68 protein-coding genes are annotated in these 42,919 nt (G+C 36.2%); 64 read left to right on the top strand and 4 right to left on the bottom strand.

Annotated elements, in window-relative coordinates; genetic code table 11:
- Positions 1-77 precede the first annotated feature (77 nt).
- The 4 genes from AC6UDG_RS07185 to AC6UDG_RS07170 form a co-directional block, all read right to left on the bottom strand.
- Positions 78-1,196 carry a tyrosine-type recombinase/integrase gene (locus AC6UDG_RS07185; RefSeq protein WP_500706924.1) on the bottom strand — a complete coding sequence of 373 codons (1,119 nt, stop codon included), beginning with the start codon at positions 1,194-1,196 and terminating at the stop codon, positions 78-80.
- A gap of 143 nt (positions 1,197-1,339) precedes the next feature.
- Positions 1,340-2,278 (bottom strand): SHOCT domain-containing protein, encoded by a 939-nt coding sequence (locus AC6UDG_RS07180; protein WP_500706923.1) that lies wholly within the window; start codon positions 2,276-2,278, stop codon positions 1,340-1,342.
- 51 nt (positions 2,279-2,329) lie between these two features.
- Positions 2,330-2,794, bottom strand: coding sequence for a hypothetical protein (locus tag AC6UDG_RS07175; RefSeq protein ID WP_500706922.1), 465 nt, complete (start codon positions 2,792-2,794; stop codon positions 2,330-2,332).
- Between the two features lie 32 nt (positions 2,795-2,826).
- A complete protein-coding gene (locus AC6UDG_RS07170; protein WP_500706921.1) occupies positions 2,827-3,471 on the bottom strand; it encodes a LexA family protein in 645 nt (214 codons plus the stop codon).
- A gap of 135 nt (positions 3,472-3,606) precedes the next feature.
- Here AC6UDG_RS07170 and AC6UDG_RS07165 point away from each other — a divergent pair, with 135 nt between their 5' ends.
- The 64 genes from AC6UDG_RS07165 to AC6UDG_RS06850 all read left to right on the top strand — a co-directional run bounded on the left by AC6UDG_RS07165 (position 3,607) and on the right by AC6UDG_RS06850 (position 42,697).
- Positions 3,607-3,861, top strand: a complete 255-nt coding sequence (locus AC6UDG_RS07165) for a helix-turn-helix transcriptional regulator (protein ID WP_500694507.1) — start codon at positions 3,607-3,609, stop codon at positions 3,859-3,861.
- Positions 3,854-4,114 carry a helix-turn-helix domain-containing protein gene (locus AC6UDG_RS07160; protein ID WP_500706920.1) on the top strand — a complete coding sequence of 87 codons (261 nt, stop codon included), beginning with the start codon at positions 3,854-3,856 and terminating at the stop codon, positions 4,112-4,114. Before AC6UDG_RS07165 ends, AC6UDG_RS07160 begins: the two co-directional genes overlap by 8 nt.
- On the top strand, positions 4,111-4,425 hold the full coding sequence (locus AC6UDG_RS07155; protein ID WP_500706919.1) for a hypothetical protein: 315 nt from the start codon (positions 4,111-4,113) through the stop codon (positions 4,423-4,425). The genes AC6UDG_RS07160 and AC6UDG_RS07155 overlap by 4 nt, the downstream gene beginning before the upstream one ends.
- Before the next feature lie 13 nt (positions 4,426-4,438).
- Entirely contained in the window at positions 4,439-4,666 is a 228-nt protein-coding gene (locus tag AC6UDG_RS07150) for a hypothetical protein (RefSeq protein WP_500706918.1), read from the top strand.
- A gap of 266 nt (positions 4,667-4,932) precedes the next feature.
- Positions 4,933-5,154 carry a hypothetical protein gene (locus AC6UDG_RS07145; protein WP_500706917.1) on the top strand — a complete coding sequence of 74 codons (222 nt, stop codon included), beginning with the start codon at positions 4,933-4,935 and terminating at the stop codon, positions 5,152-5,154.
- A 3-nt stretch (positions 5,155-5,157) separates the two neighbouring features.
- Complete coding sequence (gene bet, locus AC6UDG_RS07140; protein ID WP_500706916.1) at positions 5,158-6,039, top strand: phage recombination protein Bet; 882 nt, start codon at positions 5,158-5,160, stop codon at positions 6,037-6,039.
- Entirely contained in the window at positions 5,954-6,823 is an 870-nt protein-coding gene (locus AC6UDG_RS07135) for a PD-(D/E)XK nuclease-like domain-containing protein (RefSeq protein ID WP_500706915.1), read from the top strand. Before bet ends, AC6UDG_RS07135 begins: the two co-directional genes overlap by 86 nt.
- Positions 6,824-6,834: 11 nt before the next feature.
- On the top strand, positions 6,835-7,209 hold the full coding sequence (locus AC6UDG_RS07130) for a hypothetical protein (RefSeq protein ID WP_500694517.1): 375 nt from the start codon (positions 6,835-6,837) through the stop codon (positions 7,207-7,209).
- Between the two features lie 14 nt (positions 7,210-7,223).
- Positions 7,224-7,970: a DnaD domain protein gene (locus AC6UDG_RS07125; RefSeq protein WP_500706914.1), complete on the top strand. Its 747-nt coding sequence runs from the start codon at positions 7,224-7,226 to the stop codon at positions 7,968-7,970.
- Positions 7,960-8,751 (top strand): ATP-binding protein, encoded by a 792-nt coding sequence (locus AC6UDG_RS07120; RefSeq protein WP_500706913.1) that lies wholly within the window; start codon positions 7,960-7,962, stop codon positions 8,749-8,751. Before AC6UDG_RS07125 ends, AC6UDG_RS07120 begins: the two co-directional genes overlap by 11 nt.
- Positions 8,748-8,936 (top strand): hypothetical protein, encoded by a 189-nt coding sequence (locus AC6UDG_RS07115; RefSeq protein WP_500706912.1) that lies wholly within the window; start codon positions 8,748-8,750, stop codon positions 8,934-8,936. Before AC6UDG_RS07120 ends, AC6UDG_RS07115 begins: the two co-directional genes overlap by 4 nt.
- Positions 8,937-8,941: 5 nt before the next feature.
- Positions 8,942-9,664, top strand: a complete 723-nt coding sequence (locus AC6UDG_RS07110; protein WP_500706911.1) for a phage antirepressor KilAC domain-containing protein — start codon at positions 8,942-8,944, stop codon at positions 9,662-9,664.
- Positions 9,645-10,019 (top strand): DUF1064 domain-containing protein, encoded by a 375-nt coding sequence (locus tag AC6UDG_RS07105; RefSeq protein ID WP_500706910.1) that lies wholly within the window; start codon positions 9,645-9,647, stop codon positions 10,017-10,019. Before AC6UDG_RS07110 ends, AC6UDG_RS07105 begins: the two co-directional genes overlap by 20 nt.
- Before the next feature lie 14 nt (positions 10,020-10,033).
- Positions 10,034-10,225: a hypothetical protein gene (locus tag AC6UDG_RS07100; protein ID WP_500706909.1), complete on the top strand. Its 192-nt coding sequence runs from the start codon at positions 10,034-10,036 to the stop codon at positions 10,223-10,225.
- Between the two features lies 1 nt (position 10,226).
- A complete protein-coding gene (locus tag AC6UDG_RS07095) occupies positions 10,227-10,922 on the top strand; it encodes a putative HNHc nuclease (RefSeq protein WP_500706908.1) in 696 nt (231 codons plus the stop codon).
- Positions 10,909-11,121 carry a DUF3310 domain-containing protein gene (locus AC6UDG_RS07090; protein ID WP_500694525.1) on the top strand — a complete coding sequence of 71 codons (213 nt, stop codon included), beginning with the start codon at positions 10,909-10,911 and terminating at the stop codon, positions 11,119-11,121. Before AC6UDG_RS07095 ends, AC6UDG_RS07090 begins: the two co-directional genes overlap by 14 nt.
- Positions 11,108-11,641, top strand: coding sequence for a hypothetical protein (locus AC6UDG_RS07085; protein WP_500706907.1), 534 nt, complete (start codon positions 11,108-11,110; stop codon positions 11,639-11,641). Before AC6UDG_RS07090 ends, AC6UDG_RS07085 begins: the two co-directional genes overlap by 14 nt.
- On the top strand, positions 11,634-11,840 hold the full coding sequence (locus tag AC6UDG_RS07080) for an HPP family protein (RefSeq protein WP_500706906.1): 207 nt from the start codon (positions 11,634-11,636) through the stop codon (positions 11,838-11,840). The genes AC6UDG_RS07085 and AC6UDG_RS07080 overlap by 8 nt, the downstream gene beginning before the upstream one ends.
- A gap of 17 nt (positions 11,841-11,857) precedes the next feature.
- On the top strand, positions 11,858-12,157 hold the full coding sequence (locus AC6UDG_RS07075; RefSeq protein ID WP_500706905.1) for a hypothetical protein: 300 nt from the start codon (positions 11,858-11,860) through the stop codon (positions 12,155-12,157).
- Positions 12,158-12,163: 6 nt separating this feature from the next.
- Positions 12,164-12,343 carry a hypothetical protein gene (locus AC6UDG_RS07070; RefSeq protein ID WP_500706904.1) on the top strand — a complete coding sequence of 60 codons (180 nt, stop codon included), beginning with the start codon at positions 12,164-12,166 and terminating at the stop codon, positions 12,341-12,343.
- Positions 12,336-12,626 (top strand): hypothetical protein, encoded by a 291-nt coding sequence (locus tag AC6UDG_RS07065; protein WP_500706903.1) that lies wholly within the window; start codon positions 12,336-12,338, stop codon positions 12,624-12,626. The genes AC6UDG_RS07070 and AC6UDG_RS07065 overlap by 8 nt, the downstream gene beginning before the upstream one ends.
- Positions 12,627-12,851 (top strand): hypothetical protein, encoded by a 225-nt coding sequence (locus AC6UDG_RS07060; protein ID WP_500706902.1) that lies wholly within the window; start codon positions 12,627-12,629, stop codon positions 12,849-12,851. It begins immediately after the preceding gene.
- Entirely contained in the window at positions 12,848-13,045 is a 198-nt protein-coding gene (locus AC6UDG_RS07055) for a hypothetical protein (protein WP_500706901.1), read from the top strand. The genes AC6UDG_RS07060 and AC6UDG_RS07055 overlap by 4 nt, the downstream gene beginning before the upstream one ends.
- Entirely contained in the window at positions 13,042-13,269 is a 228-nt protein-coding gene (locus tag AC6UDG_RS07050) for a hypothetical protein (RefSeq protein ID WP_500706900.1), read from the top strand. The genes AC6UDG_RS07055 and AC6UDG_RS07050 overlap by 4 nt, the downstream gene beginning before the upstream one ends.
- Complete coding sequence (locus AC6UDG_RS07045; RefSeq protein WP_500706899.1) at positions 13,270-13,767, top strand: MazG-like family protein; 498 nt, start codon at positions 13,270-13,272, stop codon at positions 13,765-13,767.
- Between the two features lie 62 nt (positions 13,768-13,829).
- Positions 13,830-14,255 carry a DUF1642 domain-containing protein gene (locus AC6UDG_RS07040; protein ID WP_500706898.1) on the top strand — a complete coding sequence of 142 codons (426 nt, stop codon included), beginning with the start codon at positions 13,830-13,832 and terminating at the stop codon, positions 14,253-14,255.
- Positions 14,245-14,436, top strand: coding sequence for a hypothetical protein (locus AC6UDG_RS07035; protein WP_500706897.1), 192 nt, complete (start codon positions 14,245-14,247; stop codon positions 14,434-14,436). The genes AC6UDG_RS07040 and AC6UDG_RS07035 overlap by 11 nt, the downstream gene beginning before the upstream one ends.
- Positions 14,436-14,885, top strand: coding sequence for a hypothetical protein (locus AC6UDG_RS07030; protein WP_500706896.1), 450 nt, complete (start codon positions 14,436-14,438; stop codon positions 14,883-14,885). Before AC6UDG_RS07035 ends, AC6UDG_RS07030 begins: the two co-directional genes overlap by 1 nt.
- Before the next feature lie 114 nt (positions 14,886-14,999).
- Complete coding sequence (locus AC6UDG_RS07025; RefSeq protein ID WP_500694538.1) at positions 15,000-15,443, top strand: ArpU family phage packaging/lysis transcriptional regulator; 444 nt, start codon at positions 15,000-15,002, stop codon at positions 15,441-15,443.
- Positions 15,444-15,971: 528 nt separating this feature from the next.
- Entirely contained in the window at positions 15,972-16,778 is an 807-nt protein-coding gene (locus tag AC6UDG_RS07020) for a terminase small subunit (protein WP_500706895.1), read from the top strand.
- On the top strand, positions 16,756-18,108 hold the full coding sequence (locus tag AC6UDG_RS07015; RefSeq protein WP_500706894.1) for a PBSX family phage terminase large subunit: 1,353 nt from the start codon (positions 16,756-16,758) through the stop codon (positions 18,106-18,108). Before AC6UDG_RS07020 ends, AC6UDG_RS07015 begins: the two co-directional genes overlap by 23 nt.
- Before the next feature lie 3 nt (positions 18,109-18,111).
- Positions 18,112-19,854 carry a phage portal protein gene (locus tag AC6UDG_RS07010; protein ID WP_500706893.1) on the top strand — a complete coding sequence of 581 codons (1,743 nt, stop codon included), beginning with the start codon at positions 18,112-18,114 and terminating at the stop codon, positions 19,852-19,854.
- A gap of 13 nt (positions 19,855-19,867) precedes the next feature.
- Positions 19,868-20,788: a structural protein gene (locus tag AC6UDG_RS07005; RefSeq protein WP_500706892.1), complete on the top strand. Its 921-nt coding sequence runs from the start codon at positions 19,868-19,870 to the stop codon at positions 20,786-20,788.
- Positions 20,789-20,801: 13 nt separating this feature from the next.
- On the top strand, positions 20,802-21,017 hold the full coding sequence (locus AC6UDG_RS07000) for a hypothetical protein (protein WP_500694543.1): 216 nt from the start codon (positions 20,802-20,804) through the stop codon (positions 21,015-21,017).
- Positions 21,018-21,167: 150 nt separating this feature from the next.
- Positions 21,168-21,758, top strand: a complete 591-nt coding sequence (locus AC6UDG_RS06995) for a capsid assembly scaffolding protein Gp46 family protein (RefSeq protein WP_500706891.1) — start codon at positions 21,168-21,170, stop codon at positions 21,756-21,758.
- A gap of 3 nt (positions 21,759-21,761) precedes the next feature.
- Positions 21,762-22,835 carry a phage major capsid protein gene (locus tag AC6UDG_RS06990; protein WP_500706890.1) on the top strand — a complete coding sequence of 358 codons (1,074 nt, stop codon included), beginning with the start codon at positions 21,762-21,764 and terminating at the stop codon, positions 22,833-22,835.
- 13 nt (positions 22,836-22,848) lie between these two features.
- Positions 22,849-23,190 (top strand): hypothetical protein, encoded by a 342-nt coding sequence (locus tag AC6UDG_RS06985; RefSeq protein ID WP_500706889.1) that lies wholly within the window; start codon positions 22,849-22,851, stop codon positions 23,188-23,190.
- A gap of 4 nt (positions 23,191-23,194) precedes the next feature.
- Complete coding sequence (locus AC6UDG_RS06980) at positions 23,195-23,818, top strand: hypothetical protein (protein WP_500706888.1); 624 nt, start codon at positions 23,195-23,197, stop codon at positions 23,816-23,818.
- Positions 23,819-24,163 carry a hypothetical protein gene (locus tag AC6UDG_RS06975; RefSeq protein ID WP_500694549.1) on the top strand — a complete coding sequence of 115 codons (345 nt, stop codon included), beginning with the start codon at positions 23,819-23,821 and terminating at the stop codon, positions 24,161-24,163.
- A complete protein-coding gene (locus tag AC6UDG_RS06970) occupies positions 24,147-24,590 on the top strand; it encodes a phage neck terminator protein (protein ID WP_500706887.1) in 444 nt (147 codons plus the stop codon). Before AC6UDG_RS06975 ends, AC6UDG_RS06970 begins: the two co-directional genes overlap by 17 nt.
- A gap of 21 nt (positions 24,591-24,611) precedes the next feature.
- The gene (locus AC6UDG_RS06965) at positions 24,612-25,730 is read left to right on the top strand and encodes a hypothetical protein (protein ID WP_500706886.1); all 1,119 of its coding nucleotides are present in this window, start codon (positions 24,612-24,614) and stop codon (positions 25,728-25,730) included.
- A gap of 19 nt (positions 25,731-25,749) precedes the next feature.
- Positions 25,750-26,235 (top strand): hypothetical protein, encoded by a 486-nt coding sequence (locus AC6UDG_RS06960; protein ID WP_500694552.1) that lies wholly within the window; start codon positions 25,750-25,752, stop codon positions 26,233-26,235.
- A gap of 76 nt (positions 26,236-26,311) precedes the next feature.
- Positions 26,312-26,950, top strand: a complete 639-nt coding sequence (locus AC6UDG_RS06955) for a hypothetical protein (protein ID WP_500706885.1) — start codon at positions 26,312-26,314, stop codon at positions 26,948-26,950.
- A gap of 46 nt (positions 26,951-26,996) precedes the next feature.
- Complete coding sequence (locus AC6UDG_RS06950) at positions 26,997-27,212, top strand: hypothetical protein (RefSeq protein ID WP_500706884.1); 216 nt, start codon at positions 26,997-26,999, stop codon at positions 27,210-27,212.
- Between the two features lie 17 nt (positions 27,213-27,229).
- Positions 27,230-31,537 (top strand): tape measure protein, encoded by a 4,308-nt coding sequence (locus AC6UDG_RS06945; protein ID WP_500706883.1) that lies wholly within the window; start codon positions 27,230-27,232, stop codon positions 31,535-31,537.
- Entirely contained in the window at positions 31,537-32,490 is a 954-nt protein-coding gene (locus AC6UDG_RS06940; RefSeq protein ID WP_500706882.1) for a hypothetical protein, read from the top strand. The genes AC6UDG_RS06945 and AC6UDG_RS06940 overlap by 1 nt, the downstream gene beginning before the upstream one ends.
- On the top strand, positions 32,490-32,825 hold the full coding sequence (locus tag AC6UDG_RS06935) for a phage baseplate plug family protein (RefSeq protein ID WP_500694557.1): 336 nt from the start codon (positions 32,490-32,492) through the stop codon (positions 32,823-32,825). The genes AC6UDG_RS06940 and AC6UDG_RS06935 overlap by 1 nt, the downstream gene beginning before the upstream one ends.
- Positions 32,822-33,736, top strand: coding sequence for a hypothetical protein (locus tag AC6UDG_RS06930; protein ID WP_500706881.1), 915 nt, complete (start codon positions 32,822-32,824; stop codon positions 33,734-33,736). The genes AC6UDG_RS06935 and AC6UDG_RS06930 overlap by 4 nt, the downstream gene beginning before the upstream one ends.
- A complete protein-coding gene (locus AC6UDG_RS06925; protein WP_500706880.1) occupies positions 33,729-34,124 on the top strand; it encodes a hypothetical protein in 396 nt (131 codons plus the stop codon). The genes AC6UDG_RS06930 and AC6UDG_RS06925 overlap by 8 nt, the downstream gene beginning before the upstream one ends.
- Positions 34,121-34,495: a contractile injection system sheath initiator gene (locus AC6UDG_RS06920; protein WP_500706879.1), complete on the top strand. Its 375-nt coding sequence runs from the start codon at positions 34,121-34,123 to the stop codon at positions 34,493-34,495. Before AC6UDG_RS06925 ends, AC6UDG_RS06920 begins: the two co-directional genes overlap by 4 nt.
- Entirely contained in the window at positions 34,495-35,730 is a 1,236-nt protein-coding gene (locus AC6UDG_RS06915) for a baseplate J/gp47 family protein (protein ID WP_500706878.1), read from the top strand. Before AC6UDG_RS06920 ends, AC6UDG_RS06915 begins: the two co-directional genes overlap by 1 nt.
- Positions 35,731-35,733: 3 nt before the next feature.
- Positions 35,734-36,408, top strand: coding sequence for a hypothetical protein (locus AC6UDG_RS06910; protein WP_500706877.1), 675 nt, complete (start codon positions 35,734-35,736; stop codon positions 36,406-36,408).
- A 3-nt stretch (positions 36,409-36,411) separates the two neighbouring features.
- Entirely contained in the window at positions 36,412-37,245 is an 834-nt protein-coding gene (locus AC6UDG_RS06905; RefSeq protein ID WP_500706876.1) for a hypothetical protein, read from the top strand.
- A gap of 62 nt (positions 37,246-37,307) precedes the next feature.
- Positions 37,308-37,607, top strand: coding sequence for a hypothetical protein (locus AC6UDG_RS06900; RefSeq protein WP_500706875.1), 300 nt, complete (start codon positions 37,308-37,310; stop codon positions 37,605-37,607).
- Positions 37,608-37,618: 11 nt separating this feature from the next.
- The gene (locus AC6UDG_RS06895; protein ID WP_500706874.1) at positions 37,619-37,963 is read left to right on the top strand and encodes a hypothetical protein; all 345 of its coding nucleotides are present in this window, start codon (positions 37,619-37,621) and stop codon (positions 37,961-37,963) included.
- Positions 37,960-38,118, top strand: a complete 159-nt coding sequence (locus AC6UDG_RS06890) for an XkdX family protein (protein ID WP_500706873.1) — start codon at positions 37,960-37,962, stop codon at positions 38,116-38,118. The genes AC6UDG_RS06895 and AC6UDG_RS06890 overlap by 4 nt, the downstream gene beginning before the upstream one ends.
- Before the next feature lie 37 nt (positions 38,119-38,155).
- Entirely contained in the window at positions 38,156-38,545 is a 390-nt protein-coding gene (locus tag AC6UDG_RS06885) for a hypothetical protein (RefSeq protein WP_500706872.1), read from the top strand.
- On the top strand, positions 38,545-38,886 hold the full coding sequence (locus tag AC6UDG_RS06880) for a hypothetical protein (RefSeq protein ID WP_500706871.1): 342 nt from the start codon (positions 38,545-38,547) through the stop codon (positions 38,884-38,886). The genes AC6UDG_RS06885 and AC6UDG_RS06880 overlap by 1 nt, the downstream gene beginning before the upstream one ends.
- A 106-nt stretch (positions 38,887-38,992) precedes the next feature.
- Positions 38,993-39,295, top strand: a complete 303-nt coding sequence (locus AC6UDG_RS06875; protein WP_500706870.1) for a phage holin — start codon at positions 38,993-38,995, stop codon at positions 39,293-39,295.
- A complete protein-coding gene (locus AC6UDG_RS06870; protein ID WP_500706869.1) occupies positions 39,282-40,223 on the top strand; it encodes an N-acetylmuramoyl-L-alanine amidase in 942 nt (313 codons plus the stop codon). Before AC6UDG_RS06875 ends, AC6UDG_RS06870 begins: the two co-directional genes overlap by 14 nt.
- A gap of 113 nt (positions 40,224-40,336) precedes the next feature.
- Positions 40,337-40,954: a RelA/SpoT-related domain-containing protein gene (locus tag AC6UDG_RS06865; RefSeq protein WP_500706868.1), complete on the top strand. Its 618-nt coding sequence runs from the start codon at positions 40,337-40,339 to the stop codon at positions 40,952-40,954.
- 60 nt (positions 40,955-41,014) lie between these two features.
- Complete coding sequence (locus AC6UDG_RS06860; protein ID WP_500706867.1) at positions 41,015-41,722, top strand: Panacea domain-containing protein; 708 nt, start codon at positions 41,015-41,017, stop codon at positions 41,720-41,722.
- A 623-nt stretch (positions 41,723-42,345) separates the two neighbouring features.
- The gene (locus tag AC6UDG_RS06855) at positions 42,346-42,537 is read left to right on the top strand and encodes a hypothetical protein (protein ID WP_500706866.1); all 192 of its coding nucleotides are present in this window, start codon (positions 42,346-42,348) and stop codon (positions 42,535-42,537) included.
- Entirely contained in the window at positions 42,518-42,697 is a 180-nt protein-coding gene (locus AC6UDG_RS06850) for a hypothetical protein (RefSeq protein ID WP_500706865.1), read from the top strand. Before AC6UDG_RS06855 ends, AC6UDG_RS06850 begins: the two co-directional genes overlap by 20 nt.
- Positions 42,698-42,919: the final 222 nt, after the last annotated feature.

The following is a 42,919-nucleotide window of genomic DNA, read 5'->3' as shown; positions in this document are numbered from 1 at the left end:
CATACGGGTAATTGATATAAGCTTCTAAACATTGGTTTAGAGGCTTTTTATTTTGTATTGGTCTCCATTTGGTCTCTTTAGTTGATTTTATCGAGTAATTTCTGCGTTTTCTCTGCTTCATCGTTCTCCTTAGTTTTGAGGAGATGTGCGTAAACATCTTGGGTAATTCCAATGTTTTTATGGCCAAGTCGTTTGGATACATATTGGATTGAAACATTTTGACTTAAAAGATAACTTGCATGGGTATGTCTCAGTCCGTGAAAAGATACTCGTTTAATGCCTAATTTTTTTGCATAGTATTTCATAGATTTATTAATACTCGAATTAGAAATAAAATTATTCATGCGTCCAAGGAAAACAAAATTGTTTTTATTTTTCAAATGATTTCTCAACAAGAATTCATTTTGGACTTTTTTATCTTTTTTAAATAAGTCAATCAATGAGTTGTTAATTTTGATAGTACGCATTGAACTAGCGTTTTTGGTTTTTTGAAATTCCTTATCAACTTGACTGTATGATTTATTAACCGTTAGTGTCTGATCATTCCAATTGATATTGTCCCATGTTAAGCCAATTATTTCTTCATACCTTAATCCTGTTAATAGGGCAGTTGCTACCATAGCCTTTGAAACATCTTCAATATTTCTAAAATTCAAGCAATAATCTAGTAGCTTTTCCATGTCTTCCGCTTCAAGATATTTCATTGAACTATCTTTTTCCGGACGACCACTTAATTCGATTCCATCTGTAAAATTCTCATTGATTAAATGAATTTGCACAGCACGTGTAATTGCTGTTCTAGTTTGTCGATGGATTTTCCGGACAGAGTTAATGCTTTGATTTTTACCCATTTCATTGATGAATTTTTGGTACGAGAAATAACTTATTTTTTGCAGTGGGGTATCTTTCCAGTATCGTTGCAAATATCTCTCAGTGGCCAAATAACGTCTTTTGGTTGCTTTTGATGAAGACGGCTCTTTAAAAGTTTTGTACCAATCATCAAAATACTCAACTAAAGTTTGATTGCTTTTCTCAATGAATTGGTCGTTATTCAAATTACTTTCTTGATCAGTTGCCCATTTCTGAGCCTCACGTTTAGTTTTAAACGTCTTACTTGCCGCATGTCTTTTATGCATTTGGTCTTGATAGTAGACTCTTGCACGCCATTTTTCTCCACGTTTTTGAAAAGTTGCCATTATTATTTACCTCTGAACATATGTTCGATATAATGGTTAAAAATAAGCTCCACAAATTGTAGAGTTTACTTTTACCAATTTTCTTATATTCAAATCCTCTGGTTAAGCATCTCTACCACGCACGGTAGGGATGCTTTTTGTTTTTATAATCCTAAAAGCTGCTTTTTCTTTGCTTCAAATTCCTCGCTAGTGATAGTTCCTTCATCAGCCAATTGTTTGTATTTCTTTATTTCATCAGCAGAGTCAATATCTGAAGTAGTATTTGAGTTGTCGTTATCTTTTAAAATTTCATCTAAAATGGCACAGAGCTTATTACATTGCTTAATTGAATTGGAATAAGTCAAAGAATTAGCTTTTGTTTTAGTGGTTATAAATTTAATTTCCCATGTTTGATCGTTTTTAAAATTAATATTCACTGACAAATAATTTACGACTTCATAAGTCTTTCCACCGGTCATAGCTCCAACAATTGCACCAACTCCACCCATTAGAGTTCCACCAACAATTGCTCGTGTTATTCCATGATGCTTTGTTTCGTTGTTTCCACGTTGATTTATTTTATAACTGACGATGTCCTTAAATTTATAAGACTCACTAGGTGAAAGCATCGTAGCTTTTTTTGTAATTTCTTCATCGTCTCTGTTAATAGACAGATTAAGTATTTTTATCTCGTTTCCTGTCGATGATGGACCGTGTGTCTTATTACTAGGATTTTTTTCAATTTCTTTTAGTTTATCGGAAATTATTTTATAAACATTTTCACTATCTGTTATTGTTTTCTTTTTGAATGCTCTAAGAACAATTGAATTTGGATCTTTAAGAGCTTGCGAATTAGTAAATCCTATTTTAGAAGTTGTTTGATTGTGAGCCATTTTAGGATCCAATATTATTTGAAGATACCCGTTTCGATATAGAGTAGGCTTTTGGTAGTTTATTGATTGAATATCATCTAAATAGATAGTTCTATCTTTTTGAGTTCCTTGAGCGCTGATTGCAGATATACCATTGCGACTTATGATTAGATAATCATCATATACTGTCAATTGCCCGTTAGTTCCTTTTAAACTCGCTAGTTCTTCCATTGCTTGTTTCTCCTTATGTATCAGTTTTTATGGCCATTAATGTTGGACTATCTATCCATTTGGATGAGAATTGGCCCAATCAATTTGACCTTGTACCCAAGAATCTGGGCTTCCATCTGGATTATTTCCTGGTGCTTGGTCTTGGTCCTGATCAACGTTAGAATTATCTGACTGGCTGGTAACAGATTGTTGGTTAGGGTTATTCGTTTGGTTAGACACAGCAGGTTGAGATGTACTTGATTGGTTAGGGGATGTAGTTTGCTGAGAGTTAGTTGTCTGTTGCGTATTTGTATATGAAGAACTGTTAGAACTAACACTTGTGTGGCTCTCTTGACTAGTCTTTTTGCTACTATTATTTTCTTTGTTATTTTTATTGTTTGCTTGTTTATTCTTTTTAACTTTTTTCTCAGTTTTGGGCTTACTACTTTTATGTTCGTTTTTGTTTGTTTTAGATGAACAAGACGATAAAGATAATGCTACTAGTATGGCTGCTGATAAAAAAATACTTTTTTTCATAAAATCTCCCTTTATTTTTATATTAAAAAAGTTTATAAATCTATCGTTATTTGAATTGCTTTTCCAATTATTTTACCAGGATTGCTTTTGTTAATGACGATAGGGGTATATTTTTGATTAATTGGCATTAAGATCGTTTCATGTTCTTGGTTAACAATTTTTTTAAGTGTAGCGTTAGTCTCATCATCAACAAGAACAGCTGCAATATCGCCAGTTTCAACTGTAGATTGAACATGTATAAGTACATATGCACCATCTGGAATTTTAGGTTCCATTGAGTCTCCCCTACATTTTAGCCAAAAATTGTCACCATAAGGTAATGAGTTTATTGATGTCGCTCTATAACCCTCTATATTTTCCTGAGCTAAAATAGGATCACCACAAGCTATCTCTCCTAATACTGGTACGTCTACCATATTATTTTCGAATTTTATTGCATTAGCAGGCAGCAATTCTTTTAGTCCTGCTAACTGAAAAATTTGTTCATCTGAAATACGTAAACCTTTAGCTAGCTTTTTTAAAGTTGATGGTTTAGGGATATTTCTTTTTCCATGTTCGACCTGTGAAATGTATGGATGGGACATTCCCGCTTGTAAAGCTACTTGTCTAATTGAATATCCTTTTTCTTTTCTGATTTTGGCTAGTTCTTTTCCAAAATCTACACTATTAGTATTCATGAGTAACCTTCCTTTAACTGTATTTTATCAATAAAGTTGAAAAAAGATACCAAAAAATATCAAAAAGATACCAAAAATGGTTGCATTTGTATACCAAATGTTTTATAGTTATAGATGTTGAAGGGAGGTTAAGAAATGTTATTAAAATTAAAAGATCCAGAAAAGATAAAAGAAGCAATTGCAATGAATGGTTATTCAATTAATGGATTTGCAAAAAAGAATAAAATTAGTGATGCAAATTTAAAAAGCATCCTATCTGGAAAACATAATCCATATCCACCGACAGCTAAAAAAATTGCTGATGGTTTAGGCTTGAAAATTAGTGATATTTTTTTTGCTCTTAATGGTAACAAAAGTGTACCAACAAAGGAGATGGGCAAGAATGATTGAAGAAACAATTAAAAGTGTTCTCTTCAAAATTGCTGATTCAATCATTAAAAATCAGCAAATCAAGCAGGGAATGTTTAACCAAAAAGAATTAGCAAAATATCTGTGTTGTGACGTTAATACACTCAAAAAATACTACATTTACCAACCGGATTTTCCAGTAATTCCACGAGGAAACAAATATGTATATCCGCGTAAGGGTGTTGATGAGTGGATTACAAATCACACAGTGACTTATAAGGAGGCGATCAATTGAGAGTATGCGAACTGCAAAACATTAAAAGTGAAGATTTACGAAACCAACTTACCGAAACCGTTGATTGGACTCTTTGGTCGAATGGTAGTTATCCAAGTAATACTGAATCAGACGAGATAAAGGTACTGATTAGTGATGTAAGTAAGCCTATTGTTAAGCTTTCAAGCAAAACTAAGGTATTAGCGTCTGGGACAGCCAGATATTCATACAAGAATTATCAATTTGAAGTTGTCCCAAGCGATGCTGAAGAATATCTAGAAATTGAAAGCAACATGATTGAGGCCGAAAGAAACCAAGGATTTGAAATTTAATGAGGTAAATGAAATGGAAGAAGAAAATAAAAAAACAATTTTGAAGCTTATTGTTGGAGATCAAAAAACTTCATTTCAAGCAAATATTGTTGGAATGGATGAAGTTGCTAAATCAGCAAATGGATTAATGCATGCATTATTTGAAGTAGTCAAACCAGTTGCTGGAGCAAACACCACCGAACTTATCAAAAGTTGTATGGATGAATATATAGCTAGCGAGGAGATGAAATCAGATGACTAATAAAGACACAAAAAAAGACCAATCGAGTAACAGCTCGACAGGTCTTAACAAATTGGTTCTATTAAACATCCAACGGTTTAATTCTACCAGTGATGGCCAGTTAATTCAACGGACTATGAAATAGGAGGAATTAGACATGATTAGTTTTACAGAAACACAAGGATTATTTTTACTTCTCACATTAATTATTGGAATGGTTATTGGATATTGTGCAAAAGAACTCCATGACCACAAAGACAAGTATTTTGAATAGAGAGGTAAAAATAATGAGAAGAATAAATCAATTATTAAAACAAAGAAAACAATTAATCAGTTCAAATCAACGTTTATTCGATAGTTTTAGTCAACTTAGCGATATTCAAGCAAATATTTCTAGTAGGACTGTCGATGATCAAAAAGTACTACAACAATTATTTACTGATGAGGATAAACGCAAACAAAGCATTATCAATGCAATTCATCCAGCACTAACAACTTGGGAGGACTAGAAAATGGCAAACGAAAACACAGCAATGACAAAACCAATTGAATATGAAGCAAACGGCAAAAACGTTAAATTATCAGGGAATATGGTTAAAGAATATCTAGTATCAGGTAATGCTGAAGTAACTAATCAAGAAGTTGTTAATTTCTTACAGCTATGTAAATTTCAAGGATTAAACCCATTCTTGAATGAGGCTTATTTGGTTAAGTTCAGAGGTCGACCAGCACAGATTATTACTTCAAAGGAAGCATTTATGAAAAGAGCTAATGCTGATCCTCATTTCCAAGGATTTGAAGCTGGAATCATCGTTCAACGCGGCGATGAAATTGTTAAATTAAATGGTGCTATCAAACTTCCAAAGGATACATTAATTGGTGGTTGGGCAAAGGTTTATAGAGATGATCGTAAGGTTCCAATTAGCGTTGAAATTTCACTTGATGAGTTCTCAAAGGGTCAGGCTACTTGGAAACAAATGCCACTGAATATGATTAGGAAGACTGCAATTGTTAATGCTTTGCGTGAAGCGTTCCCAGAAAATCTTGGATCACTTTATACAGAGGAAGAACAAGGCGATCCAGAAGCTAATTTGAAACCTAGAACTGTAAATGCTGAAGAAGAAACTGCTACTAGTGTGGATGATTTAATTTCTGATAATTCTAAAAAACAAGAACCACAAGATGTTACAAACAACAAAAACTCTGATGAATTCCCAGAAACTCCATTTGATGAAGATAACAGAGATGTTGACGAATCAAAAGCACAATCAGAAAAACCTAAGAAACCAGAAAGGGATGTGACAAGTGATGACGGAAGCAGTAAAGAACTCAATGAACAGCAACAAGAGCAACTCTTTGGACAACTCGACGACCTTCGACCTGACAAAAAGTAATTACTATAGTTCTGAAGCTAACTGGCATTACTTGTCAAAATCGGTTTACTGGAATTTCTTACAATGTGAATCTTCTGCTTTAGCACAACTTAAAGGATTGTATGCACCCAAAAGGGATGAAACACCCTTATTGGTTGGCAATTATCTCCATTCTTATTTTGAAAGTAAAGAATCACATCAGGCGTTTTTAGATGAGCATAAAAAGCAATTGTATAAGTATGGCAACCCTGAAAAGGGAATTAAAAAAGATTACAAAGACGCCAATAAGATGATTGAAGCACTTGAAAATGACCCTAAGTTTCCATTGATTTATCAAGGAAAAAAAGAAGTTATTGTAACCGGAAAAATTGACGGCATTCAATGGATGGGGAAACTTGATTGCTTGTCTCCTGATAAAAACATGTTCTTTGATTTGAAAACTGTTGATGATTTCCACAAAAAACACTGGAATGCTGAACGACATATTCCTGAGAATTTTGCAGAAAGTCGTGGATATATTTTGCAAATGGCAATTTACCAAGAGTTGATTAAACAAACATTTGGTATTGAGTCCACTCCTTATATCATTGCTGTTTCTAAACAACAAGAACCAGACAAAGCCATCTTTTCAATTCCACAATTCATGATGGATACAGAAATGGACGAATTAAAAGAGAAACAGCAGCATATTGCAAATGTGATCAATGGTACTGAAAAACCAATTGCATGTGAACATTGCGATTACTGTCGAATGAATAAGAAGCTAAGTACTGTGACACCAATTGACTCAATTGAATTGTATTAGGAGGTAATAATATGTATTTCCCAAAATTTCCATTGATTAATGAAACACCCATTTTAATTCCTAAAAAATTAGCTACTGAAATTGGATTAAAAGAAACGATTATTCTCCAAAAATTATATGAACGAATGAATTTAGTTGGAGAACCAGATGAAGAATGGGTAGAAGCAGAAAAAGAAGGACGTATTGCTGGTAGAAATGAACTTCATCTAGCAGAAAATTATGAGCATCTTCAACTATTGCTTCCGTTTTTAACTTTAGATGAAATAAAAGAAACTATGGATAGCTTAGTAGATAAAAATTTAATTTCAATTAAAAATTATAAAGATTTCAAAATTGGGGCAATTGAACACTTAACAATTAATGATGGTAAATTGTGGCGTCTATAAAGAGGTGATTAAACATGGTAAAAGTTGTTAGACATCATAAAGAGCATTTTACTATTGCAGATAATCAAATAATTCAAGATGAACGCTTAAGTTGGAAAGCACGTGGAATATTTATGTACGTGTGGGCACAAAAAGATACTTGGAAGTTTTATGAAACCGAAGTGATGAACCATTCCATTGATGGAAGAGCTTCATTAAGGAAAGGACTAGAAGAACTTGAAAAGTATGGATATTTAAGACGGTCACAATTGAGAAATAAACAAGGTAATTTTGGTGATCCATTTTGGGAATTATCTGATACACCGATGTTCGATTATCGGACATCGGGTAATCCGACATCGGAAAACCCGACATCGGAAAATCGCACACTAACAAGTACTAATAAAACAAGTACTAATAAAACAAAAACTAAAGAAGAAGTAGAGCGAGAAGAACTGAAGCCAATTAATTCGTTTCAAAACTATTTTGGAGTTCCACGAAATGCAGTTATTGAGAATTTAAGTGAATGGTCTAAAGAATTTGGCAATGACTTAGTCAACTATGTCATTAAGATAACTGCTCAGAGAAACGTCAGTAATAACGCTGCATGTTCTTATATGGATAGCATTTTTAGAAGTTATCGCAAAAACAACATTAATACTGTTCAACAGGCTAAGACGGCTGAGGATAATTTCAAACATCGACATTTCCAAAATAGTAATAAAAAGCAACACAAGACAATAACACAAGAAGAATTGGAGGAAAGGAACCTTGACTTCTGACCTTAGATTTTTAAGTAAAGACTTAAAAACGTTGGAAGAAACTTGCTCAATTCATCCGGACGTTCAACTTAAAGAATTTAAGGGTCATAAAAGTTGTTGGAAGTGCACCAAAGAACGTGAGCATAAGCATATGGAAGAACTTCGAAAAACAGTAAAGCGTCGAAGCACTTATAACATGCTTAAACGTTCTTCAATTATGGACGATCCGGACTTAAAAAGGGTAAGTTTCAACGACTATCAAGAACGTAATTCAGAAACGAAGAATAATAAGCAGCTAGCAGAAAAGTTAGCAACTTATTATACCGATAAAAATAATAAAGGTAATGCAATCATTTCTGGCAAAGCTGGAGTTGGGAAATCTCATTTAGCTTATTCAATTCTAAAGTATGTAAATAATCATGCTGAGCCAATGCAGAGTTGTTTGTTTGTGGATTTTAACGAATTGCTTAGACGTATCAAAGGTAGCTTTCACGATAAAACAAGTCCTTATCAAGAAGCGTCAATGGTTTCACTACTAAGTGGAGTGGATCTCTTAGTTTTAGATGATTTAGGTAGTGAAGCAACTTTTCAAACGAGGGACAGCGAAGCATCTAATTGGGCTCAAAATGTTTTATACGCAATTTTGAATCATCGCAATCGAACTATTATCACAACTAATTTGTCCGGAGAGCAAATGCTACACATCTATAACGACAAAGTAGTTTCGAGAGTGATGAAAGGCAGTCAAGATAAAATAATTAAATTCAAGGACACAAAAGATTATAGAGCGAGGTTATTTTGAAAAACGAATCAGTAATACTTGTTAAACCGTTAAAAAACGGCGGTGTTTTCTACGAAAATCTACAAGAACATCAACAAAACGAAGAAGCGTTGCGAGTTATGAGAAGACGAGCGAAAAACAATTGGGTAGCACATTATCAACGTTATGTTGAAAATCAAGAAACTAAAACAAGCAAAGGAGCGTAACAAAAATGAATGATTTAGTAATCATGAAAGATAAACACGCAGTAACAACTAGTTTAAAAGTAGCTGAAGTATTTGGCAAACGTCACGATAATGTGCTTAGAGATGTTCAAAATCTCGAAAAAGATGTCCTCACTTTTGAGGAGATGTTTACTAGGTCCACAGTTAAAGATAATTATGGCAGAGATAGACCAATTTATTTTATGAATCGCGATGGATTTACAATGCTTGCCTTTGGTTTTAATGGCAAAAAGGCTCTGAAATTCAAAGCAGAATATATTAAGGCATTCAACCAGATGGAAGACAGAATTAAAAAGTACGGTGGTTTCGATATTCCTCAAAATATGGGAGACGCACTTCAATTAGCAGCTAATCAAGCTAAACAAATTGAAACCATGCAGCCAAAAGCGTTATTTGCTGATGCTGTCACCGCTAGCAAGACTAGCATTTTGGTTGGAGAACTTGCTAAATTGCTTCGTCAAAATGGCGTTCAAATGGGGCAAAACCGTTTATTCCAATATCTAAGAAATAATGGATACTTAATCAAACGTAAAGGAACCGACTACAACATGCCAACTCAAAAATCAGTGGATAAAGGATTGTTCCAAGTTAAGGAAACGTTAGTTATGCATGCAAATAATACTGTTGTTTCCAAAACAACCAAAGTCACTGGTAAAGGACAACAATATTTTATTAATAAGTTCTTAAAGGATGATTTGGTCGTTGAATAAATATCATGCGAAAAAAGTCATAGCGGACGGTATCAAGTTTGATAGTAAAGCTGAGTATCAATACTACCGGCAAGAATTGAAGAACAAACAATGCCCGATTAGCTTTCATGAAAGATTTGAGATTGTGCCAAAATTCAAGCTAAACAATAAGCGGCATTCAAGACGTTATTACACACCAGATTTTTGTATTTACGACAATACAAAACGATTAGTCAAGGTAGTAGACGTTAAAGGTAGCAAAATCACGGCAGACGCTAGCTTAAGAATGGCAATGTTTGAATATCTGTACAAGATACCAGTCACAATTGCCAGATATGACTATAAGAGACACGCATTTACAGAAAAGGAAATGTAGGGAGGTTGGCCAACATGTGGCTAGTTACAATTTTGATTTTATTATTAATTTTAGGTTGCTGGTTTTTGGATTCTGACTGCTGCAGTTGGTTGTTCTTTCTGATAATTTTCTGGTTTGTTATTCTGTTTGCTCTGAAACTATGGTGGGTAATTCTGATCTTAGTTGCAATATTTGGCATTGTTGGTTGGATTGGAGCTGGCAAATAGTATGTATGCAAAATTAGAGCATATTAAAGGCTCACATCTCGTTTTAAATGTTGACGAACAATTAGACATGGAAAAGATAAAACGTTTCTCAGATGGACGCCAGCCAATTGTGGAGATTGATATTGCTGATGGACGCCATATAACTCCAGACCAGCGAAAAAAGATATTTGGATTGATTGGCGACTTTTCTGAGTACACAGGATTCTTAAAACCAGAGTCTGAAGCTTTTCTAAAGTATGAGTTCATTGAGACCATGAAAGAACCGCAATACTTTTCAATGGCTGACTGTTCTGTGACACTAGCAAAGAAGTTTATCGACTTCATTATTGGTTACTTTATTGATGAAGATGTGCCGTTTAAAACGAAGTGTTTTGATGAAATCCAAGGTAATTATGGTCTCGTCCGAAAGTGTGTTTTACATCGTGATTGCATTATCTGTGGAAAGCCGGGAGCTGACATTGACCACTTTAAGGCAGTTGGAATGGGCCGAAACAGATACAAGATTGATCAACGAGGGATGTATGTGTGGTCACTTTGTAGAAAGCATCACAATTTACGGCATTCAATGGGAATTGCTGACTTTGCCAGACAGTTCCAAATCAAGCCGATTAAATTGGATGATGAGTTAATCAGACAGCTTAAATTGACGAGTAACAAACGATTAGACGAACAGGAGAGAAATGATGAACCGTTATAAGCATGGGAAATATGATCTAATCACTCATATGTCAGATATCTTGCCAAAAGATAAGTTCATTGGATTCATGGTTGGAAATATCATGAAGTATATTGTTCGATTCGAGGATAAAGGAACACCGATTCAAGATTTGAAAAAAGCGCGTGATTATTTGAATCGATTAATTGATTATATGGAGGCAAAAGATGAAAAAGTCTAAAGAGAAAATATCACAGGAAGAATCAATGAAAAAATTAGACAAATCAATGGATGAAAATTTTCAACTACTACATGAGACACACGAGGAGTACCTAAAGATTTTAGAGAGGGGCAGGCACCAGAGGGAACAATCAGAAAATATGAAAAATAAGAAAACAGATGAGCGTTTAGAAAGAATTGAAAGCAAATTAAAACTAAATAATTGTTTATTAGATAGATTGATTTTAATTAAGTCAAGATCGGAATGTAAGAAAAATGGGAAGCAAAGAAGATACATTATTCCAATCCCAGATACTGAAGATGGTGAATACCAGTACTATTTAGTGAAAACAACTAGCCCTTACTGGGGGAAAACGTGGATAGGTGTTGCAATGAGCAACAAAGAATCAATACTTCATCCACAAGAACTAGGTATTTTGTCCCCTAGCAGGTATAAAGAACAATTTATTTTCACTGAATCAGAAGTTGAACAATTTTCACCGTATAATCAGCTTTTAGCTCAGGAGGTTTACATTGACTAATTTAATTCCAATTTGTATCAGCTGGTTTTGTGCCGGTATTAGCGTTGGTTGTGCAATTGCATCAATGATGTTGTTGTATAGCAGTATTAAAAAAACAAAACAACGTGATATGCACCAAGAAATAGATATGTCTGATTTATTTGACGAACATGGATTTAAAGGGCGTTTATATTCAGGCCATCCAAAGAAAACGAGATGATTGAAATGTGCTTTTACATGAATAGAAATTTAGGCAAAGAACAGGAAATCATGCAAAATTCTGATAAGTATGACAAAGCTATCGATAAAGCTATCCATGAAGAGGTTAAACAAGAGTATGAAGACAATAAGGAAATGATAAAAGATGTTTTAGAATCTTTAGACTCATTTTTCCAAACTGATTTTTCTAAACAAGTTAATTTAGATGATTATAAACAAGTTGATTACCAGAAAAAGAAGGATAGCGATTTTAAAATTGAAGATTTAGGCGACTTAGCATTTTTAATTAGTGAGGATGTATCTAGTCATGGGTGGTGAGAATGAATGAACGATAAAACAGTAAGTTATGAGGAATTTGTTAAACGAATTCATAAAAAGATTCCAGGTGTGTTTATGCACTTTAACGAAAAAGGATTTCCAATCACTGAAAAAGAAGCTAACGAAATGGAAGACGAGTTAGTTGGTTATGTAAAAGAAATGAGAGCAAAACATAAGAATGACTAAACAAAAGAAGTATGCAATTCCTTTACTTGATACTACTTATGTAACAAGTAGAAATATGGATAGTTATATCCCCATTTATATGAATTCATTTTTAACTAAAGTTCCAGAAGGAAGTTATTACTTAAATGGTCCATATGCGGTTGAACAATATGAGGCTCAACAATATGGAGAACGACTTTATGATCTTAGTGAAGTAGAAAATCATGATGAGGCAATTTTTAGCGAGGAAGAATTAAAAGATTTACCAAAACCATATCAAGAAATGGCAGTTGAGGTTAATTAAATGAAAAAGTATGTAGTTCCACTACCAGATGTTAATTTATATCAATTACCAGTTGCTTACGTCACAGTATTTCGATCAGATAGACATAGTGGATGTTATGCTTTTTGCTATTTTATTAGCGATTCAGAGGCTAGCAAACATGATTATGCAATCTTTTCATTAGATGAAATTCAAGAAATGCCAAAAGATTATCAAAAGTATGCGAAAGAGGTTGACGCGCAATGACTGAACAACAAAAAGAGTGCCCTTATTGTACAGGTATTGGGAAATTTATGTATCACGATAAGCAAAATAGAGCATTAGGTTTAAATTATGATTCAGACCATAAATGGAAACTGTTTTATTGGAAATATGGAGACAAAGCTATTATGACTGAAGCTTATTATTGCCCTAAATGTGGAAGGAATTTATACAAATGACTAAAGAACAAAAGAATTGCCACTACTGTCAGCATGAACAAAAGAGCTTAATTGAAATTGATGAAGATAACGATCCATCTGACATTTCAACGATTTTATATATTGGCAGTAACAAAAACTATAAAAAATACTATTTGTGTATAGATGTTTCAGCAGGTTCGTATTTAGAGAACCATCCATTTGCTGATATAAATTACTGTCCGATGTGTGGAAGGAAACTATAAATGATTAGTTTTGATGAAATAGAGAGTGTCAAATCACAATGTTTAAATTCGTTGGTTGAGGGGAAACATATGAAAATAAATAAAAAACGACTTAGAAAACAGATGAAAGATAGCAACCAGATTCATTATGAAAAAGAAGAAAGTATACGTCATAGAGAAAAAGAGTTGTATTGGAGAGAGCAAGAATTGAAAAAACAGCAAAATGCAACAGAAAAAATCAGAGAATGGGCGGTCCAACATGGTTTAGATAAAAAGACCGATAAGCAAGTTATCAAGCTCATGGAAGAATCTGGCGAGTTAGCTGAAGCTCACAACAAGAAACACACAGATGACTTAAAAGACGCTTTGGGCGATATCTATATAGTAATTACAATCATTGCTCAACAGAATGGTTGGAATATTGAGGATTTAATTTCAGCTTCTTACAACGTGATTAAGGATCGTACAGGCAAGACTGACCACGGTACTTTCATTAAAAAAGAAGATATCGAAAAATAAAAAACAAATAATCTAAAACTTGCGTAATTAGTTCCGAACACAAACAAAGGAGATTTTAGATTATGGAAAAAGAAAAGGTAAAGATACCACAATTTGTCGCAGGTTGGATTGAAAGAAATAAAAATTATCATTGTGCGGCGCTTGGTGAACTGTTATTTGCTGATAAGTCTGAATTAGATAAATCAGACAAACAAGTGTTTGAATGGTTATTTTTAGATTTATGTGAGCATGTTCGATTAATTTTAGGAGCGGTAAAGGATGGCTATACATTTGATAATCAAGAATATGTAATTCCTATGCCAAATATTATTGACCATGGAAGCCAAATGTATTTGTCAGCATATGATTCATATAAATTAGATAAGTTTCAAGCAAGGCCAAGTTTTACTGACACCAAAATTACGTTTACTGATGATGAATTAGATAAAGTGCCAGAAATGTATCGTAAGTTTAAAATTCCAAAAGAGTTGGTGATTGATGATGGGTAAATTCGAGCCGATTGAAAAAGCCGTCCAAGAAATGAACGGCGAAGCAAAAAAGTTTTATGGAAATATTGATAAAGAATCATTGAAAGTAGTTGGAAACATTGATGTTGAATTGGTTGATGGTCAATTTATGGCCACTAATCATCAAATCATTTCAAAATTCAAAAATAAGGAGTGCTGGTAATGACTAACATTTTATTTAGCAAAGTTCCAGATAACAAGGAAGAAAATGTACCAGAGCTAACTGCTGGTCAAGCAACTTGGTTAAATGAGGAAGTTAGAAAGACAGTTGAGGAAACCGGATCAGACGATAAATTAGATGTCGCTGTAACAATGAAACGAGATATCACTCGCATGTCGTTAGACAATCCTATGTTTAAGGATTTAAACAAATATCAATCAAAATTGTTAATCGCTTTAGTCAATGGATTCAAGATTAAGCCAACAAAATATGTAGTTAAACTTCCAGTTATTTCCAATTCGAAAGGACACAGTCTTTATTTAAGAAAGGGAGATAAACAGAAGTGGGAATGCGTAGAAAACACTTGGGCTGATGAATTTACAAAAAAGCAGATTGATACAGAGGTCCCAGAAGTTTACCGGCCATACGCACAAGAAATAAAAGAATTTTAGACCAAACAAAAAAAGCAGACCATATCCCTAAAGCCCACTTTCTCTATTCATCGAAAAACGTACGTTCGTATTACAGAACTTCTATAGTATATCACACGAAAAGGAGTTCTGCTTATGTCTCACTTCACATTTCTAAATAAAGAACAGACGATCGCAAATGCAAAAATGGCTTTAGAGAAATACACGTATTGGCACAACAGAGAATTAAGTCAAAAGGTCGCATCCCTTGGCTCACCAATCATTTCAGACATGCCAAAAGCACAATCAACTACTAATTCGCAAGAAAATCGCATATTAGAACATATCGACGCTAGTTTGTATTGTGAGTATTGCCGGAAAGCAATTGAATTTCTAACAGATGAACGATACCGAGATATTCTAAACAACTCTTACATAACAAGACAGTATCCAGATGAATTTTTAATGTCACAGTTATGTTTGAGTAAGACAAGATTTTACCAGGTTAAAAATGAAGCGTTACTAGCGTTTGCTCAAGTCTGTCCGCCATTACCATTTAGAAATGATGATGAAGTTTATTCTCTGATTTCCTACAAATAAATTTCAGAGTGAACTATTTGTGAACTAAAAGCGGAGGAAATGTGAACTAAATGTGTACAAAGAGGGGACAAAAAGTGAACCATAAGCGGAGCTAAACGTTATATATTGGTATTGTCCAGAAATTGGATATGGCTTTCAAATTGTTTTTTACCTCGGGCAAGTATGGGCGACATGGAAAACCTCAAAGAATAGTCTGGTTCGAATCCGGACACTTGCCTTTGCAGAGAAATCTGCATCTACTGCGTTACTGCTAATTCTCCTTTCGAATAATTAATTTGTTTATTTACTTACGTACTTGTTGATCCAAGAGCTTATTTCATAATTAGCAGTAGCGAAATCGCAAAGAGTTGGAACATGGAGTTTCCAACTCTTTTTTTATGGAGTGAATTATTTGTATACACATAAGGGAATTACATATTCGTGCAAGACTGAGTTTGAGTTAATTCAACGTCTGGACCGCGAAGCTAAAGGGAAACAAAGAAAACAAAAGCAACATAAATCCAACGATAGGAGGGACGGTTGATGTAAGTGTCTAAGAGAGACGATGCCAAAGCTGATTACTTAGCTGGTATTTCATTAAAGAAAATTGCAACCAAATATGGGGTTGCATATGGGACTGTAAAGTCGTGGAAGTCACGTGAACACTGGGACGAGGACAAACGGCTAACGCAACCGTTGCAAAATAAACGCAACGCAACCAAAAAAGGTGCAACCAGAACAGAAAAGGTTGCAACTCGTGAACCTGTGAAATCTGATGGACTGAATGACAAGCAAGAATTATTTTGCATGTACTATCTTCAAAGATTTAACGCAACGTGGGCGTACATGAAAGCATATAACACTAATCGTGATACTGCTGTTGTAAATGGTTCGAGACTGCTTACGAATGCTAACGTTAAGGCTTATATCACAAGATTAAAGAAGCAAACATCAAATGAATTGCAACTCGAAATCACTGACTTGATCAAAGCCGACGCTAAACAAGCATTTGGAAACCTTGATGACTACATTAATTGGAAGACAACCAAGATGTTGGCAACTGATGCAGCAGATTCACCTGTATTAGATGCTGACGATAATCCTATCTACTATCACACTACAGACTTCTATTTAACTGATAAAGATAAGGTCGACATGTCCTTGGTTAAATCAATTACTAAGGGTCGTGACGGACTCAAGGTTGAACTCAAAGACCCAGAGAAAGCACGAGAACGTTTGTACAAGTTCTTTGCTAACAGCAATGACGGTAAAGATAATGAGACAAGTGTACTAGACAAACTGCTTAACACAATAGCTAAAGGAGCTGAAGAAGATGACAAAGGTAAATCTGAATAATCTATTCACTCCAAAGCAGCAGGAAGTTATTGATCAGGAAATCAACAATCCTTATTGGACGTTGATGATTAATTACGGTGCGGTTCGTGCTGGTAAAACGTTTGTTGACAACTTTGTGTTTTTATTTGAGTTGCGACATGCAGCCGAGGTTGCACAATCCAAAGGGGTTGCGCATCCTCAATACATACTAGCTGGTGTGGACGCCAAGTCGATTAATTCCAATATCATTATGGAAATGTTTAACACATTTGGCTTGGTGTTTAAGTTCAATCGGTTTAACGGATTTGATGTTAAGTTTCCTGGATTACCACCAGTTCAAGTACGACAAGCATACACAGGAAGTATTCGTGGTCTTGGAAGTATTAGAGGTATGACTTCATACGGTGCGTACATCAATGAAGCTTCCAAAGCTAATCAGGAAGTGTTTGATGAAATCCAGAAGCGTTGTTCAGCAGATGGTGCCAGGATTGTGTGCGATACAAACCCTGATATTCCTACGCATTGGTTGAAAATTAACTACATTGATAAGGCAGCGGACAGCAAGTTTATCATCGCAAATAAGTTCACGTTGGACGACAACATCGCTAACTTGTCGCCACAGTATGTTGAATCGTTAAAAGAGACGACACCAAGTGGGATGTTCTATGACCGAGCAATTAAAGGCTTATGGGTATCTGGTGAGGGTCTGGTTTATCAAGACTACAACGAAAAGGACAACACGATTACTGCTCAACAGTTCAACAAGATTAAGCAAGAACATACGTTGAGTTATTACTGTGGCCTTGACTGGGGTTTTGAACATAAAGGCTCAATCGTATTAATGGCTGATGATGAAGATGGCAACACTTATCTCGTTAAAGAATGGACGTATCAACATCGGCAAATTGAATACTGGATGGAAGTGGCCAAACAAATCCAACAGCAATATGGTTTAGCAATTCCATTCTATTGTGATTCTGCTAGACCAGAATACGTTGCACGTTTCCAAGACGCTAACATCAAAGCAATCAATGCTTATAAAGCACGCATGACTGGGACAGAAGAGATAGCTGACATTATCCATAACAATAAGTTTATGGCTGTTAAAGACAATCTAATGGACTTTGAGACGGAGATTTATCAATACACCTGGAATGAAAAAACCGGCGAACCAATCAAGAAAGATGGGATGGACGATTGCATGGACGCGTTACGTTATGCAGTTGCAACCAAGAACTGGTACAAGCGTGAACAAGAACTATCCAAGCGTGACAACGGCTCAATCACACAACAAAACGAACTACTACAAAGCAAAGGACTTATTGGCGGACGGCCAAGAATGGGGGTATAGAACGTGTCAAATATTAATGGAACCATGCGACAACCAGATGTGTTTGGAAAGAATCACAGTTTAGACGGGACACGATTTGGTCAGAATGCCAATGTGCAATATTCAATTCCTGAACCAACCTGGGATGCAATCAAAGACGCTCCAAACTCTGAGAACTTCTCGGCATTAGTTCGTTACTACGTCAATGATCATTACTCAAATCAGTTGGATCGTATCCTTGAGTTGCAACGATATTACTACGGCGACAACAACATTCATCACTGGCAAGGCGAGTTGCGTAATAAGAACCAATCAGACAATCGCATTGCTAATCCGTGGGCCACATACATTACTAACCTACGAATCGGACATCAGTTTGGTAATCCAATCAAATATGGATTTGATAGCAACGATGATAATGCTGATGAAGACGAGGGCGAAGAATTACTAAACACGGTAGCTCAATTCAATAGACAGATTAACGAGCCTTATCACAACAGATTGATGGCCATTAACATGTTTACGACTGGTAGAGCCTATGAGCTAATGTTTATCAAAGAAGGAACTAATGAAGTTCATCTGACAACGATTGACCCTAACAGTTGTTTCGTGGTTTGGTCGACCGATGTTGAACCAACTGAACTCTTTGCCGTTCGTTACTACAAAATTCAAATTGCCGGACAAATTAACTTCCAGGTTGAAGTTTATACCGACAACAAGGTTTACTATTATGACGCTGGCCAAGATATCACTGGTGACCTAACTCTTACTAAAGTGGAAGACACATACTTCCATCAAGTTCCTATCACTGAGTTTGATAACAACCCAGAGCGTATGGGAGTTTATGAACGTGTCCTGGATAAGATAGACGAGTACGACCAATCAGAGTCAGGAATGGCCAACAACCAAGAAGACTTCAACAATGCCCAGTTATTAATTTCAGGTATTATCAGCAATCAAGGTGGCAAAGCTGAGCCGATGTTGGATGAGAATGGTAATCAAGTCTATATTGACAACAATGGTAACTATACTAATCGATCTCAAGATAAACTCGGCAACAAGAACACACCAATTATGGAAAAACAGGTATTGGATACTCACTCAAACGTGATGTATATGAAGCCTTACCAATTCCATGATGCTTCAGGTAACACACAGACGGTTCCAACAACTGCAACGTATCTCACTAAGAACTTGAATGTGACTGACTGGGACAAACACAGGACGGACATTGCTAATGAAATCATGCAGTTCACTAACACACCAAATGTAACTGACGCTAACTTCGCTGGTAATGCTTCTGGTGTAGCGATGTCGTACAAGCTATTTGGAATGGACCAGGAAATGGAAGTTACCGATTCACTATTTGCTCGTGGAATTCATCGCCGGTTGCGTTTACTGATTAACTATTTAGGTATGCAACCGAGCTCTGGAGTCAATGAAGATGAGGACGCTAACGACGTTACCATCACGTTCACTCCAAACAATCCTAAGAATAACCAAGCAATTGTAAATGTAATGCAGTCGTTGGCTTCTCAAGGTGTTGTCTCAACACAGACACTTCAAGAGATGGCTTATCCAGTTACTGGTGTTCCTCAATCACAAGAGCAAGAACGAATGGACCAACAGAAAGCTGACCAAGCTAAGAACAATCCAATGGCTAGCATCAATAACAATCTCTTCCAACAGAACATGGGGAATAATCCTAAGCCACTAAAAGAAGAAGACCCAGATAAAACTGGACAAAGTGGCGGAGAAAGCAACTAAGGTGGTGTGATCATTGGCAACAATCAAACAAGAACAGAAAAGAATTGAGAAGTTAGTTCAACAAGATAACAACAATGCTGATAAGATTGCTGGGTTCTATTCCCAGGCAATGACAATCGTTGCCAGTAATTTGAATGAGTTCTTTTTCCACTATGCCGAAGACAATCATTTGTCAGTTGGTCAGGTATCCAAAGACGTTTCAACATGGGATGTTCAACAATTCCATGACGCTATCAATTCGCTCATGGCTAATTCGTCAGACAACGATAATCTGACCAAGCAATTACGAGCATTGTATGCACAATCGCAAGTGTCTAAACGTGACATGATGGGAGCATTAGTTGGTGCTGGAATTGTAGTTGCAACGAACAATGTTGCTGATTATTCAGTTGATAAGCTCAACAAAGAGTACGTTGAGGGTTATCGTTGGAGGAACAGTGGCAGCGAATACACTATGAATCCAAACGACCATACGCAACAAGACTTCCTCAATTCACTTAATAACCATGCGCAAACCATGATGTCGAAAGCCACACAGGTTCTTTATTCAAGTTTGCAAACTGGTTTGAATTTGTCAGAGATGAGACATCTAACTAAGACCATGAGTGAAAATGATGATAGGAAATCAGGAAACATTAATAGTGCTGTCAACACAGAAGTATCTGGAATTCAAACGTTATTTCGTACAGAAGCATCAAGTAACAATGCTGATGGAGCAATGGCAGCGTTCAAAGACAATGATGTTGACTATGTTTATTTGCTAACACAAAAGGATGAAAAGGTCTGTGAGATTTGTGAGGGATTGGCAGATGACAACCCGTATCCAATTGAACAGGCACCTGACATACCAGGTGATAGCCATCCTAATTGCCGGTGTCAGTTAATACCATGTGATAAAGACGGTAACCTAACCAGTGATACATCAATTGATTAAGAGGTAATTAAATATGAAAACAATTCGTAAATTAATCAGTAAGCAAAAATTAGTAGATACAATTTTTGTTACATTTATTGTTTCGATGGTTATGAGCTTTATGCCAATGCTTTTAGTTGGAATTTTGCCCATACTACGTAGCAATTTATTATTAATCATATCTATGTTTATTGGTACTGGAATAGGATCCATATGTTTAACTTTGATTGCAATTGAAGTAGCTTATTAAATTAAATAAATATCATTAGCACTTAACTTTGTTGAGTGCTATTTTTATGGCCTTTTTTAGTCAGCAGGCCTAAAAGAACTGGCTTTTTTGCTGAGTTGAGAAACTTAAAACCTTACTAGTCTACGGACTTAAAAAGTAGGAGGAAACCTTATGGCAGACGAAGAAAAGAAGTACACACAAGCTGATATGGACAAAGCAATGTCCAACAAAGCTAAAGAGTATGAAGACAAGTATTCGAAGCAGTTGGAAGAACAGAAATCTGATCTTGAATCCAAGATTGATGAAGCACGGAAAGAAGCTCTTAAAAAGGGTGAGGAACGAGCTCAAATGAGCGCTGAAGACAAAGCTAAAGCTGATTATCAAGACAAACTAGATGCTTTAAAAGCTGAAAAAGAAAGCATCGCTAAAAAGCAGGCTGAGATTGATAAAGCAGACGCTTTGACTAAGACCCGTGCACTTTTGAAAGAGAAGAACATTCCAGAGAGTTTTGCCGGATACCTTTCATCGACGGATGAAGCAACTAGACAAAAGAACGTGGAAGAGTTCGCTAAAACTTTCCAAATCGGCATTGATGAGGGAATCAAGCACAAGACTTCTGGGAAATCCAATCCACAAGGCGGAGGCCACATTGAAACACAGGGAATTACAGCCGACCAGTTTAGACGAATGAGCATGAAAGAACAATCTGATTTAGCTGACCAAGACCCTGAACTATACAAAAAATTATCAAAGGAGATTTAACTCATGGCAATTGAGAAAGTTACACAACTATCAGATTTGATGAATCCAACTGTCTTTGCAGACTGGGTAAAACGTTCATCAACTGAAACAGACCGTTTCTTAAGAAGCGGTATTTTAACACCGGACCAATACTTAGGTAGTCGCCTATTACAACCTGGATTAGGGATCACAATTCCGACTCTTGGCGATTTAGGTGGAGATGCACAAGTTTGGAATGATACTACTGACATTACTACTGAGGGTATTAGTTCTGACCAAGAACAAGAAGTTAAGTTTGCTGACGCTAAAGCTTACGCCGTAACTGACTACTCACAACTTATTTCTGGAGCTCCAGTAATGGAACAATACGCTGGGCAATTTGGAAACTGGTGGGCTCGTCTCGATGAAAAACGTTTGATTAAGTTAGTTCAAACTGCTTTCAACAACGATGACATTAAGACTGCTAAATCATACAACGTCGGTAGTGAAAAAGATCTGAACCCTGGCGACTTTATTGCAGCTATTTCACGCATGGGAGATGTTATTCAAAACAACTTATCTCAAATCGTGGTTAACTCAGCTGCTTATGGTCAGATGAGAAAGCAAAACTTGATTGAAACTATCCAGCCAAGTAATGGTGGGGCTCCATTTGAGGGCTACAACGGTATGAAGATTGTTCTTGATGATTCTATTCCAGTTGATCCAAGCAATGGCACTACTGTTGCTTACATCTTTGGAAATGGTGCAGTTCAATACTCAACAGCAACTCCAGCAAATGGAAACGTGATTACTCGTGATGAATTCAAGAATGGTGGAGAACAAGCAATCATTCAAAAACGCTTAGCAACCATGCATATTTCAGGAACCACTTTAGATATGACACAGTTGTCAAATGGTTTCACAGGATTTAGAGATGATTTACTTGCAGGAAATAAGAAGCTTTACAAAGTTGCTAGTGACCCACGCAATATCCAACTTGTTGAGTATGGATTCAAAGTTGACTCGGATTTCGTTGTTAAAGGGATTAACACTAAGAAAGACAGTTCAAAGTCAACTTCAACTCCTGACTCAAAATCAACTTCAGGCTCAGGTAAGTAAGGATGTGATTTAAATGGCAGACCTGCCAAGCAAAGAAGAAGTAACTGGGTTGATGGATTGTGCAGATGACATCTCTGAAGCTGTGTTCAATGAGCTGGTTGGTGAAGCTAATAAGATAGCTATTTCTGATGGTGTCAGTGATGACATGTTAAAGACTGCTACTACTTGGCTAACTCGTCATTTAATCTACATCAATATGTTCATGGGCTCTGGAGGCGTGACATCTGCCGCAACACTCGGCAACTCACAGACAATTGCTGACCACACACAAAACGATCCTTATTTACAACATTATGAACAAATTGTTAATCAGTTTGGATCAGGTGGCAGTCTTGGCTCTGTGACAACGGAGTGATGCTATGGCAGATGAAGTAACACCACAAGAAGCAATCAATCAACTCAATAAGTTTCGTGAGAATGCAGATAAGCTAAATGGCTATCAGCTGTATGTTGGTGTTCCACGTGATGATGGTTACTTGACCATGATTGCTTTAGTCAATGAGCAAGGTAAGACAATCAGTCCTAAAGGTGGCAAGTGGTTATGCATTCCAACTAAAGAAACGGTTGGCAAGTCGCCACGAGACATTGATGGTCTGTTCAAGCCAAAAGGCAAGAACGTTCTGGCCATTAAAGATAAGAGTCAATCGAATGGAATTCGTGTGATGTTCATTCTCAGGAAGTCTGTGACGATTCCAGCTCGACCATTTTTAAGAAACTGTTTCACTTTGAACATTGATAAGTGGAATGAAGACTTACGAGACCTTATCTATCTCATGTATCAAGATGAGATTGACCCACACGAAGTCTTTCGCCGACTTGGAGTTCAAGTGGTTAAAGACTTACAAAAAACTATCTTGGATTTCAAATCGCCAAAAAACGCACCATTAACACAAGCTAACAAAGGTTTCGATGATCCGTTAATGAGTTCAGGGAAACTCTACCGGTCAATCACTTATGTAGTTGGAAGTAAAGGAGAGATGTAGATGAAATTTCATAACTTTAATAACTTTGCTTTCAACATGAACATGTTGGCTCAACATCTTAAAGTTGAACGAGCAAATGGTTCAGACATTGAAGTGAATGAACCTTTAGTTAACCAAAGTAATCCAAACATCAACTTTCAATCCATCACTGGTGGAGAGCTAGAAGTTGGAAGCATGTACTGGGTAAGCAAGTTAAATGACGTTCAAAAAGGCGACCACGTCACGATTGATAGCGGAAAACGCTACACAGTGATAGGTATTGCTCAGGACTTAGCCGGCGGGCTCAACATCTATTCGCTGAAGTTTAACAACGAACGTAGGAGAGGCGGTGACTCTCATTTCTAAAAATATTTATCAACAATTTGAAGAGTTATTAGGAGACGTCATTCATAAATATGAACCTGACGTCCCTTTTGTTCCAGAAGAAAGGACGGGTGACCAACCCAGCTATCCATACATCACATTTAGCCCTGTTGTGGCACATAAACAGATGTACTTTAACGATTACATGTCAAAACCGTTTGAACTGGTCTACCAGCTTAAATGTGTGTCTGACACAAAGACAGAATCATTAGGGATGGCTGATTGGATCAGGCGTCTTTTTTATTTGGAAAAACCAGCAAATGAATTATTAAGTCATGGCGTAGCGCTCGAAACAGTCGAAGACATGGTCAATACAGATGTCTACTTCAATATCGACTGGCAATATTCGAATGGCTTAACCATGACTTTTATGATCCAACCTGATTTTCAAGATGACACAAATAACTAAATTAAAAAGGAGATTTTAAAGATGGCAGTAAACGATATTATCAAACGCCCATCAAATGTTCACTTGACCGTTTCTATTCAGCAACTGGTTAAGGGAACTGGTAAGCCTGCAATCGCAATTCTGACTAAAGGTTCAACTAACAAAGCTAAAACTTATGCCACGATTGATGACCTTGCAGAAGACTACCCAGAAAACACAGAAGTCTATGCCAACGCTAAGGCGGCTATGGAAGTTCCAAACTTCAACGAAACAATTGAAGTTATTGAATACGGTTCAACTTATGTTCCAAATTCAAACACTCAACTAATTCAATCAGATGTAACCACTAGTGGAAGCGGTAGTTCTGATGAATCAAAGACAGTTGATACCTCTGCACCAATCGTGCAAGCAGTTGGCCAACACATCTTTGACGGTTTCTACTACATTACTGCAGACAATACTGTCCCAGAAAGTGACTTAGAAACTCTATCTGACTTCTTGTATGACAACCAACGTGTTGCTCTCTATGCACAAGTTAAGAGTATTTCTGACTTACAAAAGTTGAGTTCACACGTTCAAGGTTATCAATCTGACTCAAAAGAAAAGCAAGGGAATACTGGTGCCATTGTCGAAACTTCTGACCGGCACCCAGCTGTCCAAATGATTGCTTATGCCTCAATTAATGCTCCAACTGACTTTGGCCACATTGGCAATTTAACTCAAATGGAACCAGACGCTGACTTCACTGAAGCTGACTACGAAGCCATTGAGAAAGCTAACGGTTCAGTTGTTGTTAATAAAGCTGACTGGGACATGTCTAATTCTGGTAAAGCACTTGCCGGAAACTATATTGACCAGTTTGTTCACGTAAATATGGTGACCGACTCAATTAAGTTTGTCATTCAACAGTACTTAAACGGTCAAAAGTGGCCTAAGTACGACGAAGACACAGTTTCAATGATCATCAAGTTAATTGACGGTGTCAGCAAAGATTATGTGGCAAGTGGCATTTTGGTTGCACCAATCACTGTTACTTCAACTCCAATCTCACAAGTTCCAACGAAGTTAGTTAACGAAAGAACATTCAGTAAGTTTGGTTTTGATTTTGAAGTGGCCAACGACGTTCAAGACATTAATGCCAACGTCAACGTAATCGTTTAGGAAAAGGAGGAAATAGAAAATGCCTAAAACAACTATGAGTAACGGCGGAGAGATTAATATTCTATCTAGCCGTTTTCAACATGTTTATGTAAGAAAAAACGGTAAGATTCGAGAAATCACCGATATGAAAAATGGTACTGCTGGTTCAATCGCACCAAATGCTGCCAAGTATACTTATACTTCTGGATTTCATGGCGATATGCACATGATGGAAAGTGCTGATAATTCATATAAAACCACTTTAAACTTAATCACTGGTTCTGATGACGCTAAGTTCTTTAACGCATTGTTCTTGTCACAATTAGAAAGTGGTCCAGATGACGACACTACCTTTGATTTAATCTATGAGGACAATTCAAACCATGTGTCAGTTACACTTGAGGGTTCAAACATTGACACTAGACCAACTATTCCTATTCAGAATACTGACAGTACTATGGCTGTTTCTATTCACTCTGGTAACTTAGTTGATAACAGTGCTTTGCCAGACCAAATGTTTAACTAAAAAATTCAACTCAAACACTTTAAAGAGCTATGCAGAAGTGCATAGCCCTTTTTTTATATAAAGGAGATTTTTATTTATGACTACCAGCAAAAAGACTAACAACACAGAACTTACCGCATTATTTGACGCTCAAATTAAGAAGCAAGTAACTTTCAAAGATGAAAAAGGTAAGGACAAAACTGAGTCAATCACGCTTGAACGTCCCTCAACCTTGGTAACTATGCAAGTTATGGATGCTTTGCAACGTAACGATGACTTTTCTGACTTAGCTAAAGCGTTTTTCTTGGTTATGAACAATGTCATTGTTTCTCCTAAGATGACCTATGAAACTCTAGATGAAGATTTACCAGAAGCTAAGAAGCAAAAGACTATCACGGTTAAGAATCGTGACGGAAAAGAAATTAAATTCTTATTGCGATTCCCTGGATATGAAAAGACTTTTGGTATCTTGTCCGGAACTTCTAATAACCGTGGTGGAATGAACTTAGCTAATACTTTGCCAGTGTTACTTGATCAAGTCGTACGTACTCCTGACCGTCACTACGTTAAAGAAACTGACTTTGACCCAGGCGAACAATACGATGGTTTAGTTTTCCAAGTCTATCAGGAAGCTATGAACTTTTTAGCAGACCTAACCAACTACAACGGTTTGATGGAAAAATTAAACACCGCTACGACGTTTCTTACGGACTCAATACAATTCGGCAATAACTAAATACCTCAATAACGACGACGAAGTTGACCAGAAAAAGGTTGACAAAATGCTCGACAAAACTCGTGGAGCATTAATCGCCAGTTATTGGTTAGGGATGAGTGAGGAAGAATTACTCAATCAGACACCAGGTAAGTTAGTCGATAGCATTCATAAAGCGAACGCTATTAAAAAGGACTATTTCGAATTAATAAGCGACGCTACTGAAAATGGAATGTTAAAAGGAATGAATGAAATTGCGAAAGCTCGCAACGAACAACACTAAGGAAAGGAGGTTAAACTATGGCAAACTCTTCAAGTCAAAGTGCCGGCTTTAATTTTAATCTGCATATGAATGGTTTTGAGCAACTTGAAAAAGTTACTCAGATGATCCAAAACATTAAGAGTGATTTTGAAGCTGTTTCTCATCAGATTACCGGCTTAGATACTAATTTCAATTCATTTGGAAGTTCCGGAAAAAACAGTGTGAACGAGATTAAGGGCTCAATGGAATCGTTAAAGAACGCCAATAGTGAAGCTGGTAACGGCATCAAAGCGCTTGGTGTTGACTATTCCGGACTACGTGAAAAATCATTGGCATTTAGTAAGACGGCTAACTTCTCTAGTGAACTACACAAAAACGACTCTGCTTTATCTGAAGTTAAGGGAAAGGTCAATGGTGTTTACGAATCATTGAAAAAAGTCGAGACACCAAAACCAATTAATCTAACAGCACACGATGAAGTAAGCCCTAAGGTTCACTATGTTTCAAGCGAAATGAGCAAGATGAGAAAACCTAATCCAATCGAATTCACAGCCAATGATCAGGTATCACCAAAAGTGCACTATGTTTCAACGGAGATTGAGAAGTTAAAGAAACCAAATCCAATTAATTTCACGGCTAAAGATGAAGCTAGCCCTAAAATTAATAAGATTAAAGAATCTACAGAACAACTTGGAAGAGCTGCATCTGGTTCTGGTCCTAACATGAATAAATTTAATGAATCTGCTAGAAAAATGGGAGATGCCAGTGAAGAGTCTAATGGCAAAGTTGGAAAGCTAAAAGACGCTTTAGTCGGTGGATTTGTTGGTGGTGTGGTCACTAATGGAATTAATGCAATTACTGGAAGTATTACTAATCAAGCTAAGGCTGGTTATGAAGACGCACTAGCAGCAGAAAGCTTTGGTGCTAAGTTCCGGAACATGGGAGTTAACAAAAAAGGTGTTGATGAATTAGGAAACTCTATCAAACAAATTAAAGAGAATTCTAATTTGTCTGGTGGAGCAGTTACTGCATTAACACAAAAGTTCTATGGAATGACTGGCAATGTTAAGCAGACACAAGCATTAACTAAGGGAGTTGCTACATTATCTAATCAGTTGCATTTAAGTGGTCAACAATCAGATGCGTTTGCTGGTGGATTAAACCGTATTGAAAGTAGTGGGAAAGTCACTAGTCAATCGTTAGGACGTGTTGAAAAAGCTGCACCAGGCATGAGTTCTGCTTTGCAAAGAGCAAGTGGAATGAGCCAGGATTCATTTAAGAAGTTACTTGATTCTGGCAAGATGACCAGTAGTCAATTTAACGACATACTTGCTAAGGCTTCCGGACAGTTTGGTAAAAGCTCTAAAGAATTTAATAGTACGACTGAGGGTTCGATGCATCACATCCAAACATCTTTTGCTGATACGCGTAAAGCACTTATGAAACCACTTGTTGAAGTTTCAAGTACTGGTTTAAGTAATCTAAGCAAAGTTTTGGATAATAAGGCTACACAAAATGCTGCAGCACAATTAGGTGCTGCAATTGGCAAAATTGCTAATGCAACTGCTGCATTAATTAAAGTGATGTCTGGCAGTATGGGTTCAATCATTTCCATTATTGGTAGTTTGACTAAAATTGTGGGATTACTTGCTAATGGTGTTTGGGATTCATTCAAAATGGTTCTTGATGTTATTAGCAAAGGATTTAGAGATTTATTTGGAAACTCTAAGAAGTCTATTGATCCAATTAAAATGGTTGCTGATGCTCTTAAGACAATGGCAGGACATAAGAATGCCATAAAGGCAATCGGAGCTGCTATTGGTGGAATTGTAATGCCAATTGTTGCTGTTAAAGGAGCTTTAATGGCATGGAGTGCTGCTCTTAAAATAGTTCAAGGAGCTCAAATAGCCTTAAATATTGCTATGGATATGAACCCAATTGGGTTAATCGTCTTAGCTGTTTCTGCAATTACCTTTGGATTGATTGAACTTTATAAGCACTGTAAGCCGTTCAGAGATTTTGTGAACACAATTGGTAAAGACCTTGGAAAGTTCTTTGGTAGTCTTGGTAAATGGATTGGTCAAGCAACCAAAAGTGTTGGAGAGTTCTTTAAAGGACTTGGCAAATGGTTTGGAAATATCGGTAAATCTGTAGGTAATGTTGGTAAAGATATTGCTAAGGGATTTAACAGTGGAATTAAATTAATTCAAAACTCTTGGAATGGTCTTTCTAAATGGTTTGGTAAATTTTGGAAAGTAATTTCTTTACCTGCCAAGCTTGAAGGAAAAATTATTAGTAAGGCATTCAATGTTGGAGTTGACCTAATTAAAAAAGGTTGGAACGGTTTAACAAAATTCTTTAGTAAGTTTTGGAAAAACCTAACTAAACCAGCCAAATTAGAGGGTCAACTAGTTAGCAAAGGCTTTAATGTTGGAGTTAACTTAATTCAAAAGGGATGGAATGGATTAACAAAATGGTTCAATAATCTTTGGAATGGCCTTAAAAAAGGTGCCAAGAATATTGGATCAGACATTGGTAATTCATTTAAAGACGCACCAAAAACTGCGCAAAAATATATGAATGAACTAAATGATGGTGTTAATAAAGCCGTTGGTTGGTTACGTAAAAACACGCCTAAACAATTCCAAAACATGTGGAATGACGCTAATAAGATTTCTCAAGATGGCGTTAAACTAAATTCCTCAATTACTAAGGCTGGTGCCGATTTGATTCATGGACACTGGAATAAACTTGGTGGAGATGTTAAAAACATTGTATCTAACATGTGGAATGGTATTAAAGACCTTTTCAGATTGGGATTTGACTGGGTCAACGATTTAACCGGCGGACGACTTGGAAAAATTGTTGGCTTATTTAAAAATGCCTGGAACAACGTTAAAAATGGTGTCCGTGAACTTTGGGACGACATTAAAGGTGTTTGGGGTAAAGCCACTGGCTGGGTTTCTGATAAGTGGAACAACATGTGGAGAGGAATTGAGACCACTGTTAAAAATGCAGTTGGTGGTATTCATCATGCAGTTGTTGGTATTGCTCGAGGAGTTATCGATCCATTTAACAAAATGTTAGGTGGATTGCACGACGGTATTAACTGGGTTCTTGATAAAGTTGGTGCTGATAAGATTAAAGGCCAATGGAAGATTCCTGAGCCATCTTATGCAACTGGTACTAATGACACACATCCAGGCGGACCTGCAAAGGTAAACGATGGCTCCGGATCCAACTATCGAGAAATGTATCAACTTCCAAATGGAAAGGTTGGTATTTTCCCAGCACAACGTAATCTACATGTTCTTTTGCCAAAGGGAACCAGCGTTCTTGATGGAAATAAGACTGCTAAGATGCTATCAAGACTCAATATTCCATCTTATAAAGGTGGTATTGGTAAAGTAGTTGGAAATGTTGTTAAAGGTGCTGAAAATGTGGCCGGTAAAGCTACGAAAGTTGTAACTGGCGCATTTAAAGGTATTTGGGACAAAGGTGCCGACTTGGTTGATATGTCTGAAAAGATTATGAAAGACCCAGCAGGTTTTATGAATGTAGTCTTTGATAAATTTGTTGGTGGTCTTGGTATCAAGTCTAACGTCAATTTAGTAAAAGAATCAGTTAGTCATTTTCCAGGAACAATCGCTAAAGGTGCAATGAAATGGATTAAAGGATTATTCAGTGATTATGGTGACGCCGGCGGAAGCAAAGGTAATCCAGGTGGCTCTGGCGTACAACGTTGGAGAGACTATGTAAAACAAGCGTTGAAGATTCTTCATTTATCTAGCGACGATGGAATGGTTAACAAAGTTTTACGTCAGATTGCAACTGAATCTTCTGGAAATCCAAATGCAGTTCAAGGTGCTATTGGAGATATTAATAATAGAACTGGTAACTTGGCTCGTGGACTAATGCAAGTTATTCCACCAACATTTAATGCATTCAAATTACCAGGACACGGTAATATCATGAACGGTTTCGATAACATTTTAGCTGGATTGAACTATGCAAAGAGCCGTTACGGTAGTGGACTTGGAGCATTAGGAAATGGCCATGGTTATGCAAATGGTGGTCACGTTAGCAAAGATGAGTTATCGGTTGTTGGTGAACGTGGTCCAGAACTGTTTAAGCCGGATACTGGTGGGACTGTTATTGACCATGAATCAAGTAAGTCACTTGTTAGAAATAGTAAGAAAAATGACAACGTTAAGATTGATAATCGTACAACCATTAACGTTCAAAATGCCGATGAAAAGGGGCTTTCTAAGCTACAACAAATTCTTGATCAACGAGACGATGATTTGGCCAAGAAGTTTAGAAACGTGATTGGAGGTGCTATCTAATGGCAATAACTGATGCTTTTAGTAATAAAGAGATTGCTGAAAAGGAGCAGTCAGCAAATGACCAGCTTAAGTATTATGCCGAACGTGAAGCTGAAATTAAAAATAGAATTGCTGAATTGAAGCGTGAGCCAAAGCCAGATACTTCTGATGACGATACTAAAGCATTGCTGAAACAAGCAAAGCTAGAAGCTGAATTGAATAACGCACAAAAGCTTGAAAAGAGTCTGGCCAATCGTAAGGACGAAGCTAAAGAAAAGCAAGAATTGTACGATACAGTCATTCATAAAAGACAGTACGAGGTTCAATCCAATCGTAGTAATTCTGATAACATCCATGCGTTCATTGATGACGCACGAAAGAATCATGCTAACCGTGGACTGACTGCTATTTATCGTTCTGACATGTCGGAAACTGCTGTAATTATGCTAGTTGAGGCTTCACCGTCTGAAACGGTTAACTCGTCCAATGCAACATATCCAACACCCGGCTTAGAACCAAGGATTAATTACAGTATTAATTCTGATAAAACGACAACAGCCAGTTACATTATTTATGGAGACACGTACGAAACGATGGTACACAAATACCAACAGCTGTTGACTTGGCAACAAATGGGAGTTGAACTAACACTTGATGGATTTAGCTATTTACCAAACGTTTACTTCACTTCTGTTGGTCGGTCTATGAATAATCCAACGGTTAAATCAATGGAGCTTCAGATTTCATTTTTAAGTGCTAAACATGCTATCGAACGAACAACGGTAACTCAAAAGCCACCTCAGCCACCAAAACCACCTTATAAACCGTCACCTGGTGTTTACATCACAGTTACGAGAGGTATGACATATTGGTGGATGTGGACAAAGTGGGGAACTGCTATTCAGACACTTAGAAATTGGAACCATTATCCTGATCGCTTTATTCCCATTGGTGTGAGAGTGAGGGTTAAATAATGCCACGAAGAAAATATATTGATATTGATAAAAATTCGATGCCCTATATACAGACAATCAAATTGGGAGATGGAAATTATAACTTTCGATTTAATTGGAATGCGATAGGGCGTTTTTATACAGTTGATTTGTTAGATGACCAGAATAATGTAATCTATGCCGGAGAAAGATTGGTGTTGAACCAACCATTGTGGCGTGGAATTTGGAATTCATCTTTACCAATGGAGCCATTAATTCCACTAGATGATAGTGGCAAAGAGACTAACATTAATCCAGCTAATCTAAATGAAACTGTATTCTTGTGCGTTGTTGACGGAGAGGAGGACCAGTCATGACACAAATTGAAAAACAGCAAGGCGAATATTTTAACTATGATGCACACGTCATGATTGACCATGATAACGGCGACTCAGTTACCCATTTTAATTTTGGAGCACATGACATTGCGTTCGACTACTCAGTTGTTAGCAATGATGAGAATACACCCAGTCAAAACACAGTGACCATCTACAATCCAACTAAGACGGCAGTTAACACAATTTCTCTTGGCGATCGAGTTCAAATTGACACTGGTCCACAAAACATTTATGGAATGATTGCGGTAGGTAATATTAGCCAGATTGTCCCACAAACTGGTAATGCTGATGATGCTTTGCAAATTACTTTCTTAGAGGGACAAAGTTATGCTGACATTGATAAGCTCAAAGTCACAGAAACCAAGACTTATGGAAAAAATGGTAGTAAAGAAAAAGAAGTCCAAGAAAATATTAGTTTTTCTCCAGGAACTTCAGCGTGGACGATTATTAATACTATTAAAAATAATGCTGGAATTAACATTGTTTCTTGCAATCTTGGTAATAACAAAACTTATCCAAACGGTTATTCCGCTGATGACAAGCCTATTGACGTGATTAATAATATTGCGATTGATTGCAACTCACGGATGTATTACCGTCCGACAGGATTATGCATCGACAGTATTAATGCGCCTGACCCTTATACAGCGGCTATCGTAATTGGGACCGTTGATTATGGACCACTTGAAAAAGACGCTCAGTTAAACGCTAATGCTGCTGATAACGGTGGAAATACGTACACGATGGACGGTTTTGATGATCCGCGTTTGTACGCCGGCTGTCCTGTTTACATTAAAACCAACAGTTGCTGGGGACTTAAGCGAATAAAATCAATCACGCACAGTCACACTTATACGACATTTACGATGGAGGTGGAAGTATATGCCTAAACCATTTAGACAAGAGCCAGACCCTAATAATAAGTTGATTGGATTAATTAAGAACGATCTAACTCAGTTTATGGGAACTCAAATTAACTGTCACACTATTGGCAGAGTGGTCGGTTATGATACTGCCCACCGTCGTGCAAATGTTCAGCCGTTACCATTAAAATCTAATGGCCAAACCAGAGCATTATTAATCAATTGCATTGTTCCAGCATCTATTTATGTGATAGATGAAAAAGAAAGCCTTAATCTTATGCGGATTGGGGCTATTGTTTTGGTCGGATTTTTAGACCGAGACAATGATAACTGGCATGGAGCGACTAACTTTAAGCTGGCGTCACAACGTTTGCATAGTATCCAAGACCCGGTAATAGAAAGTGTGATTTCATGAAAAGCATTAAGGTGGATCCAAATACTAACGATATTGTGTTCAGTCACAGTAATGGGACCTTTGATTATGTAAAAGATAATGACGCTCTAGCACAAAAAATCAAGATATTACTTGGTACCAATCTTGGCGAAATTATTTGGGACCGAACCGAGGGAGTTGACCAAAACAGTATTATTTTGAATGGAAAACGTCCTGATGTTATTGAAACAGTGGTTACTGAATATTTGAAACGAGCATTGAACAAATTTGTGACTTGCAAGGTTACTACTCTAGATTTTGATAAGAAAAATCGAGTAACTAACCTACAAATCACTGTGAACTTACACAATGAAAGTTCAGTTAATTTACAAGTTATTGGAGGTGATCAGTAATGCCACTTAACGAAAATGGATATCAAGTTCCAGGATTAAAAGAAATCAGACAAGATATCAATAATCTATTCATCAAATACTTTGGTGATGACATTGACTTGTCTGACGGACAGATTGAGGGCTTGTTGTCTGGTATTCTGTCAATCATTCAAAGTCGTAATGAACAACTTGGCCAAGCAATTTATAAAAATACATTTATTCAATCAGCTAGTGGTAAAAACCTGGAAGACCATGGAACTGATTTAGGTATTTATCGAAAACTACCAACTGAAGCTGATGTTGATTTACAAATTGATGGATACGTTGACCAAAATAATCCAACCATTATTCCTGCCGGAACACAATTTGGAACGGCAGACGGCCACGTCTTTCTAACTATCAACGATTTGGAATTAAACGAACCTAGTAATTATAAAGATTCTACGGGTCAAGAGAAACCGTTAGTTGATGAGTATGGAAATGCGCTTAGTCGTGGTATTGTGCCAGCAAAATCAGTACATGCTGGGTACAACGAAAATGTGGTTGCTAACACGATTACTCACGCAGAAAACATTGTTGCCGGTTTCTTCAATGTGACTAATCCAGAAGCCGCTTATGGTGGGACAGATGCAGAGACTGATGATCAATTAAGAAATAGATTATTGATTAATAACATGCATCGACCTAGTGAGACTAAGAATGGTATTGAAACGGCCATCAAAAACATTGCTGGTGTTTCTGACGCTAGGTTAATTGCTAATAATACGATGTCGACTGATAGTTATGGAAATCCGGCTAAGTCCTGCCATTTATATGTGATTGGTGGAGATGATGGAGAGATTGCTGAGACTTATTTTGACCATTTAACACCAGTCGCTACAACGATTGGAAAACGTAGTGAGATTGTTAAAGACGTAGCCAACAAACCAGTTGAGATTAAATTCGACCGTGCAAAAGCAGTTAATATTCACGTCAAGATTGACCTTGAAGTTGACGATACACAGTTCAATCCAAACACTTCGTTAGACACCATTAAGAGTAATATTTTAGCTTACTTTAACGGATTAACGATGGGTTCTGAAGTTTTATACTCTAGATTATTTGCACCCGCTTGGTCTGTTCCAGGAATTAACAACGTTTCCATTGGCATTAGTTTGACTGACGACAATTACCAACAGAAAGATATTTCAGTTGATGAGTTTGAGCTTCCGGTATGTAGTCGTGACTTAATCACGATTAGTACAAAGGAGGCATAGCCTATGTTTAACACTGATACAGACTTATCAGACAAAACCATCAAAAGTGAGGTTCTTCATGCGTTTCCGTCTGTCCTTGAACAACGGCCAGATAGCAACAATCAACGATTATTAAATATCATTGGAGATTTAGCTGTTTATAGCAAGAATGGATTATTAGACGTTTATAAATGCCGTCAACTTTCGTATGCGCAAGGTAAACAGTTGGACTTGATTGCTAAAGAATATGGAATACAACGAATTGATGATGACGACGAGTTTTTGCGCTTTGAAATTCGTATTCAAATTATGCAAAACATTACTGGTTCAACAACCAATGAATTGAAGAAAATGATTTCTTTCGTACTTGATATTCCAATAAATATGTTTGACTTCTTACCAACTGAAAATCCTGAAGAACTTGAAATCACTGACATTCCATTCGATTTTGTTTCTGGAAATAAAGAAGAAACTAAGCGACGTATTTTGGTTGAATCAATTCAAAATATGTTGCCACCTGAATACAAGTTATCAGATGTTCGTTATACCAAGTCGGCTAGTCAAACGATTTACTACGCGACGAGTTCATCACACGATGCATTTAATGAGCGTGAACCGAACTTTGAGTACAACGAAAGCACAAACGCACACGTCTTTGTTAAGTCAATTTCAAGCAAATACAAATTTAAAGGAGAATAAAAAATGCCAACTTTTAATCAAAGTATTTTAACAAACACTGGTACTGAATTATTAGGTAAAGTGAACGGCGGTCAAGATAGCATTACTTACTCACGAATTGTTTTTTCCTCAATGGATAATTCCAACCAAAAAGACGATCAAATTAAAGCCTTAACTGACATTTCACCGAAAGAATTAGTTTCAAACGCTAGCACCTATCAAAACAATGGAAGTGACGAAACTAATGTTCGTGGATATGTAAATAACTCAGGTATGAGTAATGGTCTGTACGTTAAGACTTATGGAATTTATGCCAAAAATAAAGATGGCAAAGAGATTCTATTTGCGGTCGAATGTGCTGACCACCCAGACTATTTGATTCCAAATAGTGATGGTAAACATCCCTCTGGATTGCTATACACATTCAAAATCAGTATCAGTGCCACTGATAACGTCACGTTTACTTCATCTTCTGATATTTACGCAACACAATCAGATATCAAACGTGTTGAAGCAGAGATTGATACTTCTTCAAGCCAAACGTTAGAAACTGCCTTAAATTCAGTTAAGAAAGATTATGCTAGCAAGAGTACCTCATTAAGTATGTTATCTGACATCACCAGTAAAAACGATAATTTTCAAAATTACACTAGTCTGGGAATTCATACCGTAGCTTTAGGAATTGGAAATTCTTGTGGTGGTATGCCACCTTATGATAATGCACCATTTGGCTTTCTAGTTGTGTTGGATGGAAGACAAACCAGAAAGCAGTTGTATTTTGGATACAATGAGAGTGTTATTAATTTTGATGAAGCTACTGGAAAATGGGAAAATTGGTATAAATTGGGGGGGCATTAGCTAACCTAGAAACATTTGGTTGGATTAACAAACATACGAGATTTGGTGATGCAACTCTTAATATGGATTATAAAATTCAAAATGGTGTTCTCTATTTTAAATCAATTTACGGATTAAACTGGGGAGACTTTGTTACGAAGCAGCCCGTTTTTTATTCTGGAATTGACGCTTTCAATCATTTCAACACAAGTTTTGATGTGAACGTTCGAGGAGACAATGGATATCAGGGAATAGCACATTTGGATATCAAGGGAGATAACATGATTTGTGAATGGATTACTGATGTTAGAAGTGATAATGGAACATCAAAAAATTATAATATTGAGCTACAACAAATTACTATTCCAGCACAAGATGAATAGGAGATGATCATATGTACTATTTTGTACTAACAGATAAAGATGGATTTGTTACACAGGTTTCTAAAACTCAACCACGAGACCATCAAGATTGGCAAAAAATATTAATACCGCAAAATGAGCTATCAAATTTTGGTAGCTTTTTCTTTTCCTATCGTGTTGTTGATAATGCACTTTTGTCACCTGATAATTTGCCAATCATGAGCTTAGAAGACATTTCTAATAAAGTAAAAGCCCTAGAAGTATCTAATACTAACGACAATCAAAATGATTTAAAACAAGAAAAGCTAAACAGCCAAGTTCAAATGGCCATTAGTGAATTAACGGTTCAAATCATGCAAGGAGGTAAAAAGCAATGAGTACTTATGCTTACTTAAAAATGGTCTATTCTTGGGGTTATTTGCCTGATGATTCAATCTATCAAGCAGCAGTGGATGGAAAAATCACTGCAGATGAGTTTAAAGATATAACTGGCAAAGATTTTGCCACATATAAAAAGACGTCAACAAATTAGTTGGCGTTTTTATTTTGGAAAGAAAGGAGATGGGAAGATGTGGAAGCAAGTTAAAGAAAATAGATTTGTAACGATGGCAGGGCTAGAAACGATGTCACTTGGAATCTATTTATTGGTTATTAAAGGAATCTTTGAAGATGAGCAGGATATCTTTGCTCACGTCTTAGCTCACGCACAGGATCCTCTGATTTCTGTACTGCTTGTTATCATTGGCAGTTTTGCTTTTGCCGTGGGAATTACTGGTAATCGTGCGAGAAACTGGCATCGACTTTGTCTATCTTCAATGTTGGGAATCTGGGTAGCGTATTTCATCATCTTTTTCTGGCATGACATGAATGCTCCAGGAATTCCGTTGCACCTTTCGTCTATTCTTATTTTATTTTTAATCGCCAATTTATTCGTCGAACTGATTGGCGGTGGTGACTAATGAGCGAAAAAATCATCGTTAGCATAATTGGGCTTGTTTCTGGCATTGCTTCTGGAGTCTTAGCTTACTGGGCTAGCAAGCAATCCAGTAAAAGCAATAATAATAAAATCAATGCCAACTTAGAAATGAGCTATATGAAAAATACTCCACAGTTATGGGAGCGTGCTAACAATGCCGAAAAACGGGCAAATAAGTTAGAAAGGGAGAACAACGAATTGAGACTAGTTATTCAAAATAAAGACGCGCAGATTGCAAAATTTGAGCAAGACATCAAAGACCTTAACGACAAGATTAACAGGATTTCGAATAAAAAAATCTCACATACGCAACAAAAGAGATAGCTACAAATATTGAAAGGAGGTGTTCACTATGGCTAAAGGAAAATCAAAGAGTTCAAGCAAATCAGGAAAAGGCGGCGGAAAGAAATGTTAATTATGGGAGGAAATCATGGATAAACTAGAAGCATTTTTCAAGAAACACAACATTCATATCAATATCAAAAACCCCGATGGCACGTACAACGGGGTTTTGTTATCCAGTCTGTTCTCACTAGGTCTAGTAGCAATTAAACAAATCTTTGGTATATTTGGAATTAACTTTCCAATTGATTATCAAAGCATTGCAGATTTGATTACTACTTTACTTACTATTTTTGGAATGTTGGGGGTTGTTAGCAACGTAACGAAAGTTAATGCTCCAGGAACAGAAAATAAAGAAAAGGAGACTCAAGATGCTAATGAGAAAAAATAAAATTAAAGTTATTGCTACCGGGCTTGCTGCTTTGTCAGCGAGCTTTTTATTTGCAGTCAATTTGCCAAATGCTCATGCCGCTAACATCAATTATCAGTATCAACTGACAGGCAGTGAGGGTTCACCTTATCGCACTAACAATAAGATTATTGTTGCGCATGAAACCGGTGGTGAGGCTACTGCACAAAACAATGCTGCTTTTGAAAAGAGAACATGGTATTCTAACGGTGCTTATGTTCAATACATCGTCGGAAACAACAATGCTGATCAACCTGGTAACATTTATCAAATTGGCCAACCTGGCTATCAAGCATGGGGAGCTGGTTCATGGGCAAATGCTAATGCACCAGTCCAAATTGAATTAGCGCGAACTTACAACGCACAAGATTTCAAAGTAAACTATGCAACATACATTAATTTACTTCGAGAAAGTGCACAAAAGTATGGCATCCCATTAGATACTGATTCTGATGGTTACGTTGGCGTTAAGTCACATAACTGGATTAGTAATCACATTTGGGGCGATCACACTGACCCGTACGGTTACTTGTCTCAAATGGGCATTACACCAGCACAGTTTGCTCATGACGTTAAGTACGGCGTTGGCAATGTAAATACTCCAACTTACACACCGACTCCACAGCCTCAACATCAAAACAAACCAATTCAAAAACCACGAGCAAATAACTCTGATTTCCATTCAGAAAATGCAACGTTTACCAATGGTAATCAGCCAATCAACGTTCACTATGCACCATCTGCGAGTGCAACTAGATCAGGTAGACTACCAGCTTACGCAAGCATTAGATACTACGGTTATGTAGTACAAAATGGCTACGTATGGGTTGTTTATACTGGATTCAACGGTAAGACTCTTTATTGTCCAGTTCGACCTGTTGGCCAGGCCGCTTGGGGAACATTTAGATAATATCTTTTCACATACAACGTAAATCAACAAAGCCCACTATCCTAGGATAGTGGGCTTTTTGTTTTTTAAATTTTGTGATACAATTTATAAATCAAATTTAGAGGTGCGAACTAATGTTAACGATTAGTGGAAAACAAGAACTGAAAGAAACAATTGAAACAATCGACAATTCATATTCTTCGTTAACATTGAAATTCTTTAATGAATATAAATGCAATTTAAATTTTAATAAAATGTACCTCAGCGATGCAATATCTTCAAACACATTTTTAGTAACTGCAGTAAATTATATAAAATTTATGTCTAGTAATCTTTTTTGTGATGGCATGGTTGAATTATATACATTAGGAATTGATGCTAGAGTTAAGACATTAAAATCACTTCATGACAAAATGGATCAATATCTTGCGAACACTAAAACACAAGGCAAAATTATTATTAATAAATCTGTCAATGATTTAGTCGGGGTTAGACTTTTAGTAAGTGATTTAAATGAAAATGTTGATGAGTATGTTGATTATTTAAAAGAGTTAAGAGACAGTGAAACGATTATTGATATTTATAGACCATATAAAAAGAACAAGTCCACTAGTAAATATAGAGCCGTACATGTCTACTTAAGAGACGAGAATAACCATTTTTCATGGGAAATACAACTGTGGGATCCAAAATCAGTTGCTGATAATTATGCCGAACATAAAAAACATGAAGTCAATAGAAATAAGTACTAATTGTATTATTTTATTTATATAATATGTTACCATTTAACAAAGAAGGGGGAGGTGTTTAAAATGTTTCATTTAATAGAATTGGTAAGATTAAAGGGACAACAAGCATTTGCTTATCACTTTTCTTCAAAAAACATTATGGAAATTAAAAAGCAGCATGAACTACTTTTTAAGAAATATCCAAATTACGAAATAAGCACACATGTTTTACAGACTAGTAATCCATCATGGGATTCTGTCTATAAAATGGATCCATACTTTTGCGATGTGTCATGTGTTGATAATTTTGAAGATTTTGGTGAATTATTAAATAGTCAAGTTGAACTCTCTTCCGTTGATATTTGTAGTTACATTTTAAGATGCCTTCACGATAAGCTAAATATTTGGTGGATTTCTCCTAAGAAATTAGAGAAGTTATTATATCTAACTTATGCTGACTTTCTTGTTACAACAAGAAAGGAGTTATTTCCTCAGAAATTTGGTGCATGGGATTATGGACCGGTTGAACCATTTTCAAGAATTAAATATTTAAGAGACAATTTGCCTGCTGCAGATGAGTCCACGGATAAGATATACGCTTCAAAAGATATGGATTTTATATTGAATAGTGCTAATAAGATAATTGAAAATTATGGTAATATGGACGAAAAGTTACTAATTAATCTTACTCATAAAAGTGGAAGCCCTTGGTCTAGAAATTATATAGAAGGGCAAAATATTCATATTTCTGACGATGATATTATTAAGTATCATTATGTTGAAACAGAATAGTAAAAAGCTCACCAATTAATTTGGTGGGCTTTTTTTGTATTCAATATCAACTATTTTGAACCTGCAGATAATCTGCAGAATAAATAACTATAAATGCTGATATATCAACATTCTATTTAATTTACCTGCAGAAAACCTGCAGCAAATATGCAGAAAAGTCTTTCGATTTGCGTTTGATTTGCGTTTGAAAAATACACAAAACGTTGATATATCAACGATATTTAGACGTCATTATTGTTTGAATTTCTTTCGATTTTTACATAAAAAAGGTTGATACATAATACTACAGGTAGTATTATAGTATTTGTAAGTGAGGAGGTGAAAAAGTGTTAGGACACATAATAAAAGAAGCCCTTACAGACTTTGCAAGTTTATCAACTGGTTCACTGGCTGTGTATGAGTTGATAAGAAAAATCTATAACGACTTCTTCAAAAAGTGAAGGATTGGGACGAAAGTCCCTCTCTTTCGTATACAAAATTCTAACACAAGTTATGATAAAATACATTATATCAATATTATTAGTAATAGTTGGATTCTTATCAGGTGATATTATGATTCAGCTTTTAAGTACAGCATTAGCTTTATTCATTACTCTTTTAGGAATAAAGGAGAATCAAAATTAATGGCAAAAAGTCAAACAGAATTAAATAAACAATGGCAAAATAAGAACAAAGAACGAGCGAGGTATTTGCGATATCGTTCGACTGCCAGAACATTTATAAAGAATAGGGCAACATTGGAAGATATAGCAGAACTCGAAAAGTTACTAAAGACAAGGAAAGAGGAACTTGAAAATGATCAAAACTCTAAATGAATTAACTAAATATGAAAAAGTAATGGCACAAAATGTTGCTAACAAAAGAATGGAAGACTATGAGAAAGATTTAAATAATTACATTGATTTTGATGTAACTGAAAAGAACGGTAAGAATATAGTTATTCCTGGCAATCTTAAAAGCATTAAAATAACATGACTGATCAAGAAAAAAGTTTCACAACATGAAAAGCTAAATAAAGCGTTCGCACAAAGTGAAGAACCTATTACTAAAAATTGGGATGCTAAATAGTTTTGGTCTCACATTTGGTCTCATGAGTTTTACTTTTATTCATTTTAATACTACTTTTATTTAGATAATTAGCGTTTGAATAGTTATAAACAGTGAATAAATATGGTATTTATGCCCATACGGGTAATT

This window comes from Fructilactobacillus sp. X2R1C1 (assembly GCF_059901435.1).
Note: the sequence above shows the minus strand (reverse complement) of the source record. Positions and strands in the feature narration are given on the sequence as shown.

What these genes read in the sequence shown, in the direction of transcription:
- AC6UDG_RS07185 (WP_500706924.1), bottom strand. Translation starts at nt 1,196, where the DNA reads ATGGCAACTTTTCAAAAACGTGGAGAAAAATGGCGTGCAAGAGTCTAC.
- AC6UDG_RS07180 (WP_500706923.1), bottom strand. Translation starts at nt 2,278, where the DNA reads ATGGAAGAACTAGCGAGTTTAAAAGGAACTAACGGGCAATTGACAGTA.
- AC6UDG_RS07175 (WP_500706922.1), bottom strand. Translation starts at nt 2,794, where the DNA reads ATGAAAAAAAGTATTTTTTTATCAGCAGCCATACTAGTAGCATTATCT.
- AC6UDG_RS07170 (WP_500706921.1), bottom strand. Translation starts at nt 3,471, where the DNA reads ATGAATACTAATAGTGTAGATTTTGGAAAAGAACTAGCCAAAATCAGA.
- AC6UDG_RS07165 (WP_500694507.1), top strand. Translation starts at nt 3,607, where the DNA reads ATGTTATTAAAATTAAAAGATCCAGAAAAGATAAAAGAAGCAATTGCA.
- AC6UDG_RS07160 (WP_500706920.1), top strand. Translation starts at nt 3,854, where the DNA reads ATGATTGAAGAAACAATTAAAAGTGTTCTCTTCAAAATTGCTGATTCA.
- AC6UDG_RS07150 (WP_500706918.1), top strand. Translation starts at nt 4,439, where the DNA reads ATGGAAGAAGAAAATAAAAAAACAATTTTGAAGCTTATTGTTGGAGAT.
- AC6UDG_RS07145 (WP_500706917.1), top strand. Translation starts at nt 4,933, where the DNA reads ATGAGAAGAATAAATCAATTATTAAAACAAAGAAAACAATTAATCAGT.
- bet (WP_500706916.1), top strand. Translation starts at nt 5,158, where the DNA reads ATGGCAAACGAAAACACAGCAATGACAAAACCAATTGAATATGAAGCA.
- AC6UDG_RS07135 (WP_500706915.1), top strand. Translation starts at nt 5,954, where the DNA reads ATGACGGAAGCAGTAAAGAACTCAATGAACAGCAACAAGAGCAACTCT.
- AC6UDG_RS07130 (WP_500694517.1), top strand. Translation starts at nt 6,835, where the DNA reads ATGTATTTCCCAAAATTTCCATTGATTAATGAAACACCCATTTTAATT.
- AC6UDG_RS07125 (WP_500706914.1), top strand. Translation starts at nt 7,224, where the DNA reads ATGGTAAAAGTTGTTAGACATCATAAAGAGCATTTTACTATTGCAGAT.
- AC6UDG_RS07110 (WP_500706911.1), top strand. Translation starts at nt 8,942, where the DNA reads ATGAATGATTTAGTAATCATGAAAGATAAACACGCAGTAACAACTAGT.
- AC6UDG_RS07105 (WP_500706910.1), top strand. Translation starts at nt 9,645, where the DNA reads ATGATTTGGTCGTTGAATAAATATCATGCGAAAAAAGTCATAGCGGAC.
- AC6UDG_RS07100 (WP_500706909.1), top strand. Translation starts at nt 10,034, where the DNA reads ATGTGGCTAGTTACAATTTTGATTTTATTATTAATTTTAGGTTGCTGG.
- AC6UDG_RS07095 (WP_500706908.1), top strand. Translation starts at nt 10,227, where the DNA reads ATGTATGCAAAATTAGAGCATATTAAAGGCTCACATCTCGTTTTAAAT.
- AC6UDG_RS07090 (WP_500694525.1), top strand. Translation starts at nt 10,909, where the DNA reads ATGAACCGTTATAAGCATGGGAAATATGATCTAATCACTCATATGTCA.
- AC6UDG_RS07085 (WP_500706907.1), top strand. Translation starts at nt 11,108, where the DNA reads ATGAAAAAGTCTAAAGAGAAAATATCACAGGAAGAATCAATGAAAAAA.
- AC6UDG_RS07075 (WP_500706905.1), top strand. Translation starts at nt 11,858, where the DNA reads ATGAATAGAAATTTAGGCAAAGAACAGGAAATCATGCAAAATTCTGAT.
- AC6UDG_RS07070 (WP_500706904.1), top strand. Translation starts at nt 12,164, where the DNA reads ATGAACGATAAAACAGTAAGTTATGAGGAATTTGTTAAACGAATTCAT.
- AC6UDG_RS07065 (WP_500706903.1), top strand. Translation starts at nt 12,336, where the DNA reads ATGACTAAACAAAAGAAGTATGCAATTCCTTTACTTGATACTACTTAT.
- AC6UDG_RS07060 (WP_500706902.1), top strand. Translation starts at nt 12,627, where the DNA reads ATGAAAAAGTATGTAGTTCCACTACCAGATGTTAATTTATATCAATTA.
- AC6UDG_RS07055 (WP_500706901.1), top strand. Translation starts at nt 12,848, where the DNA reads ATGACTGAACAACAAAAAGAGTGCCCTTATTGTACAGGTATTGGGAAA.
- AC6UDG_RS07050 (WP_500706900.1), top strand. Translation starts at nt 13,042, where the DNA reads ATGACTAAAGAACAAAAGAATTGCCACTACTGTCAGCATGAACAAAAG.
- AC6UDG_RS07045 (WP_500706899.1), top strand. Translation starts at nt 13,270, where the DNA reads ATGATTAGTTTTGATGAAATAGAGAGTGTCAAATCACAATGTTTAAAT.
- AC6UDG_RS07040 (WP_500706898.1), top strand. Translation starts at nt 13,830, where the DNA reads ATGGAAAAAGAAAAGGTAAAGATACCACAATTTGTCGCAGGTTGGATT.
- AC6UDG_RS07035 (WP_500706897.1), top strand. Translation starts at nt 14,245, where the DNA reads ATGATGGGTAAATTCGAGCCGATTGAAAAAGCCGTCCAAGAAATGAAC.
- AC6UDG_RS07030 (WP_500706896.1), top strand. Translation starts at nt 14,436, where the DNA reads ATGACTAACATTTTATTTAGCAAAGTTCCAGATAACAAGGAAGAAAAT.
- AC6UDG_RS07025 (WP_500694538.1), top strand. Translation starts at nt 15,000, where the DNA reads ATGTCTCACTTCACATTTCTAAATAAAGAACAGACGATCGCAAATGCA.
- AC6UDG_RS07015 (WP_500706894.1), top strand. Translation starts at nt 16,756, where the DNA reads ATGACAAAGGTAAATCTGAATAATCTATTCACTCCAAAGCAGCAGGAA.
- AC6UDG_RS07000 (WP_500694543.1), top strand. Translation starts at nt 20,802, where the DNA reads ATGAAAACAATTCGTAAATTAATCAGTAAGCAAAAATTAGTAGATACA.
- AC6UDG_RS06995 (WP_500706891.1), top strand. Translation starts at nt 21,168, where the DNA reads ATGGCAGACGAAGAAAAGAAGTACACACAAGCTGATATGGACAAAGCA.
- AC6UDG_RS06990 (WP_500706890.1), top strand. Translation starts at nt 21,762, where the DNA reads ATGGCAATTGAGAAAGTTACACAACTATCAGATTTGATGAATCCAACT.
- AC6UDG_RS06985 (WP_500706889.1), top strand. Translation starts at nt 22,849, where the DNA reads ATGGCAGACCTGCCAAGCAAAGAAGAAGTAACTGGGTTGATGGATTGT.
- AC6UDG_RS06980 (WP_500706888.1), top strand. Translation starts at nt 23,195, where the DNA reads ATGGCAGATGAAGTAACACCACAAGAAGCAATCAATCAACTCAATAAG.
- AC6UDG_RS06975 (WP_500694549.1), top strand. Translation starts at nt 23,819, where the DNA reads ATGAAATTTCATAACTTTAATAACTTTGCTTTCAACATGAACATGTTG.
- AC6UDG_RS06965 (WP_500706886.1), top strand. Translation starts at nt 24,612, where the DNA reads ATGGCAGTAAACGATATTATCAAACGCCCATCAAATGTTCACTTGACC.
- AC6UDG_RS06960 (WP_500694552.1), top strand. Translation starts at nt 25,750, where the DNA reads ATGCCTAAAACAACTATGAGTAACGGCGGAGAGATTAATATTCTATCT.
- AC6UDG_RS06955 (WP_500706885.1), top strand. Translation starts at nt 26,312, where the DNA reads ATGACTACCAGCAAAAAGACTAACAACACAGAACTTACCGCATTATTT.
- AC6UDG_RS06950 (WP_500706884.1), top strand. Translation starts at nt 26,997, where the DNA reads ATGCTCGACAAAACTCGTGGAGCATTAATCGCCAGTTATTGGTTAGGG.
- AC6UDG_RS06945 (WP_500706883.1), top strand. Translation starts at nt 27,230, where the DNA reads ATGGCAAACTCTTCAAGTCAAAGTGCCGGCTTTAATTTTAATCTGCAT.
- AC6UDG_RS06940 (WP_500706882.1), top strand. Translation starts at nt 31,537, where the DNA reads ATGGCAATAACTGATGCTTTTAGTAATAAAGAGATTGCTGAAAAGGAG.
- AC6UDG_RS06935 (WP_500694557.1), top strand. Translation starts at nt 32,490, where the DNA reads ATGCCACGAAGAAAATATATTGATATTGATAAAAATTCGATGCCCTAT.
- AC6UDG_RS06930 (WP_500706881.1), top strand. Translation starts at nt 32,822, where the DNA reads ATGACACAAATTGAAAAACAGCAAGGCGAATATTTTAACTATGATGCA.
- AC6UDG_RS06925 (WP_500706880.1), top strand. Translation starts at nt 33,729, where the DNA reads ATGCCTAAACCATTTAGACAAGAGCCAGACCCTAATAATAAGTTGATT.
- AC6UDG_RS06920 (WP_500706879.1), top strand. Translation starts at nt 34,121, where the DNA reads ATGAAAAGCATTAAGGTGGATCCAAATACTAACGATATTGTGTTCAGT.
- AC6UDG_RS06915 (WP_500706878.1), top strand. Translation starts at nt 34,495, where the DNA reads ATGCCACTTAACGAAAATGGATATCAAGTTCCAGGATTAAAAGAAATC.
- AC6UDG_RS06910 (WP_500706877.1), top strand. Translation starts at nt 35,734, where the DNA reads ATGTTTAACACTGATACAGACTTATCAGACAAAACCATCAAAAGTGAG.
- AC6UDG_RS06905 (WP_500706876.1), top strand. Translation starts at nt 36,412, where the DNA reads ATGCCAACTTTTAATCAAAGTATTTTAACAAACACTGGTACTGAATTA.
- AC6UDG_RS06900 (WP_500706875.1), top strand. Translation starts at nt 37,308, where the DNA reads ATGGATTATAAAATTCAAAATGGTGTTCTCTATTTTAAATCAATTTAC.
- AC6UDG_RS06895 (WP_500706874.1), top strand. Translation starts at nt 37,619, where the DNA reads ATGTACTATTTTGTACTAACAGATAAAGATGGATTTGTTACACAGGTT.
- AC6UDG_RS06890 (WP_500706873.1), top strand. Translation starts at nt 37,960, where the DNA reads ATGAGTACTTATGCTTACTTAAAAATGGTCTATTCTTGGGGTTATTTG.
- AC6UDG_RS06885 (WP_500706872.1), top strand. Translation starts at nt 38,156, where the DNA reads ATGTGGAAGCAAGTTAAAGAAAATAGATTTGTAACGATGGCAGGGCTA.
- AC6UDG_RS06880 (WP_500706871.1), top strand. Translation starts at nt 38,545, where the DNA reads ATGAGCGAAAAAATCATCGTTAGCATAATTGGGCTTGTTTCTGGCATT.
- AC6UDG_RS06875 (WP_500706870.1), top strand. Translation starts at nt 38,993, where the DNA reads ATGGATAAACTAGAAGCATTTTTCAAGAAACACAACATTCATATCAAT.
- AC6UDG_RS06870 (WP_500706869.1), top strand. Translation starts at nt 39,282, where the DNA reads ATGAGAAAAAATAAAATTAAAGTTATTGCTACCGGGCTTGCTGCTTTG.
- AC6UDG_RS06865 (WP_500706868.1), top strand. Translation starts at nt 40,337, where the DNA reads ATGTTAACGATTAGTGGAAAACAAGAACTGAAAGAAACAATTGAAACA.
- AC6UDG_RS06860 (WP_500706867.1), top strand. Translation starts at nt 41,015, where the DNA reads ATGTTTCATTTAATAGAATTGGTAAGATTAAAGGGACAACAAGCATTT.
- AC6UDG_RS06855 (WP_500706866.1), top strand. Translation starts at nt 42,346, where the DNA reads ATGGCAAAAAGTCAAACAGAATTAAATAAACAATGGCAAAATAAGAAC.
- AC6UDG_RS06850 (WP_500706865.1), top strand. Translation starts at nt 42,518, where the DNA reads ATGATCAAAACTCTAAATGAATTAACTAAATATGAAAAAGTAATGGCA.